This is a genomic window from Hoeflea sp. EC-HK425 (assembly GCF_902498795.1).
Classification (GTDB): domain Bacteria; phylum Pseudomonadota; class Alphaproteobacteria; order Rhizobiales; family Rhizobiaceae; genus Hoeflea; species Hoeflea alexandrii.
In genome coordinates this window covers 1,915,246-1,972,916 of sequence record NZ_LR701572.1, presented here as the reverse complement: position 1 = coordinate 1,972,916, position 57,671 = coordinate 1,915,246, and the positions used below count along the sequence as shown (strand labels likewise).

Genomic DNA, 57,671 nt, shown 5'->3' with positions numbered 1-57,671 from the left:
CATGGCGCGCTTATACGCCAATTGCGCAGCGGTGCAATCGGCACTGTCGCCACTGGTTTTGCCGGAACGCGGGGAGGATGATTTTGGCGGGCCGCGAGCTGGTCCGGAAGAAGTGTCGGTTTTTGTTCCAATCCTTGTTGACACGGGAACCGCGCGCCGTCATAACGCCGACCGCGGAAGGGGCTTTTCAAACCAATTGCCCGGCCCGCAAAGCCTGATATGTTCGGGCTGTCCATCTTGGATGCATGACCCTGACGGTTGAACTGGAGGGATGCCCGAGTGGTTAAAGGGGACGGACTGTAAATCCGTTGGCTTCGCCTACGTTGGTTCAAATCCAACTCCCTCCACCACCGTCGCGGGGTCGTGAATGCGGGTATAGCTCAATGGTAGAGCAGCAGCCTTCCAAGCTGAATACGCGGGTTCGATTCCCGCTACCCGCTCCAAATCAAGCCATAGCCAAATCAACCAATTGATTGCATTCATCTTTTCTGCGGTTCAACAATCCAGCCAGTTCCGGGTTTCCAGGTGATTTGCGATTGGCGCATCTCGCGCCCGTCGTCGGCGATTGTGCACCACACATTCAGGCCATCGCCAAGCCTCGTTCGAGGGTTCGAGTGGCCGGCAAACTTCCCGGCAATCAAGATCCCCAATGGTTCCTCAACTTCGGTCACGGCTCCTTCAATCACAGGTCATCGAGCGCACAGACCGACCGCGCGGTGGTTCTCCACAGATTCGCATGGTCGCGAGTCCAGCAGGGCAGGACGGTCCTCTCACAGACGATCAGTGGTCCGAACTCTGGGAACGCCGTTTTCGCCAGCACATCCTGCGCGCAGCTCCCGAAGAACAGTCGCGGAAATACCGAGATACTTATTGCAACTCGCATCCGTCATCATGCGTGGCGCCGCTGGCGTTTGAGAGTGTCAACTGGTCAGACGATCTTGTCCGCTGGTTCGGGCTGCTTGGCGGGTTCCGGGCACCTTGGTGGGACACTGCAAGACGGTCGGCGCCGCCACCAAATTGGACAGTCAACTTGACATCGTCGGCTAATTGCTGAACGATCATTCAATAATTGCTTGGCCAAACAATGCTGCCTGGTGCTTGTCTTCAAGCGCTGGAAACCGCCGATTCATTCGTGGAGCACCTGGCCACATAATGTGCAGTCCCTTGAAGGAGCGCCCTTGAAGACTTCAGGATCATCATCCACTCGAGACTCCTCATCACGGCAGGATCGGTCTGCTGTCGCAGTGAAGTCCGTGAGCAAGGTTTTCGGTGCAGGCGCCCAGGCCTTTCGAGCGCTCGATGATGTCTCGGTGGATATCCGCCAGAACGAGTTCTTTACCTTGCTGGGACCTTCGGGCTGCGGCAAGACCACATTGCTGCGTCTGATTGCCGGCTTCGAGCAGCCCACCTCAGGCGAGGTGTTGCTCGACGGGCGGGACTTCTCCGGCAAGCCGCCATACCAGCGACCGGTCAACACGGTCTTCCAGAACTATGCGCTGTTCCCGCACATGACAGTTGCCCAGAACATTTCGTTCGGGCTTGAAATGCTGGGCCGCCCCAAGGACCGCATCAAGGCCGTTACGGAAGAAATGCTGCGGCTGGTTCAGCTCGAAGCGATGGCCGACAGGCGCATTACCCAGATATCGGGCGGTCAGCAACAACGTGTTGCGCTGGCGCGAGCATTGGCGCCGCAGCCCAAGGTGCTGTTGCTCGACGAGCCTTTGTCCGCACTCGATTTGCAACTGCGCAAGGAAATGCAACTGGAACTCAAGCGGCTGCAGACCGATACCGGAATCACCTTCGTCTTCGTCACGCATGATCAGGACGAGGCGCTGACGATGTCCGACCGGATCGCGGTGATGAACCGGGGGGAAATCCTGCAGGTCGGGACGCCCCGCGAGATATACAACAAGCCCCAGCACCGGTTTGTCGCCGGCTTCGTCGGCGAGATAAACCTGCTGCCGGCAGAAACGACGGGCGTGAACGAGTTTTCGATCGCCGGAGGCGGTTGTCTGCGATCCAGCGAGGCGGCGCATGTCCCGGTTGGCGGGCAAGCCGTGCTAGCGGTCCGGCCTGAATGTATCGCACTTTCGGAGCCGTCGGACGGAAGTCTGACCGGCGTCATCACCAACGTCGTGTATCACGGCACCGACACGATCTTTCATTTCAAGCTGGCTGATGGCCAGGAATTGCGCGCGAGATCCCAGAACAACGCTGCACGGGTTCAGACATTTGCCACCGGAGATCAGATCGGCTGGTCGGTCGATCCCGCCTCGGTTTCGGTTCTGGCTGATGATCCATCATGACCCGTGCCGGCAAACATACCCTGTTTCGCATCCTGCTGATTGGACCTGCACTGCTGGCGATCACCGTTTTCATGATCGTACCGCTTTTGCTGATGGCCTACATCTCATTTCGGGGCAGGGATTATTCCGGCGGCGTTCTGTGGGATCAGTTCAGCGCTGAAGCCTATGTCAGGCTGTTCTTTGAACGCGAACTCGACGGTTCTCTGGCGCTCAATCTCAACTACATGTTCATCATTCTCAGGTCGGTCTGGCTGTCATTTGTGACAATGGTGATCTCGCTTGCCGTCGGGCTGCCGGTAGCGATGTTCATGGCTACCCGGGACGCGAAGTGGAAAGCCGTGCTCGTGTTCATGGTGACACTGCCGTTCTGGACCAATCTTCTTGTCCGGAACTACGCGTGGATCCTGTTGTTGCGCGATCACGGGACGATCAATTCGACCCTGATATGGCTTGGGATCATCTCCGAACCCTTGCCGCTGTTGCACAATTCCTTTGCCGTTGCCGTGGGGCTGACCTACTCGTTCCTGCCGTTCATGGTGTTGCCGATCTATGCGAGCCTCGAGAAGATCGATCTTCGGCTCGTCGAAGCCTCGTTCGATCTTTATGCCAATCGTTGGCAGACGATGCGGCGGGTCATACTGCCGCTTGCCTATCCGGGAATCGTGGCAGGCTGCGTCCTCGTTTTCGTTCCCGCGCTCGGCTCCTACATTACGCCGGAATTGCTTGGCGGCGGCAAGACGCTGATGATCGGCAACCTGATCGGATTTCAGTTTGGCGCTGCGCGCAACTGGCCCTTCGGTGCGGCGCTGGGTCTGTTTCTGCTTGCGCTGGTTCTCACCTCGCTGTGGCTTTATGCGCGACGCTATCGCGGTGAGCTGGAGGGGGGCAGATGAGACTCAATCCATTCCGCAGACGCGCGTTTCCCGGCGATGCCCGCCATTGGCCGGGTCTGTTTACTGCCACCGCGGTGTTCTTTGCCTATGTCTACCTGCCGATCCTGATCCTGATTGCGCTGTCTTTCAACGAGAACCGGACCGTGACCGTCTGGACCGCCTTTTCGCTCGACTGGTACCGGATGGCCTTTGCCAACCGCGATATCGTCGGCGCAGCAACCAACTCCCTGATCATCGCTTCTGTTGCCTCGGTGAGTTCGACGACGCTGGCGACGCTGGCAGCACTCCGGATGGCGAGCAATGACCGGTTTCTGGGCAAGACGGGCATAAACGCAGTGTTTGCATTGCCGATCACGGTTCCGGAAATCGTGCCTGCTGTCGCGACCCTGATGTTTTTTGCCAGCCTTGGTTTCACCTTCGGGCTCGGCACCGTGATCATAGGGCATATCGTGTTTTGCATCCCGTTCGCCTATCTGCCCATCCGGGCGCGGCTGGAGGGGATGGATCCCAATATCGGAGAGGCAGCGGCTGACCTCTACGCCAACCCGGTCCAGGCATTCTGGCGAGTGACCTTGCCGCAGCTCATTCCCGGCATTCTTTCGGGGCTTGTGCTGGCTTTCATCATCTCGCTCGATGATTTCGTGACGACCTTCTTCCTTGGCGGGGCGGGGTCAACGACCTTGCCCATCTATATTTTTGGGTTGGTAAGGACCGGCGTTACCCCGGAGGTCAATGCGATCTCCTCGCTGATGCTGCTCCTGTCCCTCTCACTTGTCTCCCTGTCCCTTTTCCTGGGACGGGATCAGAACCGGAAAAACGGGCCCGGATGAGACGTCAAGCCCGCAAACAACTGGAGCAGATCATGACCAAGACCAACAGGGCAGGACCACATACAGCCGGAATGCTGATGGCATCGGCCATTTCGCTTGGCGCCATGACCGGCGGCGCGCTGGCTGACGGCGAACTCAATCTCTACAACTGGTCGAACTATTTTTCGCCGGAATTGCTGGAGCGCTACGAAAAGGAGACCGGGACCAGGGTCACCGTCGACAATTACGCCTCCGAAGAGGACCTGCTGGCAAAGCTGCAGGCTGGCGGCGGCGGCTATGACGTGATTTTCCCCGGAACCACGACGCTCGGCGTGATGGTTGAGAAGGGCATGCTGGCCAAGATCGACGTCAACCAGATGGAGAACTTCAAGAATCTCCTGCCGGCATTCACCACCATCGCCGGTGATGAAGACCGCACATATTCGGCGCCCTACATGTGGGGCACGACCGGCTTTACCTACGATCCCGCGATGGTTCCGGGCGGCAAGCTCGAGGACAGTTGGAAGGCGATTTTCGAGCCGGCTGACGAGCTCAAGGGCAACATCGCCATGCTCAACGAGATGTCGGATGTCTGGAATGCGGCTGCCTATTACACCGGGATCAGCAAGTGCACCGAAGATCCGGCCGAGGCCCAGAAGATCCTTGACGTTTTGATGGCCCAGAAGCCTCATGTGAAGCTCTATTCCAATGATGGAACCATCGACCGCATGATCGCCGGCGAAGTTGCCGTTCACATGCAGTGGAACGGCGCGGCGCACCGGGTCAAGGCGGAGAAGCCGAATGCCGTCTATGTCTATCCCGCGGAAGGCACCACCTTCTGGACCGATGTCATCGCGGTGCCGAAGGATGCGCCGAACCTTGAAGAGGCAAAGGCCTTTGTCAACTGGATGATGTCGCCCGAGGTCGCTGCGGCGGCCTCCAACTACACCGGCTATTCGAATGCCGTGGCGGGTTCCGGAGAATTCCTAAAGGATGACCTGAAGGCGGATCCGGCGGTCAATACCCCGGCCGAATACAATGACCGGCTGCGCGCTTTCGAGAATTGCTCGCCGGCCTCAAAGGATCTGCGCGAGAAGGTTTGGACCAAGCTCAAGTCATGATCTGAAGTTGCAACAAAAGGGCTGGGGCGTTCGCTCGCTCCGGCCCTTTTGCTTTCTATTCGTCCGGATGTTCGCGAGACCGGACAACACGTTCGGGATCCTCGAAGTCCAGGTTGCAGCAGATGCGGTAGGCTTCGAGCAGCTCCGCATCCAGTTTGCCGCGCTTGTGGAAATACATCGCAGCGCCGTACCGGTGCATTCCCGACCCCGGTTCGCCCAGCGGCAGCCGCAACAGGCCAAGCTGCTTCCGATCCTGTTCGTTTTCGGCCTCGATCGCCGAATTCATATCATTGTTCATCGTGTTGCTCTGCGTTCCTGGCCTCGCGTCTGACCCAATGCATCAGCACGCCGCCCATCCCAGCTTGGCTGCAAAAGAGCGCTCTTACCCTTTGATATGAAGCATGTACGTTGTCGCTCACTTGCAACGAGCTGAACGTGCCACGCATCAGTGGTCTGCAGGCGGCGTGGCGGTGCGGCGCGGGTGTGCAAAGAACGGTTTGTCGACCAGCTTGCAGCGCACCATGCGGCGTTGCCAGCGGATTTCCTTCTGCAGATAGATCTCGACCCAGAGATCGTCGGTGACCGACTGTCCATAAGGCGCGTCGAGCCAGGCATAGGCGATATTGCGCTTGCAGGTCGGCGACCACAGTGCCGAGGTGACCTGGCCAACCTCGCGGGTCTTCCGGTGATAGACCAGCGCATCATGGGCGGGCTTGTCGCGCTCGATCTCGATCGCAACAAGCTTGCGTCGCGGCGTCTGTTTTGACAGGTCGACAAGGGCGCGGCGGCCGTTGAAATGCAGCTTGTCGAGCGCCACCAGCCACTCAAGGCCGAGATCGTAGGGGGTGTTGGCCCGGTCCGCTCTGAGCACGGTCTGAGCCGAGAGGAAATCCACCTTGGGCAGCAGGAACCCGGCCTCGATGCGGGCCATCTCGAGCGCTTCGTAACCGATGACACGCAGGCCGCGAAGCTTTCCGGCATCCATCAGCGCGTCCCAGACCTTCAGCGCATCAGCAGGCCTGATCCAGAGCTCGTAGCCTAGATCGCCGGTGAAACCCGTGCGCGAAATGGTGACAGCGGCGCCGGCTATTTCAAATCCGGCGATCCCGAAAGTCTTGAGTGTCTCGATGCCCGCAAGTCCCAGATCCTTGAGCAGGGCGCAGCTTGTCGGACCCTGCAACGCCAGACCTGCGATATCGCGGGTGACATCGCTGATGGAAACATCAAAGCCCCACGCAATATCTTCGAGCCAGGACAGCTGAGGCTCCTGGCAGCAGAGCCGGAATTCGGTCTCTGACAGGCGGAAGACCGTTCCGTCATCAACGACGTTGCCGTCCTCGTCGCACCAGATGCAGTAGGCGACCCGGCCGGGCTTCAATTTGCGGATGTCGCGTGTCACCAGCCGGTTGACCACGGTCTCCGCATCGGGGCCGGTAATGGCGTATTTGCACATCGGCGAAATGTCGAACAGCGTCGACTGATTGCGGATGGCGAAATATTCGAACTCGACATTGTCGAGCACCGAAGGGGAGGCGTAGCCCATCCAGTTGACCCAGGACTGCTGGCGGTTATGGGCGACGAGGCGTTCATGAAAGGGGCCGGGTTCAAGCCCGAGGGCGACCTGCGCGATTGGTTTTGCCTTGGTAGCCATCTCAGTGTCCCCCGTCGCGAAGTGCTGTGCGCGCTGCATTGAAGCCGGGAGCGCCGGAAATGTCGCCTCCGGGATGGGCGCCTGCGCCGCAAAGATAGACGCCCTTGACCGGCATGCGGTACTGGGCCGCTCCATCGAACGGCCGCAGCATCAGGAGCTGGTCGACCCGCAACTCGCCGTGGTGCCAGTGCCCGCCCGACGCGCCGTAACCGGTTTCGATGTCGACGGGCGACATTACGCGGCTTCCGGTGATACCGGAGGACAGGCCGGGAAGGGCATCTTCCAGAGCCGCCATAACCGAACGTGCGAGTTTTGACTTGGAGTCATCGGTCCAGCCGCCTTTGAGATCATGAGGCGTGAACTGTGCGGTGACGCAGAGCCGTTTGGCTTTGGCATCATAGGTTGCTTCGAACACTGGACGTTCCGGCATCTCGCCATATTTGGCCGCATTGAAGGCCGTCTCGATCACCTGCATGGTGGGCGCGAACACCAGTCGCTGACCATGCTCGATCTTGCCGCCATGGCGAAGCGGCGGCATTTCTCCAATATCGAAATCGAGACGGCTGACCATGCCTTTGGATGCCATGTTACGGCAGCGCCGGACGAACTCGCCATCCAGGTGCTCGACACCCAGCAGCGTCATCAGCGTGACCTTGGGCGAGGCGTTGGAGAGCACCAGGGGAGCCGCGATCTCCTCACCGGAGTGAAGCCGTACGCCTGCCGCCTTGTCCTGATCGATCAGAATTTTTGCCACGGGTGCACCGGTGCGGATTTCGCCACCGGCGCTGGTCACGCAATGGCTCAGGGCCTTGACCAGAGCGTCCGGACCGCCTTCGGGCATCACCCTCAGGCCATGGCCGTGAGAGGATTGTGAAGCCATGCGATAAAGCAGTGAGAGCACTGTGCCGGGCGAGCGCGGCCCCATGGCGCCGCCCAGCGTGGCGTCCATGGCGAGGACGCCCGCCAGCGGCCCGTCGCCGATTTCGTCGTTCAGCAGATCCCAGGCGTTGGACAGGATGATGCGCAAGAGGTCGCGCATTTCGGTCTTGCCGAGCAGGCGCATCTTCAACACCATCCTGGCCAGTCCGGCCATTTCACCAAAACTTGCCTTGCCGAGGCCCGGCGGGGATTGCAGCATCATCACGCCGAGTGCCTGTGCCTGTCGGCCAAGGCGGGCATGAAAGGTGGCGTAGTCGTGTTCCGTGATGGCATCGGTGCCGCTCACCTGTCCGCCGATGATACGCAACGGTGGTCCTTCGGAGGAAAGTGCGAGCGTCTCGACCGGTTTTGCGCCGTGGAGCCGCTTCTGGTCGAGCTGGAGCACCCGGGCGATCTCCGGCCGAAGTGCGTAGGGCAGGGGTGCGATGCGAAAACCGGCGTCACCGAGCATGCCGCCCAAATGATCACGGGCCTCCAGCACCAGCACCTTCTTGCCCTTGCGGGCGAGCACCGCCGCGGCGACGAGGCCATTGTGACCGGCGCCTATGACGATGGCGTCGTAGCGCGCGCTCATGCCGACATCCCCATGTCGATCTTGTGGCCGAGATCGCTCAGCACCTCACGCGCGGCATTGGCGCCGGGCGCGCCCATGACGCCGCCGCCGGGATGGGTGGAGGAACCGCACATGTAGAGCCCCTTGATAGGCGAGCGGTACTGGGCGTAGCCGGGCACCGGACGGTTGAACAGCAACTGGTCGAAAGTGAGCTCGCCCTGGAAGATGTTGCCCTCGGTCAAGCCGACCTGGTCCTCGATGTCCTTCGGGCTGCGGATCTCCTTGTGGACGATCAGCTTGCGGAAGTCCGGGCTGTGGCGCTCGATCTTGGAGATCACGGTTTCGGCGAAGGCCTCGCGATTTGTGTCGTCCCATTCGCCGTTCGCCAGCTCATAGGGCGCGTATTGCACGAAGATTGTGGCGTAGTGCTTTCCGGGTGGGGCCATGGTCGGGTCGATCTGGGTCGGGATCAGGAAATCGACATAGGGGCTGGCCGACCATTTGCCGTCCTTCCAGTCGTCATAGGCGCGTTCGATCTCTTCCATGTCATCAAGGAAATGCAGGTCTCCGCGCAGGAACGAAGCGTCCTTGGGTGCGCCAGTGAAGCTCGGCATGCCATCGAGCGCCACGTTGAGCTTTCCCGACGAGCCGCGAAAGCGGTAGCGTTTCACACCCTTGACGAACTCCTGCGGCAGTTCCTTCTCGTCGGTGTGATCTACAAAGGTGCGGCGCACGTCCATGCCTGAGACAACCGTTTCGGCGTAGAGTTCGTCGCCGTTTTCGAGCGCCACGCCACGGACCTTGCCATCCTTGACGATGAAGCGGTCAAGGCCGGAGCCGGTGCGGATCTCGCCGCCCGAAGCTTCAAACGACCGGGCCATGGCCTGGGTGATCGAGCCCATGCCGCCGCGGGCAAAGCCCCAGGCGCCGATGGCGCCGTCAACCTCGCCCATATAGTGGTGCAAGAGCACATAGGCCGTGCCGGGTGAGTAGGGGCCGAGTCCGGTGCCGATGATGCCGGAGCCGGCGATGTAGGCCTTGATCATCGGGGTCTCGAAGTATTGGTCGAGATATTCGGCGATCGACATGGTCCAGAAGCGGACGGTTTCAGCCATCTCGCGCGGCCCCAGATTGTGAAACCTCTTGAGGATGTAGAGCAGCTCGGAGATGTCACGTGGCCTGAGCGAAGCCGGGTCCGGTGCGGTGCGCAGGAGCAGCGGCTTGATGAACCTGCACTGGCGCATCACCGCGCGGGAATAGCGCTCATAGCCGTCGGCGTCGCGGGGAGAGTGGCGGATCAACTCTCTGCGCAGCGCATCATGGTCGGACATGTAGGCGAAGTAGTCGCCTTTCGAGTTGAACACGCCGCCGCCCTCGTAGGGGATGACCTGAAGGCCGTGCTTGGGCAGCTCCAGCGCCCGGATGATCTCGGGCCTGAGCAGCGAGCAGACATAGGAGCAGTTCGAGTAGGTCCAGCCTGGCGTCAGCGAGAGGCTGACCGCGGCCCCGCCGACATGGTTTTCCTTCTCGACGATCAGGGTCTTCAAACCGGCCCGCGCCATGAAACAGGCGGCGGTGAGACCGTTGTGCCCGGCGCCTGCGATAATCGCGTCATACTTCATGGCCTGCTCCAGTTACAAAAAAACCGAAGCTAGAATAAACTGAGCGTTCAGTCAAAAAAATGTTCTGTCATCTTTTCGGATGGTGGGATAGACAACGCGTATGACGCCTCAGAAAGATGTCCGGAAAGTCTCACCGACCAGCAGTCGCACGCAGGCTCGGGTTATCGAAGCCGTGGTCGAAGTAATCGCCCGCCATGGGATCAGCGGAACGACCTTTGCCAATGTTTCGGCCGCAGCGGACGTCTCGCAGGGTGTGTTGGTCTTCCATTTCAAAAACAAGGACGGTCTGCTGGCCGAGACGCTGTCGAGGCTTCTGCAGGAGTATGGTCATGCCTGGCACGATGCGATGTCAGCCGACGATCCGCTTGAACGGATCCTCGGCCTCATCCGGGTTGACCTGAGCCCGGAGATCTGCAGCCAGAAAATGCTGGCCCTTTGGTTTTCGTTCTGGGGCGAGGCCGGCGCCAAGCCGCTCTACAACAAGATCTGCGTCGAGGCCGAGAAAGAGCGCCATCAGGCAATGCTGGAAAGCTGCCGGGAGCTTGTTGAGACCGGTGGCGGCCCAGACCCGGTGTTGCTGACCAATTCAATCGATGCCTTCACCGACGGACTCTGGCTTCAGATGCACATGCAGAGCCAGCCGATCACCAGGATAGAGGCGCTGGAATCAGCAAAGTCACACCTGCGTCTACTTGTTCCGCAACACGCGCATCGGTTCTGAACCGGTCGGTCATCGCTTCCAGGGCCATGTCGGTTCTCCGCGTTCCTGCATGCGCGCGGAGGGTGATCAATATCTTGGTGAGAGGGGATGTCGAGCCCGCCGTCTGTCGCCGCAAGCCTCCTCCGACGTTTGCGAAAACCGATCGTAGATGATGACGCTGTTCCCCGTTATTGAATGAACGTTCAACAAATTTGTTGCATTGTCGGATCATTCCGCCAATAATTCGGCAATCGCGAACGAGTGAGGAACACGATCCATAATGACGGATGGCAATCCCGATTCGACAGCAACGGCGCATTCCGCACATCCTCAGGATGAGGTCGCGCCGGAGTATGACGACACCGCGATACGCTTTCTTGAGGCGCTGTGGGGCGAGGGTTTTCTGTCGCCAGGCGGGCCCGACGAGGTTCGCCGAGTGGTGGCGGATCTGGACTTCAGCGGCAAGCGGGTGCTCGATCTCGGCTGCGGGTCGGGGGGGATCACTCTGTTCCTGGCCCGCGAATACGAGCTTGCCGAGATAGTCGGCTTTGACGTCGAGCAGCCGGTCGTCGACCTGGCGACGGAACGTGCCGCGCAGCAGGGACTTGCAGATCGGGCGCGCTTCGTACGCGGCGCCCCCGGACCCTTGCCGTTTCCTGCCGAGAGCTTCGACATCGTGTTCTCCAAGGATGCGCTCGTACACGTGGCCGACAAGGAAGCGCTGTTTGCGGACATTCATCGTGTGCTCAGGCCTGCCGGGCTGTTTGCCGCGAGCGACTGGCTCACGTCACATGACGGAGAACCGTCCGAGGCGATGCGAGTCTATCTGGAAGCCGAGGGGCTGAGCTTCGGCATGGCGTCGGCGTCTCGCTATGAGGGCGCGATGAAGCAGGCGGGTTTCGTCAATGTGCGGACAGTCAACCGCAATGCCTGGTACCGCGGCGTCGCGCAGCTCGAGCTCGAGCGGCTCAAGGGACCCCTGTACCAGCCGGTCGCAGAAGCAGTCGGCTCGGACTATGTCGACAAGAACATCACGACATGGAGCGCGATGCAGGTCGTGCTCGATAGCGGCGAGCATTGTCCCACTCATGTTTTCGGTATGAAACCTTAGACTGACGCTCTTGCGATCAGGGAGAATCAAATTGAGCCAGTCAGACAAGAGAGAAAACCCGGCTCCGCATACACAGGCTGCGGAAGCATCAAGGCGGCGTGAGCCCAAGGCTTTGCGTCGCGAGCAACTCATCAATGCCACGATAGATTCGCTGGCAAAGCGGGGCTATGCGGCCACGACACTGGCGGATGTGGCCGACGGGGCCGGCTTGTCACGCGGCATCGTGAATTTCCATTTCACCAGCAAGGACAATCTGCTGAGCGAAACCATTAGGCACTTGCAGGACGAGTACACGGCCAACTGGATGGCCATGGTGAGCAAGGCCAAGAGTGACACCGCCTCGCAGCTGCTTGCACTGGTGACGGCCGATCTTGACCGCAAGATCTGCACGCATCGCAAACTTGCGGCTTGGTTCGCACTGATCACCGAGGCCAAGTCCCGGCCGAACTATCAGAAGCTCGCCTGGGAGCGGGATGACAAGTACCGCACCACCCTGACCACGATCTGCCGCAGGGCAAAACAGGAGGCGGGCTATCTCTACGATTCACAGAGCACCGGTGATGCGATTTACGCAATGCAGGAGGGCCTGTGGTTGCGAATGATGCTCTTTGGCAAGGACTACAAGCGCGAAACCGCGCTGAAGGTCGTTCTTGATATGCTTTGCACGATATTTCCCAGGCACTTCGCAGATGACGGAACACCGTTGATTGTCCACGCAGAAGACGAATGAAGGAGATAGGAATGACAACTAGAACAACATCCAGAGGGTTGGTTTTCAGTTTCGCTGCCGCGCTTTCGCTCGGCGCCGCTCCCATGGTCGCATCCGCGGCAGATGGTGAGCTCACGGTCTTCGACTGGGCCGGCTATGAGGATCCGGCGTTCCATCCCGCCTATGCGGAAAAGCACGGAACGTCGCCGACCTTCGCGTTCTTCGGCGACGAGGATGAAGCATTTCAGAAACTTCGCACCGGTTTCAAGGCCGATGTGGCTCATCCCTGCTCGCAGAACGTCACGAAATGGCGGGACGCCGGCATGCTCAAGCCTCTCGATACCTCGCGCATTCCCGAGTGGGACAACATCCTGCCCGGCTTCAAGACCATGCAGGATCTTATGACAACTGAGGACGGCAGGGCCTGGCTTGTGCCATTCGAATGGGGCAACACCGCCGTCACCTACCGGACCGACAAGGTGAACGAATCCGAGATCCAGTCGCTCAAGGCCTTTGCGGATCCCAAGTTCAAGGACCGCGTCTCGATCCCCGACAATGTTGATGATGCCTATGCGCTGGCGTCTCTCGCAATCGGCGTGACCGACTGGTCTGGCATGACCGATGAGCAATTCGAGAAGGCCTCGGCGTTCCTGCGAGAAGTGCACCAGAATGTCCGTATCTACTGGACCGACAACACCGAGCTGAGCCAGGCCATGGCCGGCGAGGAGGTGGATCTGGCCTGGGCGTGGAACGAAACCGCGACCACCCTCCAGGCCGATGAAGTGCCGGTGGCAATCAAGAAGGACACCGACGAGGGGCTGTCGACATGGGTTTGTGGCTACGTGCTGCTGGAAGGCAGCGAAGGCAGTGAGGACAAGGCCTATGACTACCTCAATGCCACCCTTGCTCCGGAGGTTTCCTCCTACATCGTCACCGAATGGGGCTATGGCCACGGCAACGCCAAAGGCATGGCAGCCATTGACGCCGAAACACTCAAGGGCGCTGGGTACGATGACGTGGACTCGTTCGTCGACAAGACGCTTTTCCAGTCTCCGGTCCCGGTGGAACTGAAGCAGAAAATGATCGCTGAATTCGAGAAGATCAAAGCCGGGTATTGATTCTTCGGCGTCGTGCTAAATAAATATTTATGCACGACGCCAATATCTTCGACAATTCAGATAAGAATCGAAGCTGCTAAATCGTGATTTCCGATCAGACAATTTGCGCCCTCAGCTAGGGGTGCGTTGGCGCTTGAGCCTTCTGTGTTAGGTGTTGCACTTAAAAGGTGTATGATTGTATCTTGATGTCATCAGACACCAGAGGGATACTTTATGGTTGGCCCGTTTACACTCGTGAATGTTGTAACCTTATCCAAACCTGCAATGTTTGCAGCAATTCTCAGCATAGCAATGCTGTCTACGAACGCATTGGCGGAAAGTACCGGATGGGTAACGCCGACGACCATAGACAAGGTTTCGCGTTCAATGAACCAGAAACAGTTGATGCCCGTCAGTATCAAATGCAAAGGCGATTCCAAGAGCAGTTCAGTCCGCGCGAGCATGTTGATTAACATGACGTTCTCGCCAAATCCGAAGCGCAAAAGGTGGCAGTGGGTTTGGGGTAGTCGGTTCGGGGCCACGAAGCATGACCTCGAAAAGAAGGGCTGGAAACTCGTGAGTACTTCGAGCTTCGTACGGCCCGCTACGGGATTGGCAGTCCGCTGCGGCGTTTTCCACGCTCCGTAGGAAACTGTAAGACAGGATTCGCCAGTGGGGCGTGAACCCTGTTCAGCCCAGCATGACGATGAACGCGTCCCGGTCGTAAGTGATCCGGATGTCCGAACCGACCGGGATATCGTCAGCGCCGAAATCATTGGTCTCGACAATCGACAGGTGCTGGTTCTGTCCCTCTATGTTCACCGCGAGCGAAGTTACCTCTCCAAAGTAATTGCGGTCGGCGACCTTGCCGGTGACGATGGGATCGGCGGTTTCGCCTTCCCAGACAATCCGCAGGCGCTCCGGACGGATCCCGATGATCGCCTTCGCGGGGTCAGAGATTGTCTTGCCTGCGAGATGTCCGGTAATGTCACCGATGCCGGGCAGCGTCGCGGCAAAGTTCTTGCCGTTGACCGAAAGGTGGGACGAGGTCAGGAAATTCATGCCGCCGAGGAAGTCGGCGACCTGCCTTGTGGCGGGGTTCTGGTAGATCTCCTTGGGTTCGGCGATCTGGGCAATCTGACCTCCGAACATCACCGCGATCCTGTCCGACATGCTCAGTGCTTCATACTGGTCATGCGTGACCAGCACGAATGTGATGCCGATCTGGCGTTGCAGATGCCTGAGTTCCACCTGCATCTGTTCGCGCAGGTTCTTGTCGAGTGCCGAAAGCGGTTCATCCAGAAGCAGGACCTTCGGGCGCATCACAAGCGCCCGGGCAAGGGCCACCCGCTGCCGCTGTCCACCGGAGAGCTGATTGCCCATTCTCGGACCAAGCTCCGACAGTTCGACCTGGTCGAGGGCTTCCTTGACGCGCTTCTCTTCTTCCGCGCGCCCCAGCCTGAGCCGCTTGAGGCCATAGGCGATGTTCTCTGCAACATTGAGATGGGGAAAAATTGCGTAACTCTGAAACACCATGTTGGTGGGTCTGAGGTTCGGCGGAATCCCCGCCATGGATCTGCCGCCGATCAGGATTTCTCCCGAGGATGGGTCGTCGAATCCACCGATCATCCGCAGCAATGTGGTCTTGCCGCAACCGGAGGGCCCGAGAAGCGAGAAAAACTCGCCTTCGCCAATTGTTGCATTCAGCGTGTCGAGCGCTCGGAAGGTGCCGAAGTTCTTGTCGACATTTCGGATCTCGATCATCGGGGAGGTGGTCATGGCGTTGGGGCCTGGCTGGTTTGTGTCTCGGGTTGTGTCGCATGGTCCGTCATGGGCGCAGCTCCATCTTGCGTTCCGCCTGGCGCCGGAAGATTTCTGCCGCCGTAAGCAGCACAAGCGACGCGGCGATGAGAATGGAGCCGAGCGCCAGCACGTTCGGAAGCTTGGCGGCAAACCTCAACTGACCCCAGATGTAAACTGGCAGGGTCGGCTCGGTGCCGCTCAGGAAAAATGCGAGGATGAACTCGTCGAGCGATATGGTGAAGGTGACCAGCAGACTTGAGACGATCGACGGCGCAAGCATCGGCAGTGTTACCCGCCTGAGCGTGCCGAAGGATGTTTCTCCCAGATCGCGCGAGGCCTCCTCCATGCTGGGATCAAATCCCTCAAATCCCGAAACCAAGACCGTGACCGAATAGGGGAGGCAGATGAGCAGATGCCCCAGGATCACAGTGACGAGCGACAGTTGCAGCCCGAGGCCGAGCAGGACCACCAAGAGTGATATGGCGATGATGATCTCGGGCAGGATCAGGGGCGCCATGATAAGGGCGCTGGCCGGGCCCTTTCCGCGGAATCGATGCCGAGTGATGGCGCGCGCGGCGCAGATTCCCAGAACAGTGCTCAAGACCGCCGCGCTCACCCCGACGATCAGCGAGTTCCAGGCTGCACCCTGCATGGCAGCATTTCCTGCCAGGGATTCGTACCATCTGAAGGTGAACCCGACCAGCGGAAGCTTCGGCGTCGCGGAATCATTGAAAGAGAAGACCGGAAGCAGCAGCACCGGAAAATACAGGATCGCCACGTAGAGTATCACATAGATCGCGAGCAGCCGCCTGGGCGAGGGAAGGAACCTCATTTGAGCAGCCTCTTCAGGCCGGCAAGCGCCAGCACGATTGTGCCTGCAACCAGCGAAACGATGATCATGGTGCTCACGGCCAGAGCCGCGCCGAGCGGCCAATTCGAGGCCCTGCCGAACTGGACCTGAATGGCGTTGGCGATCATGACGCCGTCCTTGCCGCCCACAAGTTTCGGCGTGACATAGTCGCCGACCGTCGGGATCATCACGATCATCAGCGCCGCGATGATGCCTGGCATGGTCAATGGCAGCGTTATGCGAAGAAATCTTCGGATAGGCCCGTCGCCCAGATCGGCTGCGGCCTCCAGCAGAGACCGATCAAGCTTCTCGAGCGAGACGAACAGCGGCAGGATCGCAAACGCGGCCCAGCTGTGCGCAAGCGTGATGATCACCGCGTTGACATTGTAGATCAGCGAACTCAACGGCTCGGTGATCACGCCGAGATGCATAAGGCCGGTGTTGAGCACGCCCTTGTAGCCGAGGATCACCTTCCAGGACAGGATCCGCAACAGATAACCGGACCAGAACGGTACGGTGATGATGAACAGCCAGAGCCCCTTGTAGCGACCGCCATAAAAGGAAACGAACCAGGCGATCGGATAGGCCAGCACGACGGTGACGAAGGCGACTGTCACCGAGATGAACAAGGAACGCATCAGAAGGTCGCGATAGATCGGTTCGGTCAGCGCCGCCTTGTAGTTTTCGAGCGTGAACGTACGGTCGATGGTTAGGTAATCCTGCGACCAGAAGCTGTTTGCGACAATGACGATGATCGGGCCGATCAGCAGCAGCATGGCGTAAAGCAAAGGCGGGGAGATCGTCAGCCAGCCCTTGCCTGTTTCCGAGCGGAGGAACCGGGAGATCGATTCTCGACCGGTGCGCTGGACTGGCAGGATGGGGGCAGACGGATCCAAATTCAGTTCCTCGATTTGGCCGGGAATTCCGGTCGTAACGATCCCGCATTCGGGGTCCTGTTGCGATCGGAACGACCGCATCGGCACCCTTCAATAGGAAGTCAAAAGGCAGTTGAATGCAAGCCGTTTTTCTGCCAAATTGATTGAACAGCCATTCAATAACAGCTCCATCTGGCGCAGCGGGCTGTTGAAAAGTCTGGCGCCCGACAAATCCTCCGGAAAGTCCGCATCATGCCCGAAACGCACAACAGGATGTTTGAAAAGGCCACTCAGGATGCCGCCGATCACCTGATCCAGCCATGGCCCTCGGCGGGCTCTGTTGGCGCAGAAGCTCGCGGCATGCTTGGCTCGGGCGAGGGGGTTTATGTCCATGACGACAGGGGGCGCAAACTCATCGATGGTCCGGCGGGGATGTGGTGCACCAATGTCGGGCATCGCAATGAGGCGCTGGCTGACGTGCTCAAGGAGCAGGCGATGGAGTTGTCCTACAACTCACCCTGGTACACCTCCAACGAGCCGTCGGCGGAACTGGCCCGGCGCATTGCCGGTCATGCGCCCGGCGACCTCAACCATGTGTTTTTCACGACAGGCGGATCGACGGCGGTGGAGAGCGCTCTGCGGTTTGCGCAATTCTACAACAATGTCCGCGGTCTGGAAGGCAAGAAGAAGATCATCTGCCGTGATGGCGGATACCACGGCAGCACCTACCTGTCTGCGACCCTGAACGGCAGCCAACGGTCGAGGAACTGGATGGACTTTGCCGATGAACTCACCATTCGCCTGTCTTGCCCCGATCCGTTCCGTCGTCCCGATGGAATGAGCATCGAGGATTTCAGGGATCAACTGGTCAGGGAATTTGCTGCTGCGGTGGACGAACACGGCGCCGAAAACATCGCAGCCTTTGTCGGTGAGCCGATCATGGCCTCGGGCGGCGTGATCGTTCCGCCGGATGGATATTTCAAGGCAATTCGCGAGATCTGCACGAAGCACGACATTCTGTTCATCGCCGATGAGGTTGTGACTGCCTTCGGACGGCTTGGCCACGTGTTCGCCTCCGAAACCTGCTTCGACGTGGTTCCCGATATCATCACCTTTGCCAAGGGTGTGACGTCGGGGTACTTTCCTCTCGGTGGGATGGTGGTTTCGGACCGCCTGCTTGAAGGGCTCCGCGCCTCCAATCATCCCGAAGCGATGTATGCTCATGGCCTCACCTATTCCAGTCATCCGATCGGATGCGCTGTGGCCCTGAAGAACCTCGACATTCTCGAAGACGAGTTGCTTGAGTACACACGCGGGATCACGCCCTATTTTCATGAGAGGATGAAGGCGCTGGAAGAGCTCGAACTGGTCGGCGAAGTTCGCGGAATGGGACTGATGGCCTGCGTCGAATGCGTCGCGGACCGGGAAAGCCATAATCCTATCCGGCTGGACACGGAAGTCGGTGTCCGGATCGACCGCCATTGCCAGGAACTGGGCCTGCTGGTGCGGCCGCTGGTGCACATGTGCGTGATGTCCCCGCCGCTGGTGATCACCCGCGATCAGATCGACAGCATGGCCGATATTCTCCATGAAGGGATTTCACGGACCATGCGCGACTTGCGCCACGAAGGCATCTGGAACGGCTGAGACGTCGGGCGCGCTCCTGAGCCGGCGTCTGTCAGTCCGCTTGCATGGATTGCTTGCGCGCGCCGGTCGCATTGATGGTTGCGCCCGGTCGCGACGTTGCGCTGACTGGAAACAGAAGGTGTGAGCTGGATCAGGTGCCCGTGGCCATCTCTTCATTCAGTCGGGCGACATCGTCTTCAGACGGCCGTTCGTCAAGTTTGCTGACCGGCAGCACCGCACGCAGATGATCATGATGGCTGCGTACGCCGTACTCCAGATCGGAGAGATAGAAGCCCTTGAAGGCGCTCGAGTTCATGGCCTCGTTTGACCATTCGGTCAGCCGTACATCCTCGCCCATTGTTTCATTGTCGATACGGATGGCGAGCTTTCGGGCGAGCGTCTGCTGCCGGGTCTCATCCCGGTAGCGGTAGATCGAGCCACGCAGAAGCGTCTCTCCCGTCGACAACGGAAACTCCTGATAAAACTGGACGAGTTCGGGTGTGACCGCAATCACCGCATTCGGGAACAAGCCGTAATAGACCCAGGCGCGCTTGAGGTGCTCGGGCATGTTCGGGCGCGGCTGCATGAGCTTGAGGTAATTGCGAACGCTCCAGCGCCGGCCGTTTTCGTTGCACTCGGCATAGGATCTCGACATGCCCCCGACAAAGGGCTCATCGAAATAGGACCGGCCGTACAGATCCTGAAGCGCGGGATGGGCCAGCGCCACGTGATAGCCTTCATTGTCGACGTCGCGTACCGATTTCCAGTTGACCTTGGACACCATCGTCCAGATCTCTCCTGCGGGAACCAGGCTGCTCATATCGAAGTGGACAGTCTCATCGGCGAACGGTGCGAACAGCTCGGCCACCGAGGCCTGCGAACCCGGCTCAAAGCGGACAAAGACAAACCCGTTCCATATTTCGGCTTCAAGCGGCTGCAGCCCGAATTCAACCTTGTCCAGTTCCGGGAAGGATTTCGGCCGCGCAGCTCCTCTCAGGGAGCCATCAAGATTGTAGACCCAGCCATGGAAAGGGCAGACCAGCGCGCCTTTGCAGGCACCTTTCTCATCGGCCACCACCCGGGCGCCGCGGTGCCGGCACATGTTGTGAAAGGCACGTACCTCGCCATCAGCCCCGCGTAGCACGAGCGCTCGTTCACCGCACATGTCAAAGGCGATGTAGTTTCCAGGGTCCGGGAGATCTGACACATGGCAGGCAATCTGCCAGTGCCTGCGAAACAATTCCTGCTTCTCGAGCTCAAGGAACGCCTTGCTGTGGTAGGTCCAGCCTGGAAGGCCGCAACGATCCCAAGTCTCGGGGATGGAGATATCTCGGCTGGAAACGGGGCGGTTCATATGGCACCTGATTAATTTGAGTGAACACTCAGAAAATAGGTCGATGGCGTCGCGAGGTCAAGTCAAACCGCCTCAGGCGGCGGTTGCCGTCCGGGTTTTCTGGCGATCCCGAAAATGGAAGGAGCAATCCGAAGCAACCGTCACAGGTCCGTTCCGAACCACCCGGACCAGCACCCGGGAGAGACGGCCGGTCTTGGCTATAGAGCCGATGGCGCTTCGGCGTGTGCGAGATCAGTGTAGAGGTGCCAATGGACTTTCCCTGATTGAGATCATCAACCGCTACGACGTCCTGGCTATTGTCTCCTGTACCCTGGCTCCTGGCTCCCAGATCGGCAGCCTTTGCCTATTCGGGGTGTAGAATCACCTTCCTTTGCCAAGCTGAGTACGCGGGTTCGTTTCCCGCTATCCGCTCCGGTGTTCCCGTAGTCGAAATCAAGAGTTCCGGTGGCCGCGATCGAGCCCTCGCAACGGTCTCGGCGGAATGCCGATGGGGCAGAATGCCACGGATCGGCGGCTTTCCGGGAGCCGAGATTTTTACTTGCGAAACAAGAGCGAAAGCCTTATGTCGCGTTGACTTCTCGCGGGATCAGGGTCTAACGCCTCCGGATCCACAGTCTGCCAACAGAATTACAGGATACAGGACTATGGCAAAGGGTAAGTTCGAGCGCAACAAGCCGCACGTAAACATCGGCACGATTGGTCACGTTGACCACGGCAAGACATCGCTGACGGCTGCGATCACCAAGTATTTCGGTGACTTCAAGGCCTACGATCAGATCGACGCAGCGCCGGAAGAAAAGGCCCGCGGCATCACCATCTCGACGGCTCACGTCGAGTATGAGACCGAAGCGCGTCACTACGCCCACGTCGACTGCCCCGGCCACGCCGACTATGTGAAGAACATGATCACCGGTGCGGCGCAGATGGACGGCGCGATCCTGGTGGTTTCGGCTGCCGATGGCCCGATGCCGCAGACCCGCGAGCACATCCTGCTTGCCCGTCAGGTTGGCGTTCCTTCGCTGGTCGTGTTCCTCAACAAGGTCGACCAGGTCGACGACGAGGAGCTGCTCGAGCTCGTCGAGATGGAAGTGCGCGAGCTGCTTTCGTCCTACGACTTCCCGGGCGACGATATTCCGATCACCAAGGGCTCGGCGCTTGTGGCGCTCAACGATGGCGACAAGGCCCAGGGCGAAGACGCGATCCGCGCTCTGATGAAGACCGTTGACGACTACATCCCGACCCCTGAGCGTCCGATCGACCAGCCGTTCCTGATGCCGATCGAAGACGTGTTCTCGATCTCGGGCCGCGGCACCGTTGTGACCGGCCGTGTCGAGCGTGGCGTTGTCAAGGTTGGCGAGGAAATCGAGATTGTCGGTATCCGCGACACCCAGAAGACGACCTGCACCGGCGTTGAAATGTTCCGCAAGCTGCTCGACCAGGGCCAGGCCGGCGACAACATCGGCGCACTGCTTCGTGGCGTTGGCCGTGAGGACGTCGAGCGTGGTCAGGTTCTGTGCAAGCCCGGTTCGGTCAAGCCGCACACCAAGTTCACCGCGGAAGCCTACATCCTGACCAAGGAAGAGGGTGGCCGTCACACGCCGTTCTTCACCAACTACCGTCCGCAGTTCTACTTCCGCACGACCGACGTGACGGGCATCGTGACGCTGCCGGAAGGCACTGAAATGGTGATGCCGGGCGACAACATCTCGGCTGAAGTTTCGCTGATCGTGCCGATCGCGATGGAAGAGAAGCTGCGCTTCGCCATCCGCGAAGGCGGCCGCACCGTCGGCGCCGGCATCGTCGCAACGATCATCGAGTAATCGATGATCGTCTCGTCGGTGGCGCAAGCTTGCCGACGACATTGAATGAGAATGCAAAACGCGCCGCAAGGCGCGTTTTGTTTTGCTCTGCAGCAGGATCGATCTGATGCCGCCAGGGCAGAAGCCGCCGGCGGCTTACATGAAAACACCAGCGCGGGCTATCAGGCCCGCGTCGTGGCTTGCAGATACCTGTGAAGGTTGGACCGCAAGGGCAATCCGACTGGGTTGGCGCGAGTTTGATTGTTCTGCATACTCGCGGTTGATCGAGGGGGCTGGTCAAGGGGCAGGGGCGTTCGGCATGCATTGGGGCAAATGCGGCGTAGTCATTCTGGCGCTGGCTTTTATGGCTGTACCTGTCGAGCAGAGCCATGCCCGCTGCCCGGAGCGTCTGCCCTGCAAGGGCTGCGGTTGCAAGGGGGGACCCGGCTACAGGATCAATGCGACCGGAAAGTGTGCGGGCTTCAAGGCGCTCGAGCGCCAGTGCGGCAACCCGCCGACGCTCAGGTGCACTTTTGAAAATGCGCCCGGAACCGGCCTCAACCGGGACTGTGCCCTTGGTAACAAGTCCGAAGTGCCGGGTTGAAGTGCAGCGCTGCCGCCGCTAAACAGGCGATCTGAGCCGTGAATGGGCGCGGCATCAAAAAGCCATGGAGGCGGCGGTGAACAAGACCCTGTTCTGAAAATCCGGAATATCCCAGTTCAGATCGAAAGAGCAGATCCATGCCCCGTCCCTTTCTCGACGCGAGCGCGCGTCATCCCATCATTTTGCCCGATGGCAGTCCCCACACCGGCACAGTTCACCTCAATCAGGTGATCGATCATCCCAACATCACCATTGGTGACCACAGTTATTACTCCGGTTTCGATGCGCCCGGCGATTACGCTGCAGCGCTTGCGCCCTATCTGTATCCCGGCGCACCAGAACAGCTCGCCATCGGCAGGTTCTGTCAGATCGCCCATGGGGTTCGCTTCATCACCAGTTCCGCCAATCACGCGATGGACGGTTTCTCCACCTATCCCTTCGCGGTGTTCAATCCGGATCTGATCGGCGGCTATGCCGCCCAGATCGGCAACCGGCGCGATACCGTTGTCGGCAACGACGTCTGGTTCGGCTTCGAATCATTGATCATGCCCGGAGTGCGCATCGGCCATGGCGCGATCATCGCCGCACGGGCGGTGGTCACGGCCGACGTCCCCGATTACGCGATTGTCGGCGGCAACCCCGGTCGCGTGATCAGGCGTCGTTACCCGGAGGATATCGTCGAACGGCTGCTGGACATCGCCTGGTGGGACTGGGATCTCGAACGGATCGGACGCAATGTCGATGCGATCACCGGTGGAGACATCGCGGCGCTCGAGCGCGGTGCCGGCTGACGGACCGGCGTGACGGGCCCGAATGATCGGGTCTGCGAAAGTGATGCCGGACGCCGCACCTGACAGGGCAGGGAGGGGCAGGCGGCGTTGGGTCAACGACCCGCTCTCCGGTTGCCCGAGGGCCTGTTTGCCATGCCAGATCGGCAACTGTGGAGAAAAGTGACACGCCGCGCTGATTGCCGTCACTTCTTTCTTGCATTCCCTGTGCTTTTGACGCTATCAGGTCCGCCACCGGCCTAGGGGTATAGCTCAGTTGGTAGAGCGACGGTCTCCAAAACCGTAGGTCGCAGGTTCGAGTCCTGCTGCCCCTGCCAGGTTTTCCAGGCACTTAGAATAGAAACTTCGATGCCGTCGACATACGGCATCGAATTGAGCAGCGAATTTGGGCAGCATGGCCTGATGTCGTTGATATGTGACCTGTGTCAGACCTGTTTTCTACAACGACGGAATCGGGCGGACCAAGTCCCAATTTGATCGGAGTTGGCCATCCTATTTTGTCTTCACTTGGGGAGGCCGTCACTCGGCTGCAGAGCTTGGCCTGTACCAAATCGGCGCTAGAGCATTGGGCTGCGTTGATGCGAGCCAACAGAATGTGTGGCTAGCTGAAAAATGGGCGAGGGTCTTGGAGGTTGAATGCATTCAAAATGCAATGTTTGTTGGTCTTGGACATCATCGTGCCAACTCTGTCAGGTCTGAAAGCTGCTTGACCCTCCCGTTTCCCCCACACGGCTTCGTCAAGAGCAATTGACGCCAGGTGGCGTGTGTGTGCCGGCGACAGCTTCACCGCCGCCCACGGCGCGCTACACGGGTTTGACGACCGTAGATTGACGCAACGATCACCTGTTTGACAAAATCTTCGCCTTTTCGCGCTCCCGATGGTGCGCGACCCTGCATTTGGCTGAGCAGAATTTGCTGTCACGCCTTGCCGTCGGTCGCTGAAATTTGCCGCAAGCTCTGCAAACCAGAAGAGGTCTATTCGCTAATGCGAGCGATATGATTTCATGGCAGATAAAGCAGTAGAGGCTGTGCGTCAGAAGGACAGGCGCAAAACCCCGCGGGCCCTCAGACGGAACGAGCCAGTAGCTGAATCCCACCGCAAACGGGCTGTAGACCAGCCCACTCGGAGGCGGATCACTTTCGGAAAAGTGTCCATCCCGCAGGAGGTCGTGCAAGCGCCGTAAGTCGCTGACCCGATCACGGTAGTCAGAAATCAACGAACACTCTCCGCCATCAAATCTGTTCCCGCACACCACATGTCCATAAGCGCTAGCAAGTGCGCCCAACTCTTCGTTTGTCTGGGCATCAAGGTGGGACTTCGTAAGCCAGAGCGCCTCTTCGGTACCGGAATAGAGTTTGAAATCGAACAGAGCTTCCTGCGTCCATATATAGTCACTGCCTTGCGCGAAGTTGCGCGGCGCTCTCCGCTCAGGGGGTCCCATTTGCCTGATCTCGAAACCCGTCTTGGCGGCGCGACCGTGAAGGACAACTGCTGTCATGTAACGACTCCGTAACGGATACGTTTAAACACAGGCATGATAGCTACATGTAATGTTGTTGTCGCAAATATTTTCTGCCACGAATCGAAGGCGGTTAAGGCAGTATGTCTGACGCCATTCTTAGTAAAGAGTTGAAGAGGAAAATATACATGGTTAGAGATGATGAAGATGCCTGGCTCGTTCGACCGAGTGTTGTCAGTATGCGAACGACACTTTCTCGAACCACAATTTGGAGGTTGCGGCAAAAGAATCAATTCCCTGCTCCCATCCCGATTTCTCCAGGGAGAAAAGCGTATTCTCGGGACCAGATTATGGAATGGCTCCGTGGGAGAGAAAGATAAAAATCGTGTTCTTGGCCGCCGCGCCCCTTACATAGGGGTGCGGCGTATCTCTTGTTTGATGCATCCGGAATGCATAAGCCACAGTGCATTAAGGCAAGCTAGACCTACCCAACCTCCTACAGAATCCGCTCAATAAAGGTTCTACGGAGCACCTTTACTGCCTTGATTGCTCTAGGGAACGCAGCAGTCCATCCATGGAGCGCCTCGCAGCGGCTATGCCCGCACCACGTGTTGGACATCACAACAGAATGGCGGCTGACGGCATTTGGGGGGATGTAGCGGACGTTTTTACATGTTTTGCAGTCGTTTTGCTTGGGGATGTCACTGATCATCGGGCGTGGAACTGTGTACCACATTCCGAATAAACAAAACTCATCAGTCAAATTAGAGGAAAGGTCGACCGTTAGCTCCCTGATGGGAAGCCATCCCACAAGCAATGCGACGGTCACATATTCAATCGCTCCGTGATCTGGTCATGAATCCGATCCTAAGGCGAGAAAGCGTGTTCCCTAAAACATGCATGACGCTGGGTGTCCTGAGTGCCGCGGGCGATTGACATAATGCGCGGCAGAGCAAGGCCGGCAAACGAGACAGTTCAGTTCAGACCGAAAGAAGTCAGCGGCCAATACGGAAGGCCTAATTAGACCGAAAGCACTTGAAGCCGTCGTTTTCGTTCTCTACTAATCAAATAAGGTTTCCGCCCGAGCCTCCTCCCCCCAATGGGAAAGCATTTAGCATGCAGGGTATGAATTTGAGATTTTTCTGTGCGAGCACTCACATAAGGGGGGATTGTGTTCATAGTTCGCAATAGGAGAACCTCAAATGGACCTGTCTGCCCCAATCAATGAACTGAAAAGCAAGGCCAAGCTTCTTCGCCGCGAAACTGGCATTCCCCATAATCAGGCTTTGGACCGCATTGCCAGAGATGAAGGGTTTGCAAGTTGGAGTATTCTGATCCGTAAGTACGAAGATCAGAAACCAAGACCAGCGCAAAAGCCAACAAGCGGATACCCAATCAAAAGTCTGCCAATCGATTCTGGCTACCGAACTGAAGCGATAGAATTCGCTAACTCGAAATTCGAAGATGTTGTTCGTCGAATTGAACCTGGCAATCCACTACTGACGGCTGAACTCTGGAATGCAGCCGAGTACGTCGATAATCACCACTTGCGTGACGACATGTTGCCCATTGATAGCGAATACGCACTTTCGCTGATCGAGTCATCTTTAGTGCATTACGTGATCGGCTTAGCAACCAAAGCTGATGAAATGGCTCGTGAAATGGATTGATCCATAGCATCGGGGAGCCAGCAGCTCCCCGATGCTAGCTTGGTGCGAAGATCGACTTGCGGCGATTTTAAAATTATGACCTCAGTCGGCACTTATTTTCGATTTGTGGCGCGACCTATGAACGACCTCTTTTCGGCGTGTGACATAGGATAGTTATTCCAGTTCGAAAGGCCGCCAAGGGCCGAAGCAATCTTGATTCGAATTGGCAGTCAGGACTGAAAGCGGACACTGGTCGCCTTCGGAACGAACAACCGAAATGCGCTGATTCAAGACTGACCAGTTCTGATTGGCTACTCTAGATAGCGCGAGCGCTACATCAACGCAATTCGTCTTTCTCTGATTTCTTTTCGGCTCCATCAGGTTGTCGATATACCCCTGCCAATGCCGGTAGTACGACGACCGCCATTGATAGGTTTGAACTCGACAAGTAAATTTCGATGATGATGGGCAGTTCGACAAGAAAATGGCTTCGGTGAAATAAGATGGCAAGTTTTCAAAAACCTGACTTCGAAGGCGCTCGTGGTTCAAACACCGGAGATGACTTTCACGAGTTTTGGGCGGTTCGGCAAGCACTACGTCTAATTGAACGCGGGTCCGAGCTTAGTGCGATTGCCCTAGAAGGTCTTACTACCGATATCGGGTCCGGAAGCGAATGGGATGGGGTTGATTGTACCCTATTATATGGAACCGAGCGTGAAACCACAGCCGATAGGGTCGAATTACAGCAACTGAAGTACTCAGCCGCGAATGCCGGCGCATCTTGGACAATTTCGCGCATCTCGGCAAAAAAGAACAGGGGAGCAAATTCCTCCGTTATAGGAAAGTTGGCGAAGGCACATGCCGCTCTTGTGGCAAAGAGGGCAGCGCACGCCCCAATTACCGTCACGGTGCAACTCGTTACAAATCAGCAGATAGATGATGCCCTTATGAGGGCAATTGAGGAGGCGAAGGCTTTCGGTCTCTCAGACCGTGCAAAGAAATCCAGAATTTCGAGCGACCTCAGGGTACTTGTGAAAGCCAGCGGTCTGACGCTAACGGATTTTTGCCAGTTTGCGAAATCGTTCGACTTGGTTGGTGCAGCTGGTTCTCGCTTTATGATTGAAAGCGATGTGTTGAAACGAATTTCGCAGTGGGAAGATATAGAATTTGTTGAGATCGCCAGCGAACTACGACGGTATGTTCATGATCTCATGCTTCCGGAGCGTGCAGGCGAGTTTATTGCTAAGCACGACATTTTGCTGAAGCTTGGCGCAGGCGATTCATCAGTTCTCTTTCCCGCTCCTTCGTATATCGATTTCATCGATCGACCAATTAAGCGTAAGAGCGTTTCAGATGTCGCGAAAGCGATGTTGGGAGGGGAAGGCAGTCAATACCTGTGCGTGCACGGAAATGGCGGGCTTGGAAAGACTACCGCTCTTCAACTCATAGCCGGAGAGCTGCCCGAGCGGTCAGTCATGGTCGTCTACGATAGCTATGGTGCCGGTTCTTACCTAGATGCCAGTAAATCAAGACATCGGCAGAGGGAGGCCTTTGTTCAGCTATCGAATGACCTGGTTGAGAATATGCGGCTTCCAACCTACCTCGTTCCGAGAGATCATACCGATTTTCCGCGAGCGCTGCGTCGGCGAATTGAGGAAGCCGCTGCGCTCTTGTCCTCGTTTAGCGACAAGGCACTTCTCGTAATTGCGGCAGATGCGATCGACAATGCATCAACTGCCGCTCGGGCAAAGCATCCGCCTGAACCGAGCTATCTTCAAGATTTCCTGTCTTTTGACGACCTGCCGACCAATGTTCGCATTCTCGTAAGCTGCCGTACTAGTAGGCTACCAGAATTGTCAATCCCAACTCGCTTCCAGAGGATCGAGCTCGCACCATTTACAATTTCGGAAACGGCCGAACATGTGAGGAAATTCTGGAATGCGGATGATGATTGGATCGAAGAGTTTCACAACCTATCTAAGGGGGTCCCGCGCGTTCAGTCTTATGCATTGAAGTCAACCTCTGAGAATTATGCTCAGGCAATCAATGCGCTTCGGCCGGATGGCAAAGCACTAGATCAAATTTTCCAAACACAACTCGTTGAAGCATTTCGGAAGCATGGCGACGAGCGAACGATCCGGCGCTTTTGTGCTGCTGTCACCCACTTGCCGCGCCCGGTTCCAATCGAAGCGCTCTCTAGTGTTCTGGGTGTCTCAAGGTCTGCACTAGTTGACATCGTGACCGACCTGGTTCCCGGTTTCACTCTGGATGACGATAAGATTGGCTTTGCTGACGAAGATTTCGAAGCCTATGCAAGGGCTGCCGGTGTTGAGCACTTGGAAGAGGTAATGCGATCGGCGGCAGATCATTTCTTGGCAAAAGCATCAACCAGCGCGTACGCAGCCTTGGCTGTAGTGCCGATGATGTTTGTCGCTGGTCAATACGACAACTTACTCAACTTTGTAGAAGGGGAACCGGAACCTCCAATGGGGCTGTTACCGGATATCGCCCAACGGCGAGAAATAGGTATTCAGCGCCTTCGCACGGCAATCCGGGTTTGTCGTAAAGCCGGAAAAAATAGTCGAGCACTGCGTTTTATTATGATGGGGGCCGAGGCAGTTCATGGCGACGATAACCTAAGACAGTTTCTTATTGCGCATCGGCCTCTGGCAGTTCGGTTTGCAGAAGACTCAGTACGCCGCCTGATCTTACGTGATCCTGACTATGTAGAGAGCCACGGTCCAGTCTTGCTTCAGATGATTGGGCATCGAACGGGACCGGAGGATCGGTCGGCCATGTACGAGTCTCGGAAACGTGTCAGCGCCTGGTTCAGACTCAGATGGGATACCTATCTGGAAGATCGTGCCGAGAACGAGCATGCCCGAGCATGGTCAATTGAGGCTGAGGATTATGCGCAAATTCTCTACGCCGAAATAGTTACCTCCGGTGTGGCGGCCGCAGTAACCAAATATCGAGCGTTACGGCCTTGGCGGTTTGCTATGGATGCTGGCCTGGCCGTTGTCGACCGCCTTCTGGCTGAGGGTCACATTGAAACCGTCGAAGAGATTGCGGATTCGCTGCCGCTCCATCGCGCAGTGTTTGTACTTGTACCGTTAGCCATGTCTGGTGCGGTGGTGGACTCTGCAAGACTAGAGCACGGCATACGAGCTCTCTATGCGCTGGCAAATCCTAGTGCCAAGCTACTTGAGCGATATGGACCGAAACAAGAGATCGGCTCGCGTATCATCGATATCATCATATCTGGCGTGGAACTGCTGGTTATGAGAGGGCGACCACCTGTTGAGCTAGGGAGCTGGTTCTCTCCCTTTTTAGACACCGAAATAAGGAGAGTTGATCGCCTCCACAGCTCCGATCACAACCTGCTCGACGCAATCATGCGGTGCTTCTATCTTTGCCAAGCCCTTGAAGGCCGCGTCGGGAAGGTAGACGACCTGCTGGTCCCCCGCCCCAAGTCGGACGGAAAACAAGATAGTAGCAGAAGCTATCGGGATACGAGCCAACACGACCGTGGGCTTCGTGAAGTGGTAGGGTCTGTGTCGAGAGTCTATGCGTGGCGTGCAGAATTCATTGCTTCTCGCGGAACAACGGGGTTCGCTACCGATCTCGCACAAGACGCGTTGAGACATCTGTCCGAGAATGCGTGGAGCATCAACCGCCACTACGAGTCCAGCGGGATGCGCGCTAAGGCCGCGGAGAGTATCGCGGCCCTAGCAGCAGAGCCCAAACTTGCGACAGATATCGTTAACTTTGCGCTCGCAGTCAGAAATCGCTGGTCTTCTTATGCGACAAAGAACGCGGATACGCTGCTCGCTCGACTGCGCAGTGTGAAGCCTCTGCACGGCAACTTGGTGGCGAGTATCGCGAAAGAAGCTCATACCGTTAGACGCGACAAGATCGGAGCAGTAGATAAATCTTCTACACTGGCTCGATTTGCTGAATGGCTACTTTGGATAAGCCCTGACGACAGCAGGGCACTGTTTGATACGGCTTTGGAGGTTGCCGCGGAACTGGACAGCGAAGTCATAGACCAAATTCGGGCTGTGGCCGCAATTGCAGAAAGAGGTCAGCCTGCAGCCAAACGCCCCGAGAGGGAATTGGCCTGTGCCTTCTCTGACGTGCTGGAAGATGCAGGCATGCGCTTGGATAACCTAGAGGAGTTTCCTTGGAGCGCTGGAATGCGAACGCTGGTCTGGCTTGATCTAAACTACGCCTTGTCGTGCTCGGCACGCTGGCAAGACACGAACGTAGCTTCTTTCCATCAAACCCTTAATCCCCTGATTGATGAAGGCGTGAAGCGACGGCGTCTATCGGTCGGCCAATCTGCCTCAATGATGTTATTACTGGAGGAAGTTGAAGTCGAAGCAGTCGAATCCATCATTGTTGCGGCGCAGGAAATCCATCGACCCTGTGCGCAACTTGCCGAGTTTTTCGCGCAGAACCTTCTTCTTGAGCGGGTCGCGTTAGGTGAAGGCGCGAGCTCATTTATTATAGGGAAGGGGAGCGGTCACTGGGCCGAGCAATTTAAGAAGCAAGAGCATTTTATGCGGTCTCTGGCAGGAGCGCCCACACAAGAAGGAGCTATCTCACCAACAAGACTACGAAGGCCACAGCGTAGGACAATAGAAGTTTCTTGGACCAGAGATGACCTTGTTGATTCTGAACGCCTGGGTCGGAAGCTTGAGCGGACTTTGTCTGCGGCTAGAGATCAAAAACAGTTTGTCTCGGTGCTTGAAATCCTCACAGCTGCCCGAGGGGCAGTCGACTTCGGAGATCGGGTCGCACACCTTGACGCGCTGCTCGAACTGAAAGCGGACATCTCTGGCTCGGAATTGATATCGGGGCTTCTAGCCTCGTTGTCAGAATGGAACAAGCAGCCTGCTATCCAGAATTGGTGTAGAACGAAGTTACCGGAAGCAATCTCCGAATTTCTGCCCGTATTCAGCCGCTACTTCCCACGAGATGATGGTCAACTAGACCGCGCGCTAGAGCTTTCCGAGGCGTCGCCTGAGCAGGTGTTGTCGATTCTGATGTCCGGAATTGAGCGCAACGTAGGCGTCATGTCAGCGAGTGCATTGTTCGCAATTGTTGGGCGCATAGCTGTATCTTTGCCTGCTGGCGACGCCCATGAAACAGCTGCTTGGTATATCCGCCGGCTGCACGATCGGTTGGCCGATGACGACAAGGTGTCTTCTAATCTAGTCGATATTCCAGACACTACGGAGCAAGCAATTGGTCGCTTCTTCTTTTCTACCCTCGGAGATGTTGACGTGTATGTGCGGTGGCGTGCCGCACACGCAGTTAGATGCCTTACACAATTCGGAGAGAGTGCGACATTTGAGGCGGTCTGGAGTCAGTTTGAAAGGACCAATGATATTTCATTTCGACAGCCGGACGCGCCGTACTACTGGCTTGCATCTCGTCTTTGGCTTGTGATTGCCACCGACAGGATCGCCTACGATTGTCCTGCGCTCGTTGCGCCTATTGGCAGTCGGCTTTTCTTAGTCGCTACCGATATGGCCTTGCCACATATTCTCCTACGAGACTATGCAGCCGACGCGTGCAGAAAGTTGGTCGCTGCCAAAGCCATGAGCCTCACGCGAGATCAGGCAAAGCAACTGAAGTTGGTCAATAAATCACCGCTCCCAAGAGGTACAAAAAAGGAGCGCAATTATGGGAGTTACAATTTCTTCGATCAGAGGAAGAATCCTCGCCTGAGATTCCATTTCGATTCGATGGATACCTTGAGGTATTGGTATTCGAGTTGGATCGGCATTTTCGAAGACCTCACCGAAACGGATTTTATCGAGACTGCCGACAGGTACATTTCAGACGTGTGGGGTGTCGTAGATGAGCCCCCATATGGCTCCCCAGAAAAGCGCAAGGGCCGCTTTAACGATAGAAATTGGCAGCGTTCCTCCCATAGCCATGGCAGCCTTCCGACATTGGAACGTTATCAGAGTTATCTCGAATGGCATGCAATGTGGTGTGCGGGGGGAGAAGTCCTAAAGTCGCACCGTTTGGCGCAGCATGACTGGGACTATGGCACGTTGGATTACGAAATTGGCATCGATAAGCTTACCGTGCCTCCCATCTGGCTGTCCGATCTAGTTGGAAGTCGCCCGCTTTTGGAAAGCGTCTGGCGATCTCCGGAGAGGCCGATCGAAGAATGGCGCAAGGACGCGACGGATGCGGAAATCCTTGCCGAAATTATGGTAGCCGATAGGACCGGTTACCTCGTGGTCGAACAATCGGCCACAACTGCATCGCGAACGTTTCGCCATGAGGTGCGGGTAAGCACCGGCCTCGTGTCGTCAGATACAGCTCATGCGCTTATACGAGCACTCCAAACGACTTGGGACGATTATGACTACCTGATTCCGCCAGAGGGCAATGACCTTGAGATCGATACTGGCGACTATGTGCTGCGGGGGTGGCTTCAGAGCAACGATGGCGACAGTCGGTTTGATCGCGCCGACCGCTTTTGCAATGGGGCGCGACGTATTGAGTGCCAGCCTGGGCGCGCTGTTACAGAAGCGCTTGGTCTATCTCGTCAGACTGATCGCGGTGCCCGCTGGTTTCGTTCGGGGCACGCGGAGCCGACTTTCATCTACGAGGTGTGGGGTCATCCTGAAGTGCAAGACGACCGCGAACTTTACTACGACGACGGTGTTAGGTCTGATGGCTATCGGCTCTTAGTCCGCATCTCGGACTTGACGGAATTTCTGCACAGTCAGGGGCTGGAAATGATTATGGAAGCGGGGTTGCGCCGTGACGAAAAAGGAAAAAGCAGTTCTTCCTATGACGACAAAGAGTCGACCGAAGTTAGATTCGATCGGCTCTTCCTTTTCCGAATGGACGGTACAATACAAGCTGCCGAACGAGATGTTGGTACTTGGCGACAAGATAGTTAGCGCTCTCAATCTCCATAAGACCGTCGACACTCTGGGCAGGTGGAAAGCCCACCATCTTGCCGAGTTGATACTTGCTGTCCGGGATGCCAAGGAACCTCAAAGGGCAGCGGCAGAAGCAAGACTTGCAGACTTCTTGCGGGATTTCGGTCGACCATCCAAGGGTCGCTTTCGTCACGAGGGAGGCTACGATCTGAAAAAAATAGCGCCAATTCTAAAGGAAACCCTCGGCAAGCATTGATGCATACCCAAAATTACCAAAGCAAGAATTGGAAGTCCGCTTTTGGCATGATGGCCCTCTCAGATGAGTGGCTATGGTGGATACGCGAAGCGGTTCAGGTTGTCTCCGGAATGTCGGCGTTGATCCGAAAATACACTGATCTCAATTGGTATTGTGCGGAGAGCTAATTTTCGCGGCCTCGGGAATAAATGAATAGAAATAGGGTTAAGAGCTGTGGACTGGTTCGGTCATCGCGGAAGAAATTGCTAACATGGAACGCGGGCCGACATTGTTGACCGTTTCAGACCCCGTTCGGTCGTTCCAAGGTCACTGGCGGCTTGACAAAGCCGCCGCACATCGTGCTCCCAACCATCCGCAGCGTCGAGGCCGTCCGGGTTCGAGCGCAGGCTGGTGCAGATGGTAATGGGGCCCATAGTGGGAGCGCTATTCAACTAAGTATGCCAAGTCTACATGAGGTCGCATTCCGGGACGAATTTCCTTCTTTGTGGAGTTGTCCTGTAAATCAAAAAGAACGCTTGGCGAACATGCCTTAACTGTGAGATATTTGCGATCTGGGCATTCGCCTTCATGTCGGCGGCTGGATTATACAGCGCGTTCGAGGTGGAGTGCGGCGGCGAGGCGGTGGCGCAGGTCACGGTCTCATCCGCGCAGAATGGGCGGCAACGTACCTCTGCAGTGGTCAGGCCCGACCGTACCGATGAAGTGAAGCTAGCCGTAACCCTCTCTGTTTCAGGTTCCTGTTTGGCGGCTGGACCCATTTATTTCACGGGCCGGGCGGTCCCGCAGCGCGAGCGAGCGGCCCCCTTGCCTCAAGGCTCAAAAAGACTAAGGTTAGGTAGGAGATGCAGCTTATGCGTGAAACATGCAAAAACGTGCCAAGTCAGCACGGGCCGGGAGTCATGCGCGTCGCCTGACGCGTTGGTTCATCGGGTTGGCATTCGCCTTCATGTCGGCGGCTGGATTATACAGCGCGTTCGAGGTGGAGTGCGGCGGCGAGGCGGTGGCGCAGGTCACGGTCTCATCCGCGCAGAATGGGCGGCAACGTACCTCTGCAGTGGTCAGCGCCAGTCGGACGGGTGGGCTCACAAACAGGACCCTAAGGACATTTGAAATCGCAATCACGACTTAGGAAATTTGTGCAGAGCAAGTCGACGCTGCACAAAGCATGGCGCGTCATCCAAGAGAATGCGCAGACATCGACTTCGCTGGATGTCCGGGCTGAGGTTGATGAGTTCGCGGTCAATCCGCAGAAGAACATCAACGTGCTTAGTGGTCAGTTGTCCGCCGGCAGCTTCCGATTTCCGGAAGCCAAGGGCATACCGGTGGTCAAGAAGAATACGGATGGGAGCAAAAGCGCCAAGTTTCGCCCGCTGGTACTGGCCTCGCTGCGTTCGCGCATTGTCCAGCGTGCGATCTTGGAGGCACTGGAGACGGTTCCTGGACTTAAGCCGTACTTCCACAACCCTAATAGCTTTGGCGGCATAAAGAAACAGAAAGATGGGCTCGCAGCAGTTCCGGCGGCGGTTCAGGCTGTGTTAACAGCGATCGGCAATGGTGCCACCCACGTAGCCTTTGCCGACATCCGTGCTTTCTTCACGAAAATACCCAAACCACACGTGACAAGCATCGTTGCAAAGGTGACGGAAGATTCCGCATTCATGACGCTGTTTGAAGACGCCATCAGACTCGAACTTTCGAATATGTCCGAGCTAAAAGAGAAAGCACAGGCTTTTCCAATAGAGGCCATCGGAGTCGCGCAGGGCAATTCTCTATCCCCTCTGCTGGGCAACATCCTGCTTCACGATTTTGATCGCCGAATGAACGAAGGCGACTGCGTGTGTATCCGGTATATTGACGACTTCATCATCTTAGCGCCTTCGGCAGCTGCCACTAAAGCCCGCATGCGCCTGGCCATCAGCATTCTTGCAGAATTCCGCATGACTCTGTCAGAGGAAAAGTCCACGAATTCCCCCCTCCGGGTTTCTGACAAATTCGATTGGCTTGGGATCGAGTTCAACAACGGTTTCATCCGTCCATCATCGAAGGCGATCGCTAAGCTTGAGTTGAATGTGCGGAAGCGTTTCGACGATAGCGCCAAGGGTATGCGCGACACGAAGCGAGGCGAGCCGGTTCCCCGAAAACACTCCCTCATCGCGACCTTAAATCGGACCGACAGCATCATTCGCGGATGGGGTAAGCACTACCGGTTCTGCAACGATGAAGACCTGTTTGCCCGCATTGATACGAAAATGGCTGGCCTGGTTGGGGCATTCCTTGGCGAGTACCGGGACATCAGGAAGCGCCGGGCACCCAACGACGCGGCATCACTACTAGGAATAGATGAGCTCTTTCGGCAAGAGCGAAAGCCCTTGGTGTGGCCTTCCAAGCGTGGTTAGTCCGCTATCCGCCCGAATTTGCCAGATATATTTTAGCGTTTTCGGCCCAAAGTGGACGTCCGATTTGTGAATTGTCATACTGTGTTGATGGCAATTTGAATTCTGCTGTCGGGTTCGGCGTGCTTGGTGGCACTAGCCCTCTATAGCAAGCTTAAGCATGCAGTTTTGACCGTCTGCCGATCATCTTTTTTTGGGTTACCGGATATGCCACTGTGACATGGAGTGCGGCATGGCCTCGTTCTTGAGCATATTTATTTAACAAAAACAACACAATGTGCTAACGCGCGAAAAGGCGAGACAGTTCTAAGAACGTAAGTTATTAATAGCGCTGTGTGACATAGGTATGCATCAGTGACGGACGAGATCACCAGATTCCTAAAACAAAGCGGACCGAGTCTCAGCAGCGAGATCAGCGATCACCTTGTCAAAACGCTTCGGATCAGCGGCGACGCAGCCCGAAAGCGCGTCTCGCGCTTGCCGGAAGGCGTCAAGCGACTTGGCTTCATCACGTTCCCACGCAAGGCCCGGTTCATCTATCACGAGCAGCAGTTTGGGTCGGAGCTGTACTGGGAGCGGCTGATCGCGGCGCTCCAAAAAACCAACTCCGCATATGGTTTTGCGATCGCCGGCCTGCGGCTTCGCAGCGGCATCGTGCCGGAGGCGCACTTCAAGATAATGTGTGGAGCTCCTGTCCGACAGTCAAAGCATCTCTCCCCAGATACGATTTTTGAACGTTTGGAAAAAGCGGGCCTGCTCCAAAAGATAGATGTTCCAGGGCTCGGTTATTGCATCTGCCTGGCAAATTACGAGGGTCGGTATGATAAACTCGCGCTTTGCGTGCGAGCGCGCCTAGTCACTGAGAGCATCCTTCTTACCACCATTCGGGATTGGGTCCGCAAGCTTGGCCTTGTCAGCTACGAGCGGGTTGGCACACGCGATGGTGTGAACGTGCCTATGGTGGGAACCTTTGCGTGGGACATGACCGCGCCGTCTTATCTCGGCCCAATGTCGCGCATCGGTCGAGATGGCGTTGTGAAGCCGGGGTTTCTGGCGTGCGACGTACTGCTGGAAAGTGAAGTGGATGAAGCGGGCATAGCTCCCTTCGTCCGTAAATGCCTCACGTTACGCAAGCTGCGAAATGTAGGCCCATGCCTCCAAATGTTCGTAGCTGAACGTTACTCAAACGATGCATTCCTGGCCCTCAAGCGAAACGGCATCATACCGGCAACCCCGCGCACCCTATTTGGCCAGGAGGTGTCGGAAGCCCTGTCACAGGTCACGTCAGTCCTAATCGAAGCGGCTGAGTATGCGATCGATCCGGTGAAGCTCGACGGACTATTCAAGCGCCTCGGAAAGATTGAGGGGGCAGCTACCCAATTGCGCGGCACACTGCTAGAATTCATGGCGGCAGGATATTTTTCCCGACTCGTCGATAACGTGTGGACGAACCGGATTTTTAAGATAGACGGGCAATCGGCCGAAGCGGATGTCGTCGCCGTCGCCGAGGGCGTTTCTGTGACCTTCGTCGAGTGCAAGGGGTACAGCCCCTACGCCACGATACCCGACGCACTTGTAAAGAAATGGCTCCAGAAGAGCATTCCGATATTTCATAAGTCGGCGCTTGCGCACCCCGACTGGCGAGGTCTCGAAATAAAGTTCGAATTCTGGGCCACCGGCCAACTGTCACCTGAAGCGGAGGCCATGTTCTCTAAGGCCGCGGCCACTATCAAAAGGACCCGCTATGAAGTGCGGCTTCTTCGGGTGGATGACATCTTGTCCAACTTCAAGTCGCCCAGGGATCGGTCGCTAGCTCTGGCGTTGCGAAACCACTTCATGCGACCGCCCGCCGAGGATGAAACTGTCGAGTGGCCGTCTCCAGCACAGGATGAAGATTGGTCATCCTTCATCGAGCAGACACAATAGTGGAGCGCGTGATGGACCCTACAGTCAAGATGAGGAAGACACCGCTTGGAACGCGATTCACGAGGCAGCTCAACCGAGTGAACGACCAAATTTGCTTTGCTGCGCTCCAGCAGTGGGACTCAGCGAAGCGGCTTGAGACGCTTGCGAAGGACCGCCCGAAGGCTTTCTCAACTGAAGTATTCGAGGACAATCCTTACGCGAAGACGATCTATCGCCGTGCCAAGGAACTCCCAGAGCTATCGCGTGACGCTCAGGCGGTAGCTCTGCAAGCCGGTGTTGTGGCCTCCGTCGAATACATACTTGCCTACATGCAGGACGTGCAGGTTCTCCGGGAAGGTCTGGTCGCCGAAACAGGAGACCCCATCTCCGAAGATGCTGAAGAGGAGCAACTGCGCCAAAAGATTGAACGGTGGAAAGGGAAGCCGCCTACCAGCAACTACTTTCGAACGCTGGGCTACTTTCGGCTTCTGCGAAACCACTACGCGCACGTGAACGAGAAACCCACTAAGGCATTCCAATCCTACATCAGGTCTTATGGCACGCCGCTGAATACCTTCTGGCGCAATGGCGTGACCGATCTTCACGGCGTGGACTTCAAGTCTCTCGCAACAACCGACCTCACTCCCGACCTCGCCTTCGGAATCATGAACCTTCTGCGTGTTTGTCTGCGTCACGTGGACGATATGATCGCCGATACCCTGTCGCTTGCCGACATAGTGCGAGGTATTGTCATGCAGATTCGATTGGAACCGCGCAGCCGAAAGCTGCCGCATCCTCGTCTTGTCTCTAAAGTGGCTGCCCGCCTGAAGTTAGAATGGGGCCGCGAGGGTGATGCGATCCAGGTCGAAAAGGTTATTGAGGCGGTTCTCGCTGGCCCAATAGATTAGCCACTCTGAAATGGAAAATAAGTTAGTCGGTGTTCTTGCTCTTGGTCACTGCGACTGTGTCGGGGCGGCACCCTTGGAGTTTGGACCGAGAACCGACGAGCTTCTGAAGAGAGGTCCCGAAGCGGTTGCTTTAACAATTGAACGGCAGCTTTGGGCCGAAAGCACCAATGAAAGATTGGCAATAATAGACGACAACACAGCTATCGGCACCGAATACATTGGTTGCCTTCAGCAGTTATAAGATGTCCCACAATGCTCACTGACGCTGCTATCTGCGCGCTCTATACGCGGCAACCATCGAATTAGATACGTCTTGGGGAAAGCAGATCGGCGCATAGCCCCCTGGCTTAGAATAGGCGCTCCTTTTCCCACAACGCCGTCCTCCACGATCAGTGTTGTACGGACAAGGGCAAGAACTTGGGTAAGCCGCAATCGACTCCGCGATAATCCTTTGAATGATGGCAGACTTAGATAGAGTAGGCGGCGATGTTGAAACCTCCTTAGGCTTCGGCGGTTTCTTGGCGGGGCGATCCTTTGCGGTCTCTACGCCATCGGATAGGTAGCGGCTTGCCATCCACCCCTCTCGTTGTGTGAGCTCATCGCGAACTCGCGACCATTCTGCTTGTTTTTCCAATTGCTGAACTCGCCGGCCACGGTCGAACCGGTCGATTATCGGGTATTTGGTTGATGGCCCTTCGCGAAAGGCAACTCGGTTCCCACTCACTGTTCGCATTGTAGCCGCGACGAACTTGCTCGGTTGTTGACCGTTGGTCGACAGTTGTGACGGCTTGGATTTCGGAGGCGTTGACTTATCCGAGGTAGGTTTCGTTCTCTGGCTGGTGACCTCGGATTGAAGTGACGGAGAAGGAACCTCACGGCTCGGCTCGTCCGTGAGTCGCGCCCACGCAAATAGGATTAGCCCACCAACAATGAGGTATCGTTTTCTCATCTCACGCCCCCTCTAGGAATGTGTCCTAGATAATGGCGTTCCGCAATCAATAGCTGTGATGGATCAGGATTCGCGCTTCAACGTCTGGGCTGCTATCATATGCACAGTTTTTCAAGGAGGCGCAGATGGTAAGTGGTTGGGACAGAAATCCAGGGCCGCACAACGATTATGCAAGTCCGCCACAAACAATAGGGCAGGTGGTCAAACTCGCTACGATAGCCTTCATATTCTATGGGGTGATCGTGGGTTTGGTGTTCTGGTCCTGAATGTCCGTCGCTGCAAAATCTTGGAGGCAGAAAGACTGGTTTCAAAGCGAGACCGAACCCGAGTTCGCAAGGATATGGCCCTTGGGCAAACTACTAATGATGTATCTCCAGCAGCGGAAGAACACTCGTCGTAAACATCAATTTCTAATTTGGTGGAATTGACCAGTACGGCTTTCCGTCCGCAATCATTTGCTCCAGATCGCGCTGACTTGCAGTCTTCCGTTCAAGTATCAGGACGCTGACATCCGTAATTACTTTTGGAACATCAAAGCCATGAGCATGATTTATTAGTCCTGCAGAGGCAACCTTGCTCACATCAACCGTCTCAATATCATCAACAACCCTTAAGTGCTTTCCACCTCGACCGATCGGCGTTTCACCATTTATGCTTTCTGACAACCATAATGCCCGGTCGTGCTGGTTGGCATACAGGGTACGAAGCTGTATCGCATCGCCATTGTCTGCCAGAAATTGCTGAAACAAAGAGGGTGGAAAATCAGGTGCCACAAACACTAAATTGCTGACTTTTTTATTCTCCAATCGCACTTTCTCCAGAAGTTGAGCCGCCATCTTGCTTCCCATGCTGTGGGCAATGATTGTCACATCATCCAGGAGGTCAGCCCTCTTCAAGGAATCTACAAATTGGGAAATGTATTTTTCGCTGAAGGAAACACTGTTCAGATCAAATACGTACCCCCCACTCGTGCCTTTCGATGGCCAGGACCAGACTAATATGGGGTCGGTGATTCCAAAATCTCTCTTGATGCCGATCCCGCGACGCACTGCATCATCAAAAGTGTTCGAGTAGCCGTGGAAAAATATCGTTGGATGCTTATTAGGCTCAATTGAGGTGCGCAATAAATCGGCGCACCCATCAGTTCCTGACCAGATTTGATCGTCCTTCAAGGAGATGGGCCCGTCGAACGGTTTTCCGATTTTACGCGCATGATTGGGTTTGAAGGAGATAACTCCACAGGTCAGCTGGTTACCGCTAGTTTTTGCTATCCCAAACCGATCTACCAAATTCGCGGTCTTCTCGTCGTTTCGGTTTGTGGCAAAGAGAACCAGGGGTTCCACATCCCCGCGTCGCTCTAACGTGCTTTCGCGCTCTCGCTGAAGCCGTATCTCCTCACGCACGGAATCTAGTGTTTCTAAAGAAACCTTCTTCGCGTCGATGTTCCCTTTGGACAGCCAGTTTTGTTCCGATACGGACCGCAGCGCTCCCCAGCCGGAATCGCTGATTGAGGTATATTTGATGCCGAGTTCTAGTGTTTTCTGCTCACGTTGCGCCTCTTCAATGAGGAGTACTTCGCGGGCGGCCTCATTGGCAAATTTTGCGGCGCTTGCAATGTCGTTCCGGCCAGCCTGCGATAGCCCTATCCACCATTGTTCAGAGGCAACCAGATAACCCTGCTCGTGAGAAACATTGTTCACCAGCGTTGCATTCGTTCGGGAGTCAAAAAAGCCAAGCGTTTCCCATTGCTCTGATGAAAACCCGCCGGCAACATCTGCAACACCAGCCTCTAGCGCAACATAGAGTTCCGCAGAGGGCAACTGGACGGGAGTAGCTCCAAGACCCCTCATCACTTCGGCCGTTGCCCCTTGCAACTGGGCTACTTTTTTTCCTTCTAGGTCGCTGGGCGTAGATATGCTCGCATTTGCCCAAAGTGTTTCCGGCGGCCTGCTCCAGAATGATATGAGTTCCAAACCGTACGCGCTAAGTTCATTTGCCACCAGATCGCCAATGACAGAGTCCTGGATAGCGAAGTTCTGAACCACATCATCTACAAAGCCAGGTTGCTGAGTAACCGCGCTAAACGTGAAATCATCTGCGTTGTCGCCTTGAAGCAGCGCTTCTGCCGACATAAACGCCATTGATACCGTGTCCGTTGATTTCAGGAAGTCTGGAATGTCAGCAATTCGGCGAACCAGTGTGTCACTGGGCAACGATTTAAGCGTTATACCTGCTTCATCAAGTTTTTGCTCGAATGCCTCGATGAAAGTCTGGGTTGCCTTGTCAGGGAAACTCGGAGTTAAAACAACAATCACAGCTGGGGTTTCGGGTTCTTGTGACCATGAAGCCTCATAGCCCACGAGGCTGACAAGAATTGTCAGCAAGAATCTGCAGCATATCTTCACAGGAACCTCCGCCCACAGAACGTCAACAATGGGATGATTATGCCGTGAATAGGGTAACTCGTTTTCGTCTCTAAGTCGAGTAATTGGCTTTTACCAACACGACGCTTGAACGTTTCTATCGGATAAGGCACCTCAACCCTGATCCCGGCACATCCCAACCTTCAAGGAGTTCCGCTGCTCTCTCGTCGCTGCCAGGGTGGCTGAGAGAGGGCTGCTCCGTCAGGAGTGGCAGGTAGCTGAGCGTGGCTTCACGGGTGAAGCCCATAAGGCGCATGGTAGCCCCTGCAAATCGATCAGCCTCGAATTCTTCGTTGTGGCTCTCGGCAGTTGTCTCTGTGGTGGTTGCCAGATGATTGCAAAGCAGGTGCCCCAGCTCATGTGACATCACCGCTTGAGCGCCTTCGTAGCCCAGCTTTGAACTCAACTGACGATCATACACGATCACCTTATTGCTGTCGCAGATGGTGGCGAGGGCATTCTCATTGATATCACCCATCATTGGAAAGATGTCGCATCCTTGGTCTACAGAAAGACCCCATGCGTCACAGGCATCAAAAAGCATGAAGGCATAGTCCTCGAAGGCTGGTTCGAGAGGGAAAGTGTCCTGGCCATCAACGAGTACGGGCGCTGGTACGCCATCTGTGTCGGGGACTTGGATGCAGGACTCAGCAGATGCTGCAGAAGCCAGGGCCAAGTTCGTTGCAATCGAAATCGCCAACCACCTAAGTCGAAAACTCATTCTTTCGATCTTTCTATCTGTTGTGTGTGGACTGGTTCCATGACGCATGTCAGTCGTTTGTGAGGCAACCTAAGGGCGTTGATTCTGAAGCGATATCAACTGAAAACATCGGCAATGGTCTTAAGATTCTATAGGGTCACATCAGCGGAAGGAAATTAGCATTGCGACAAGGAAATCAATTGAGGCTGCTAACTCTAGCAGCGCTGCTTCTGGCAGCGTGCTCAGTGAAAGTCTCAGCCGATCAATTACATGTGGTTGATGGCGACACCCTTGATGTTGCAGGCGTGAGATATCGGCTCCATGGGATCGATGCCCCGGAAGCAGGTCAAAAATGCAACAACACCAAGGGAGGTGAATGGGCTTGTGGCAAGGCTGCGATCTCTGCGTTGGAGAAACTGGTTCTCGGTCGCCGGTTGCATTGTGACAACCGAGGTGTCGACGACTATGATCGCATAATTGCTGTCTGCTCAGTCGCCGGCCAAGACGTAAACGAGTTGATGGTAGCCAGCGGGTTGGCCTGGGCCTTCCGGAGATACTCAGAGGACTACACCGCAACTGAGGATCAAGCACGCCAAGCAGGGAAGGGCATCTGGCAGGCTCCCACCCAAACTGCTTGGGATTACCGTGCTGAGAAATGGCTGGTCGCGGAGCAGGAAGCACCAGATGGCTGTCCGATCAAAGGCAATATCTCCAAGAATGGGAAAATCTATCATGCGCCCTGGTCGCCCTGGTACGAGAAGACCAAGGTGAGTCTGGACCAGGGGGAACGGTGGTTTTGCAATGAAACTGAGGCCCTGAAAGCAGGGTGGCGAGCGCCTTACTGGGGGACGGGTAGCCAAAAATAGCCCTGGTTCTGCATCGACCGGCCGGCGAAGCGACAGAAACTGGGATCGATCACCAGCGGCAGATTCTGAACGCGTTGCTCAAATCCCGCGGTGGTTCGTGGAGCGATACAGCCAGGGATCAAATGCTGTCGCCATCGGGAGGACGGCTATTATCTTATCTTAGCGGGGACCTCTCTGGAAAAACCATATGGTGTATAGTGCGCATAAGCAGGTAGGAACCACCAACGTGCGTATTACTCCCGAGGCGTCATTCTTTTGCAGAGTGCCTGGTGAGAGCCTCTCTGACATCTGCAACGCTCATTACGTGAGATTTCACAAGGTCTTCCGCAATTGCAAGAAGTGCGTCTTTTCTTGTGTCCAAAATCTCCTTCGCTCTATCGAACTCTGTATCGAGGATTGCACCAACTGCTGCTCGAAGCCTGTAATCATTTGCTCGTAGCTTATGGAGGTCACGCTCATGTACGATATCGATCACCAGTGACCCTCCCATACCGAAACACCCTTCAAGCTTGGTAGCGAGCGCGGTTGCAAGCCCTAAGTCGGATAGGGGGTGTTCCCCCGAGCCCTCAGTGAACTCACCGAAAATCAGGGTTTCTGCCGCAATGCCACCCATGTACATGGCTATTTGGTCGAGAATAAGTGACTTTGTTCTCAGCGACATAGCTGAGAAATTGAAAAGCGTACCACCCAACGAATCCACGCCTTCAGCACAAATCTTGTCGGTGATTCTAACCCCTTGGAACGGCAACCCTAGCTCAATACCAATGATAGCGTGACCAGCCTCGTGAACCGCTGCAACCTTCATATATTGGATGGGCAGATCGATCAGCGCTTTCGCGGCCTCCGATACATGTTCGAACCCAAATCTTTGGTTCCGTCTGCGGGCGGCACGTCGGCCGTCTCTCACGAGTTGCTTCAACCCAGCTCCCGACATGCCCGCCGTCGTGCGCGCAAACATTTCTTCGTGACTTCGCGGAATTAGAAATCCAGCGTGGAACTCAAATATCCGTTGTCGTTCGGTTGCGTCTGGAAGTGGAATTTGGAAATGTCGGTCAAGCCGCCCAGGTCGCAGTAGGGCGGTGTCAATATTCTGCGGATTGTTTGTGGCACCGATGACAACCACTCCAGTCCTTCGTTCAAAGCCGTCAAGTATCTCAAGTAGTGCGTTGATCACCTGTCTCTTGTAATCGCCATGTTGACTGTCGTTTATGGCTCGGCTTCCGATGGCATCGAGTTCGTCAATAAACAGCAGTGCTGTACCTTTTGATTGCGCTTCGCGAAAACATTCTCGCATTGCCTTAAGTAGGTCGTTCAGATAGCCGGTCGCTTGCCATTGAGCTGCCGACGTAGCAACAATCGGAAGGCCACAGCTTCGGGCGAGTGCTTCAGCGAAGAGCGTCTTGCCGGTCCCTGGTGGGCCTGAGATCAACGCACCCGTATCAACATCATCCCATAAGATCGCTCCAGCCTTGAAGTCGATGATATCGCGCGCGAGCTCAAGACCCCAGTCCTTGGCCGGCCCCATTCCACTTAAGTCTGTAAGTGTCGGGCCGGTTGCGATGCAAGCCTCCTTCGACACCAGTGCTCGATCAGATGTTTCGCGCAGTCGACGCAAACCCGCCTTTACTGGCCGCCCCGGCGGAAAAGCATAAAGCAAACGCGCCCAAGCCTCGGACGCTATCATCTCTTCGTCCGATTTCGTCAAGACATGACCATATCGACGGAAGGTTGCAGTAATCTGACGGGTTGTCGGTTTTGGGATCGTGGTGACGACGTCAGCGAACAACCTGACCTCTTCATCAACATCGTCGAGGTTAGCGCACAGCAGAATGCTTTTTCCGTTCTGGGCAGCGCGACGAAGTATCTCAAGTTCAGTCAGCTTATCATTCTTAATTCGTTTGATAGCGCGCACAAATGGCTCGATATATCCCCTTTGGCCTAGAATTTGCCGGAGGAAAAGCTGGCCGGCATGGACGTAAGTATCTATCGCGTCCGGCAGTTCGACGCAGAGGACAGCGAGGTTTGATGTCTCGACAACAGCATGATGTCGCAAAGCAGCTGCTACCCCACAGTATGCCAAATGGAGCGGCACAGTAATGTTTGACTGGTATGCCTTATCGTCCTTATTCCAAAGAGATCGCCCGCCCGTTTTTTGTGACTTATGCATTATCGTGCTCAGCAAGGTCGATCACCAGATTTGGAATGAAAGTCGTGCGCGACGGCTCTCCTGGGTAGCCGAGCGGATTGCAGACCACGCGCGTCTTGCCAATCCAGTAATCGCTAGCTGAATGGATGTGGCCATGCACCCAGAGCAATGGCTGATATTCAAGTATTCGCTTTTCGAACCGGGATGCGAATGATGGTGTCAGGCTATCTCCGAGAAAATGCCGCGGCACTGACATGAGGCTCGGCGCATGATGACTTACAATTACCGTGGGATAGTCGGGTTGCGAACTGTACACATTATCGATTTCGACGGTCGCTTCATAATGCAAACGTTGGCTTTCCTGTGGGGTGAATTTCTTGAATGGGATTTTCGACAGTTTTATGCGTCTGTAGTCGTTCAGCGTTTCTCGTGCTATTGCCATTGATAATCGTGGTTCGTCGTACAGATTAAAATTGGTCCATAGCGTCACTCCAATAAATCGGTAGCCGCCGAGAATTATATGATCTCCGTTCAGCAGGAACAAATTATTGATCTTTTCTGCCAATTTGTATCCGTTGTTCAGGCTTTCCTTAATTGACGAGCGATAGTATTCGTGGTTGCCCGGCACAAATATTACCGGCATGCGCTGCGCTACATTTTCGCGCAGGAAATTGATGCTCTCAGTTATGCCTCCGTCCAAGATGTCTCCGGCACACAGGCAGACATCGGCGTCAGGCACTTCCATTAGAGAAAAACTGCGGTCTATTTCCAAGTGAAGGTCTGAGAAAATCCAGGCTTTCATAGAGGCCTCCAGCAGCGTTCATCCCAGAAATCCGGCTCAGCCCTTTCTCCTAGCTCATACCAGCGAGAGAAGGTTCGAGCCGCATGGTTTTCTGGGTCCAGATAAAAGAGTTCACTTGTAAAAATTGGTTCTTCATCGGGTAGTATTGGGTGCGAGGTCGGAATTCCAACGAGACAAGGGACTGCTCGTCTAGCTAAGGCCCAGTTGTCAATTCGAGTAATGGGTCTACCCGCGGGGATTTCTGCTGCACCCAACTGTTCAGACAGCACCCTCAGATGATCGGACAGTTGAAATCTGGTCATTCCAAACCAACTGGTTGATGAATAATCACTCATGAACATTCTCCGCTATTGAACTGGCAGGCTGCGAATTACTTGCCGCGCCTCGTTTGGAAGGTATGCGCGCTCGATTCGGGAACCGCCAGCTTGCCTTGGCTCTAATGACGCCATTAATGACGTCACTGATGCATAAATCATGATTCTATGACGCAATAAAAGACCTCATCGCGAGATATTTGACTTTTAGATTGGAAACCGGCCTTAGGGTGTCATGACGACACTTTTATCTGCCGACGCACTCAGAGTGGCACGAGCACTTGCTGGTCTCAGCCAACGGGATGCTGCGGCAAAAGCGGAAGTGACCCAGAAGGCGGTCTGGATTGCCGAAAACACAGATCAGTTCGGGAAATCGACAAACATTAAACTCCGAGCGCTTTACGAAGCCTTGGGTATTGAATTTCTTGGTACGATCGATTTGTCGACGGGAATTTCGGCGGGGATTGGCGCTCGCTGGAGAATGCCTCCACAATTGCCCGTCCAGCACACTGCAGCATCAAACTTCCACTCAGAACGCGTAGGCATAGCGTTTGGCGCTGCTAGGGCTCTCCTTAACAAGAACCAAGCGTATGTTGCCCAGCGCGCAAGCCTTGGTCAGCGGAAGATTGGTCAGCTTGAGTCCGGGACATCAGTCGAGCAATCATCTCTAGCTCGCCTGCGTGCGTTTTATGAACAAGAGAATATTGAGTTTCTTGGATGGGGCGATGTGACTTCAGACCTGTTCTATGGAGTTGGCGTCAGGTGGAAACAACCGCCGCCAACCGAAAATTTGGGATGAGCAAAATGGTTACTTCAATCAATTGGGAAACAAGGGCATCAGGTTGAAAAAGCTCTTCGACCCTTCAGTAGCGCGTGCCGCGAGGGCCTATACCGGTCTCGGTCACGTTTCGCTCGCCCAAAAGGCCAATGTGGCATCAAGGACAGTTTACAAGCTTGAAAGGGATGGCCGAGTTACGAAGGAGTCCTTAGAGAGAATCTTGGACGTCCTGCACAGCTACGGCGTCTCAATCATCCGAGATGACGTCGTAGGTCATGTATGTGGGCTGAGGTTTGATATCGACAACGACGCCGAGGTTGATGACGAATAAGAAGCATCCAGTTGCCGGTTTCGTGGCTTCTGTTCTCCCCTGTTTCAGGATTGCCTAGTAGGCTGCTGTCATCCAAGGAGATACGTAGATGTGTAACTTGTACAACCTCACAATAGGACCGCAGGCCATTTCGGAGTTCACCAAAGCGGTGAAGAACGCCGCTGGCAACCTTGAGCCAGGTAAGATTTATCCAGATTACTCTGCGCCGATTGTTCGAACTGGGGATGGAAGCAATCGGGAACTTGTGAGAGCCAGGTGGGGTATGCCGACGCCGCCGAAATTTCTTGAGGGCAAGAAGGTCGACAAAGGTGTTACAAATGTGCGGAATGCCTCATCACCACACTGGCGACGCTGGCTTGGCATCGAGAGCCGTTGCGTGGTGCCGGCAAGCGAATTTGCTGAACCTGATCCAGCCAGTAAGAAAGATGGGGAGCGCACCCCTAATGCGTGGTTTGCCTTAAGCGAAGAACGACCGTTGTTTTTCTTTGCGGGCATCTGGACCCGTTGGACAAGCGTTCGCAAGCTCAAGGAAGGCGAGATCGAAACCGACCTATTTGCGTTCCTAACCACAGAACCCAACGCCATTGTCGAACCTATTCACAAGAAGGCGATGCCTGTGATTCTGACCACACCTGAGGAAATTGATGCCTGGCTCAATGCTCCATGGAAAGATGCAAAGGTGCTCCAGCGACCGTTAATGGATGACAAGCTCGTGATAGTAGATGTCGCGTGAGCTTTCACCGTCGTTTCACATCCTTTTCTCTTTTGACCTCCTCGCCCAACGGGTGATTTCCCCATTCCGAAACAGTTCGCACTCCCAGAAGCCGTCTTATGATCAGGTGGCCATAGTCTCCCGTGGACGGTGTCTTGACGCAAACATCGATGTAGTCGGCAGTGCCGCAACGTGAGCAACCAAAAGGCGGCACATCCACTGGGCGGGAGGGATTCAAGACCTCAACCAGGTCGGTCGCCAGATAGTTTGTCAGCCGTCGACACAGATTACAGCGCACCGATATGATCTGTCCATCTTCGGCAGCATCTTGAAGCGTGCGAAACGGCTTGGCAGGGTGCCGGTTGTGTCTGCGGTAATCCTCTGGCATGCTTCGACCATAGGAACATTTCATGAACACGCAAGTGCATAACGAAGGCGGCTGTCGAACGGTACCGCGAGGCCCGCGGGCAGGAATTTGGCGCAAAGGGCAGAATGGTGACCCTTCGCTGCCTTTCCGAAGCGCGCTATGATCCAGCGAGAGGTTCTCTCTTGACTATGTTCACTTCTCAATGAAGGGGCGACCTGTGCCCCTTTCCTATTGCACTTGAAGTGAAAGGTTAGCTTGAGGCAGGGCAGGGGCGGCACTCTCTAACTGTTCTACGATCGAGTCCACAGTTCGTATGAGTGAATTCCGGCGCGTCTCTATCCATTCTTGCTGCCACTGGACTCGGAAATATGGGGAGTACGCAATCACTTTGAACCGACCTGATGGGATACGCTGCCATTCGGTCCATGTAATCCCATTGACTGACCTCACATCTGAAGCCCGGGCAAACTCACCGTAGCCGACATAACGCATCATAACCTCTTCATTGATCTCCATGATGGCGAGCCCGATTGGCACATCTGAAACCATAGCCACAGTCGGAGCTCTAGGAACCCAGAGCTTCATGGGAATTCTTTCGGTATGGAGTATCGGCTTATCCAGGTTGTTCAAGCTAGGACGGATGAAAGTACTGCCGCCGGTGGTTTGCACCTGATGTCCTCTGTTTTCGAAGGAGTTGAACAACGCATTGGCAAGAGAAAGGATGCTTTCCAAGGTTTCTTTCGAACAAGTAAGGTCGGCCGCGTCATTAGAGCGGGGCACCAGATGAGTTACATCAGAACCATGTTTCGCTGCCCGAAAGATATCCTCTGCTCGACGCACCAGCCAATGCTTTCCGAGGCCAACTTCATCCGACGAAATTATTTGGCGCACTTGACGATAGAATGGCTTAATAGGAAGGGAGCCGACTGATGCTTTTGCCCATGCTCTCGGAAAACCAGCCTTGGCGGGCGGCAGAGGCGGAGGCGGGGATGCCACTCCAGCCGTTTTCTTTTTCCACCACCCACGGGGCGGTTTTGGAACATCGAGTGCTACGCACACCTTCGTAAGGTAGGTTCCTGAGATACCAATTCGAGCGGCGACTGACTCCGCTGGTGCACTCCAAACAAGCTCATATAATTCTTCTCGGGTAATCATCTGACCGTCCTTCAGAAGCTGTCCGGGTCGTGTTCCCATTCGGCAATAGTGCAGTCGCCCTGTTCAACCCGCTCTAGTAATTCCGACCAAGTGTTAAAGGCACGGCGGATTTCGGCACGGTAGGTATGCAGATTGTACACTCGGGTGATGCCCTGCTTTCCATGCCCAATTGCCGCTTCCGCAACTTCCTGCCGACCGGTAATGGGTTCGAGGTGGGTTCGCACAGTCCGCCGCACATCGTGCCAGACCCACGGCTCGTAATCGATGCCAAACTCCGCAAGGAGCTCGCTCATTAAGCGATCAAACCGTCCTCTTGCATTATTGGCTTCATCGTTGGTGGTCGCTTCAGACTTGTTGCGCCTTAAGTTGCTGAAATTGCCTATGGGCGTTTGCCCGTTGGTGAAACTGAACACAAAGTCGCCGTGATCGCTTGGCTGTGCCATCTTGATTGTCAAGAGCCTTTCCACCATTCGGTCAGAGAGGGGAACCTTGTGGGATACCTTGCCCTTCGACGTCCGCCCGGGGGCCGCTGCTTTGCTTCGCGTACCAGGGATGGTCCATAGTTTTCGTTCAAAATTGATCTGAGACCACCGCATTCCTGAAACTGCGCCGATACGTTGTCCAGTCTCAAAAAGTGTACGCAGGCAAGGTCCGTAGGGGTATGGAGTTGCGGTACTCGACATAAGGAAAGCACGAGCCTCCTCGTACTCAAATACCCGATCGCGTGGATCAATCCCGAGGTTTAGGCTGGCCGCTTCCAGGTGAGAAACCGGATTGTGCGTCAGCCCGATCTTATCCCGAATTTTGGAGTTCATAGCCCAACGGAAGAACGTTTTCAGCTTGCTCAAGCAATGATACGCTTGCGACGGCGCGCGCCCTCGCAGTTCTTCAACGAGTGTTTCTACATCTACGTCAGTCACCAACGAGATGGGCTTATTGAGCCAAGGGTTCTTTTCTGGGTTGAGTAGGTTACGTTTGATGAACTTGATGTCGTCCTTGGCCCTCAGGTTCTTTCTTCGATTGGGCAAGTAAGCAATATAATCCTGCATAACCGAGGCGAAGGTACTGCGGAGGCGTAGTTCCTCCTCCTCTCTATGTTTGGCTAGTTCAATTGCTGGATCGATACCGTTTTTTACTTTCAGGTTCCAATCGTGTGCAGCAATCCGGGCGGCCTCTGTTGTTATCTTTGGGAATGTGCCGATTGAGCGTTTGGCTGTGTTGCTGGCCGGGCCGCCAAACCGAGCAACCAATATAAACGATTTTCTCTTTGATCCGACCTTTATCGCCAAATTTTCTATTGAGGCGTCGTAAACTTCATAACGCTCGCTTGAGGCCGGCGCATACGCAAGACCCCTTATCAGTTCGTCTGTGAGGTGTGCCCTATCCATTTTGTTTCCCCTACTCGGTGTTACCGCTACTCAGTTTTGGACAGCAGATTTGGACAGCGGCACCCTGCGGTGGGTGAGCCGATGGCCGTATGGCGTTGATAGGAATTGGAATGCAAACAAGCGAGAAAGTCAAACCAAAAATGAAAATTTCACAATAATATCAATGGGTTGAGAAACTATTTGAAACAGCTTGAAACTTGCTACATCGCAATGCTACATAAAGCTGTGCGGCGGAGGACGAAACTCCAAAACCGTAGGTCGCAGGTTCGAGTCCTGCTGCCCCTGCCAGCCCGGCGAGCCGGATTTGAAGAGCAATCTTCGGGCCAGTTTGCCGGCTCCGGACGAAAAAAGCCCGATCCCCTCTTGTGATTTGAAGAATCGGGCTTTATGTAGACATTAACAGACACGCGGTGCGTGGAGCTGGGAGACCGGCTTTACGCGCCGTAAAAGCGTGGACAGACAATGGCATCCAAAACAAATCCGTTTACATTCCTCCAGCAGGTTCGAGCCGAAACTGCGAAAGTGAAATGGCCTTCGCGCCGCGAAACCTCGATCTCGACGATCATGGTTCTCGTCATGGTGCTGCTTGCGTCCATTTTCTTTTTTGCGGCCGACCAGGCTTTGGGGTGGGCGATCGGGCTCATTCTGAACGTTGGCGCTTGAGGCAGGGGAAAACATGACTGCACGCTGGTATATTGTCCACGCCTACTCGAACTTCGAGAAGAAGGTTGCGGATTCGATCGAAGAGCAGGCTCGCCAGAAAGGCTTGAGCCATCTGTTTGAAAAGATTCTCGTGCCGGTCGAGAAGGTCGTGGAAGTGCGTCGCGGTCGCAAGGTCGACGCTGAGCGCAAGTTCTTTCCCGGCTATGTCATGGTGCGCGCCGACCTCACCGACGAGGCCTTTCACCTGATCAAGAACACGCCGAAGGTCACCGGGTTCCTTGGCAGCGATTCCAAGCCTGTTCCGATTCCGGATTCCGAGGCCGAGCGCATCCTGACCCAGGTTCAGGAAGGCGTTGAGCGGCCAAAGCCATCGATCGCTTTCGAGATCGGCGAGCAGGTGCGTGTTTCCGACGGTCCGTTTGCATCGTTCAACGGAACCGTTCAGGAAGTCGACGAGGAGCGCTCGCGTCTCAAGGTCGAAGTGTCCATTTTCGGTCGGGCCACCCCGGTCGAGCTCGAATACGGTCAGGTCGAGAAGGTCTGACGCCAGCTTGCCCGCACGCGTTTTCGTGTAGAGAACGCGCACGGGCTTTTGCGTTGCCGGAGTTCCCGGTGACGCATCCGCGTGGGAGGTGAGGTTGCTTTAGCCGGCATCCGGACCGAACCACGCAACCGCAGCCGCCGGTGTTCCGGCACAAGGCGATGTGTCATGCATCGCCGTAACGAGAGGCAGAGAGAAAATGGCTAAGAAAGTTGCAGGCCAACTCAAGCTGCAGGTTCCGGCCGGTTCGGCGACTCCGTCGCCCCCGATTGGTCCGGCACTTGGTCAGCGCGGCATCAACATTATGGAATTCTGCAAGGGATTCAATGCCGCCACCCAGGAAATGGAAAAGGGTATGCCGATTCCGGTCGTCATCACCTACTACCAGGACAAGTCCTTCAATTTCGTGATGAAGAAGCCCCCGGTGAGCTACTTCCTCAAGAAGGAAGCCAAGCTCAAGTCCGGCTCCAAGACCCCGGGCAAGGAGATTGCAGGCTCGATCACGCGCGACCAGGTCCGCACGATCGCCGAAGCAAAGATGAAGGATCTTAACGCCGCCGACATCGAAGGCGCGATGGCAATGGTCGAGGGCTCCGCCCGCTCCATGGGCCTGGAAGTGACGGGATAAGACCATGGCCAAGATTGCAAAGCGCATGCAGAAGGTCAACGAAGGCGTTGACCGCAACAAGCTCTACCCGCTGGGTGATGCCGTGTCCCTGATCAAGGAACGCGCAATTGCCAAGTTCGACGAGACCATCGAAGTCTCGATGAACCTGGGCGTCGACCCGCGTCACGCCGACCAGATGGTTCGCGGTGTGGTCAACCTGCCGAACGGCACCGGACGGACCGTCCGCGTTGCCGTCTTCGCCCGCGGTGACAAGGCTGACGAAGCCCGTGCTGCCGGTGCAGACGTGGTCGGTGCGGAAGATCTGGTCGAAACCGTACAGGCCGGCAACATCGATTTCGATCGTTGCATTGCCACGCCGGACATGATGCCGCTCGTCGGTCGTCTCGGCAAGGTTCTCGGCCCGCGCGGCATGATGCCGAACCCGAAGGTCGGCACCGTGACCATGGATGTCACCGGCGCAGTCAACGCCTCCAAGGGTGGCGCTGTCGAGTTCCGCGTCGAAAAGGCTGGTATCGTCCATGCCGGTATCGGCAAGGCTTCCTTCGGCTCCGCGCAGATCGAAGAGAACATCCGCGCTTTCGCCGATGCCGTCGTCAAGGCCAAGCCTACCGGCGCCAAGGGCAACTACGTCAAGCGCGTGGCGATTTCGTCGACCATGGGCCCTGGCGTCAAGATTGATCCGTCGTCGCTCAGCGTCGCCTGATCTGAAATATTAGGAAAACCGGATACATATCCGGTTTTCTTCAGTTTTCGGCCTTCGGGCCGGAAAGGTCCGGAAGCAATTCCGGGCTCCCTGTCCGAGATTGCAGGTGGTGTGTCACTTTCGGCATGCCTTAATTTTCCAACCTGCATGAGACGGGTAAGATCCGTTTTCAGGAGTGAATGCTCCTACGGTTCGAACCTCGCTTGCCTTGGGCCGCTGCCGTCAATCGGTACCGGCGTAAGGGGACAGGATCCTCAAGCGTCGCTTGCGGGTTCTTCTGGAATCCCTGGCGGCAAAGGCAAACCCGGCAGGTGGTGCGTGCATCATCTGCCAACTGGAGAAACGCAGTGGATAGAGCGGAAAAACGCGAATTCGTCGCGGAACTGAACGGTGTTTTCACCAACGCCGGTTCGGTTGTCGTGGCCCACTACGCCGGTCTTACGGTTGCGCAAATGAACGACCTTCGGTCGCGCATGCGCACAGCCGGAGGCACCGTCAAGGTCGCGAAGAACCGCCTTGCCAAGATCGCTCTTCAGGGCACGGAGTCAGAAGGGGTCGCAGATCTCTTCGAAGGTCAGACGCTCATCGCATATTGCGATGATCCGGTGACCGCTCCAAAGATCGCCGTCGAGTTCACCAAGGTCAGCGACAAGCTGGTCATCCTTGGTGGCGCGATGGGGGCGACAGTACTCGACGCAGATGGGGTCAAGGCGCTTGCCACGATGCCGTCGATCGACGAGCTCCGCGCAAAGATTGTTGGCATGATTCAGACGCCAGCAACGCGCATCGCCCAGATCGTCAACGCACCGGCTGGTGCGGTGGCGCGCGTCATCGGCGCGTATGCCCGGAAGGACGAAGCCGCATAAGGCGGAACTTCGCTGTTAATAGTTCAAAACCGGTTCGAACCGAATACAAGGAAGTAAGAAAATGGCTGATCTCGCCAAAATCGTGGAAGACCTTTCCAACCTGACCGTCCTGGAAGCCGCTGAGCTGTCCAAGATGCTTGAAGAAAAGTGGGGCGTTTCCGCCGCTGCACCGGTGGCCGTTGCTGCTGCTGGTGGCGCTGCTGCTCCTGCTGAAGCCGCTGAAGAGAAGACTGAATTCGACGTGATCCTCGCCGAAGCCGGCGCCAACAAGATCAACGTCATCAAGGAAGTCCGCGCTATCACCGGTCTCGGCCTCAAGGAAGCCAAGGATCTGGTCGAAGCTGCTCCGAAGGCTGTCAAGGAAGGCATCTCCAAGGGCGAAGCTGACGACATCAAGAAGAAGCTTGAAGACGCCGGCGCAAAGGTCGACGTCAAGTAAGACCGATACTGTGTCCGGGAGCGGGATTTGCCCGTTCCCGGACACATTTGTTGACGAACGGATTACCCAAAAGCCTGAAAACGGCTTTTGGGTAATGGGTTCTTCAAAAGGATGGTTTCTAACCAGGCTGCAAGGCACTCCGGCCGCGCCGTTCTGGGAAATGAAACGAGATTGAACGAATTCATTTATATGACGGAGTCGCTTGGCCAGCGGCGTTCGTCTGTTGCAGGCCCGGATGCAAATTGACAAGGAGCGACGATGGCTCAGACCCTTTCCTTCAACGGTCGCAGGCGCGTACGCAAGATCTTCGGAAAAATCCCGGAAGTGGCGGATATGCCGAACCTCATCGAGGTTCAGAAGGCGTCTTACGACCAGTTCCTGATGGTGGACGAGCCGCTCGGCGGCCGTTCTGACGAAGGATTGCAGGCAGTTTTTAAATCGGTTTTCCCGATTTCCGATTTTTCCGGCAGTGCGATGCTGGAATTCGTGTCCTACGAATTCGAACTGCCGAAGTTCGACGTTGAGGAATGCCGTCAGCGCGATCTGACCTACGCCGCACCGCTCAAGGTGACGCTGCGCTTGATCGTGTTCGATATCGACGAGGACACCGGCGCGAAGTCGATCAAGGACATCAAGGAACAGAACGTCTACATGGGCGACATGCCGCTCATGACCGACAACGGTACCTTCATCGTCAACGGCACCGAGCGTGTGATCGTTTCGCAGATGCACCGCTCGCCGGGCGTCTTCTTCGACCATGACAAGGGCAAGAGCCATTCCTCTGGCAAGCTGTTGTTCGCCGCACGCGTCATTCCCTACCGTGGCTCCTGGCTCGACATCGAGTTTGACGCCAAGGACATCGTTCACGCCCGTATCGACCGCCGCCGCAAGATTCCGGCTTCGTCGCTGCTGATGGCGCTCGGCATGGATGCCGAGGAAATCCTGTCGACCTTCTACACGCATTCGATCTATGCGCGTGACGGTGATGGCTGGCGGATTCCGTTCCAGCCCGAGACCCTCAAGGGCCAGAAGGCCACCACCGACATGATCGATGCCGACAGCGGCGAGGTTGTCGTCGAGGCAGGCAAGAAGCTTACTCCGCGGTTGCTCAAGCAGCTCACCGAGAAGGGCGTCAAGTTCATCAAGGCGACCGACGACGATCTGGTCGGGTCCTACCTGGCCGAGGACATCGTCAACCCGGAAACGGGCGAAGTCTATCTTGAAGCCGGTGATGAGCTGGAATTTGCGGTCGACGCTAAGAGCGGTGAGCGCAAGGGCAACCTGGTCGATCTGATCGAGGCCGGTTACGACGAGATCAAGGTTCTCGACATCGATCACATCAATGTCGGCGCCTATATCCGCAATACGCTCACAGCCGACAAGAATACCTCCCGCCAGGAAGCGCTGTTCGACATCTACCGCGTCATGCGTCCCGGTGAGCCGCCGACCATGGATTCGGCCGAAGCGATGTTCAATTCGCTGTTCTTCGATTCCGAGCGCTACGACCTTTCGGCCGTTGGCCGCGTCAAGATGAACATGCGTCTCGACCTCGACGCCGAGGACACTGTTCGTGTTCTGCGCAAGGAAGACATCATCGCCGTTGTCCGCACGCTCGTATCGCTGCGTGACGGCAAGGGCGAAATCGACGACATCGACAACCTCGGCAACCGTCGTGTGCGGTCGGTCGGCGAACTGATGGAGAACCAGTACCGTCTTGGCCTGCTGCGTATGGAGCGCGCCATCAAGGAGCGCATGTCCTCGATCGAGATCGACACGGTCATGCCGCAGGACCTGATCAACGCCAAGCCGGCTGCCGCCGCGGTGCGTGAATTCTTTGGTTCCTCGCAGCTCTCGCAGTTCATGGACCAGGTCAACCCGCTGTCGGAAATCACCCACAAGCGCCGTCTCTCGGCGCTTGGACCGGGCGGTTTGACCCGTGAGCGCGCAGGCTTCGAAGTCCGCGACGTGCACCCGACCCACTATGGCCGTATCTGCCCGATCGAGACGCCGGAAGGCCCGAACATCGGTCTGATCAACTCGCTGGCAACCTTCGCCCGCGTCAACAAATACGGCTTCATCGAAAGCCCCTACCGCAAGATTGCCGACGGCAAGGTCACCAAGGAAGTGATCTATCTCTCGGCGATGGAAGAGGCCAAGTACTTCGTTGCACAGGCCAATGCCGAGCTGAGCGAAAACGGTGAGCTG

At 56.1% G+C, this 57,671-nt stretch carries 44 protein-coding genes and 3 tRNA genes (2 of these 47 only partly in view); 30 read left to right on the top strand and 17 right to left on the bottom strand.

The window, feature by feature from the left end; genetic code table 11:
• Positions 1-3 carry the beginning of an RNA methyltransferase gene (locus SPHINGO391_RS12300; RefSeq protein ID WP_152009100.1) on the bottom strand. It extends 891 nt beyond the left edge of the window, so only the first 3 of its 894 coding nucleotides appear in the window; its start codon is at positions 1-3; its stop codon lies beyond the left edge, outside the window.
• A 262-nt stretch (positions 4-265) separates the two neighbouring features.
• On the opposite strand from SPHINGO391_RS12300, the gene SPHINGO391_RS12295 reads away from it, so the two are divergent.
• From SPHINGO391_RS12295 to SPHINGO391_RS12270, 6 genes are all read left to right on the top strand, one after another.
• Positions 266-350 (top strand) — tRNA-Tyr (locus tag SPHINGO391_RS12295).
• Between the two features lie 19 nt (positions 351-369).
• Positions 370-443, top strand: a tRNA-Gly gene (locus SPHINGO391_RS12290).
• An 810-nt stretch (positions 444-1,253) separates the two neighbouring features.
• Positions 1,254-2,306 carry an ABC transporter ATP-binding protein gene (locus tag SPHINGO391_RS12285; protein ID WP_244615176.1) on the top strand — a complete coding sequence of 351 codons (1,053 nt, stop codon included), beginning with the start codon at positions 1,254-1,256 and terminating at the stop codon, positions 2,304-2,306.
• The gene (locus SPHINGO391_RS12280) at positions 2,303-3,199 is read left to right on the top strand and encodes an ABC transporter permease (RefSeq protein ID WP_152009098.1); all 897 of its coding nucleotides are present in this window, start codon (positions 2,303-2,305) and stop codon (positions 3,197-3,199) included. The genes SPHINGO391_RS12285 and SPHINGO391_RS12280 overlap by 4 nt, the downstream gene beginning before the upstream one ends.
• Complete coding sequence (locus SPHINGO391_RS12275; RefSeq protein WP_152009097.1) at positions 3,196-4,029, top strand: ABC transporter permease; 834 nt, start codon at positions 3,196-3,198, stop codon at positions 4,027-4,029. Before SPHINGO391_RS12280 ends, SPHINGO391_RS12275 begins: the two co-directional genes overlap by 4 nt.
• A 32-nt stretch (positions 4,030-4,061) precedes the next feature.
• Entirely contained in the window at positions 4,062-5,129 is a 1,068-nt protein-coding gene (locus SPHINGO391_RS12270) for an extracellular solute-binding protein (RefSeq protein ID WP_210385783.1), read from the top strand.
• A 55-nt stretch (positions 5,130-5,184) separates the two neighbouring features.
• Here the strand turns inward: SPHINGO391_RS12270 and SPHINGO391_RS12265 are convergent, their stop codons facing one another.
• The 4 genes from SPHINGO391_RS12265 to SPHINGO391_RS12250 form a co-directional block, all read right to left on the bottom strand.
• Complete coding sequence (locus tag SPHINGO391_RS12265; protein ID WP_244615175.1) at positions 5,185-5,427, bottom strand: hypothetical protein; 243 nt, start codon at positions 5,425-5,427, stop codon at positions 5,185-5,187.
• 147 nt (positions 5,428-5,574) lie between these two features.
• Positions 5,575-6,780: an aminomethyltransferase family protein gene (locus SPHINGO391_RS12260; protein WP_152009096.1), complete on the bottom strand. Its 1,206-nt coding sequence runs from the start codon at positions 6,778-6,780 to the stop codon at positions 5,575-5,577.
• Position 6,781: 1 nt separating this feature from the next.
• Positions 6,782-8,293 (bottom strand): NAD(P)/FAD-dependent oxidoreductase, encoded by a 1,512-nt coding sequence (locus SPHINGO391_RS12255; protein ID WP_152009095.1) that lies wholly within the window; start codon positions 8,291-8,293, stop codon positions 6,782-6,784.
• Positions 8,290-9,894 (bottom strand): NAD(P)/FAD-dependent oxidoreductase, encoded by a 1,605-nt coding sequence (locus SPHINGO391_RS12250; RefSeq protein ID WP_152009094.1) that lies wholly within the window; start codon positions 9,892-9,894, stop codon positions 8,290-8,292. Before SPHINGO391_RS12250 ends, SPHINGO391_RS12255 begins: the two co-directional genes overlap by 4 nt.
• A 100-nt stretch (positions 9,895-9,994) precedes the next feature.
• Here SPHINGO391_RS12250 and SPHINGO391_RS12245 point away from each other — a divergent pair, with 100 nt between their 5' ends.
• The 4 genes from SPHINGO391_RS12245 to SPHINGO391_RS12230 all read left to right on the top strand — a co-directional run bounded on the left by SPHINGO391_RS12245 (position 9,995) and on the right by SPHINGO391_RS12230 (position 13,532).
• On the top strand, positions 9,995-10,615 hold the full coding sequence (locus tag SPHINGO391_RS12245; RefSeq protein ID WP_152009093.1) for a TetR family transcriptional regulator C-terminal domain-containing protein: 621 nt from the start codon (positions 9,995-9,997) through the stop codon (positions 10,613-10,615).
• Positions 10,616-10,874: 259 nt separating this feature from the next.
• Positions 10,875-11,705 carry a methyltransferase domain-containing protein gene (locus tag SPHINGO391_RS12240; protein WP_152009092.1) on the top strand — a complete coding sequence of 277 codons (831 nt, stop codon included), beginning with the start codon at positions 10,875-10,877 and terminating at the stop codon, positions 11,703-11,705.
• Between the two features lie 31 nt (positions 11,706-11,736).
• The gene (locus SPHINGO391_RS12235) at positions 11,737-12,435 is read left to right on the top strand and encodes a TetR family transcriptional regulator C-terminal domain-containing protein (RefSeq protein ID WP_152009091.1); all 699 of its coding nucleotides are present in this window, start codon (positions 11,737-11,739) and stop codon (positions 12,433-12,435) included.
• Between the two features lie 11 nt (positions 12,436-12,446).
• Positions 12,447-13,532: an ABC transporter substrate-binding protein gene (locus SPHINGO391_RS12230; RefSeq protein ID WP_152009090.1), complete on the top strand. Its 1,086-nt coding sequence runs from the start codon at positions 12,447-12,449 to the stop codon at positions 13,530-13,532.
• 191 nt (positions 13,533-13,723) lie between these two features.
• On the opposite strand, the gene SPHINGO391_RS12225 is transcribed toward SPHINGO391_RS12230, so the two are convergent.
• The 4 genes from SPHINGO391_RS12225 to SPHINGO391_RS12210 form a co-directional block, all read right to left on the bottom strand.
• Entirely contained in the window at positions 13,724-13,987 is a 264-nt protein-coding gene (locus tag SPHINGO391_RS12225; RefSeq protein WP_152009089.1) for a hypothetical protein, read from the bottom strand.
• 214 nt (positions 13,988-14,201) lie between these two features.
• Positions 14,202-15,275, bottom strand: coding sequence for an ABC transporter ATP-binding protein (locus SPHINGO391_RS12220; RefSeq protein ID WP_152011536.1), 1,074 nt, complete (start codon positions 15,273-15,275; stop codon positions 14,202-14,204).
• Between the two features lie 64 nt (positions 15,276-15,339).
• Positions 15,340-16,146, bottom strand: a complete 807-nt coding sequence (locus tag SPHINGO391_RS12215; RefSeq protein WP_152009088.1) for an ABC transporter permease — start codon at positions 16,144-16,146, stop codon at positions 15,340-15,342.
• Entirely contained in the window at positions 16,143-17,009 is an 867-nt protein-coding gene (locus SPHINGO391_RS12210) for an ABC transporter permease (RefSeq protein ID WP_244615412.1), read from the bottom strand. The genes SPHINGO391_RS12215 and SPHINGO391_RS12210 overlap by 4 nt, the downstream gene beginning before the upstream one ends.
• A gap of 282 nt (positions 17,010-17,291) precedes the next feature.
• On the opposite strand from SPHINGO391_RS12210, the gene SPHINGO391_RS12205 reads away from it, so the two are divergent.
• Positions 17,292-18,686, top strand: a complete 1,395-nt coding sequence (locus SPHINGO391_RS12205; RefSeq protein WP_152009086.1) for an aminotransferase — start codon at positions 17,292-17,294, stop codon at positions 18,684-18,686.
• 130 nt (positions 18,687-18,816) lie between these two features.
• Here SPHINGO391_RS12205 and SPHINGO391_RS12200 read toward each other — a convergent pair whose 3' ends face one another.
• Positions 18,817-20,019, bottom strand: a complete 1,203-nt coding sequence (locus SPHINGO391_RS12200) for an aromatic ring-hydroxylating dioxygenase subunit alpha (protein WP_152009085.1) — start codon at positions 20,017-20,019, stop codon at positions 18,817-18,819.
• Between the two features lie 644 nt (positions 20,020-20,663).
• Here SPHINGO391_RS12200 and tuf point away from each other — a divergent pair.
• The 9 genes from tuf (at position 20,664) to SPHINGO391_RS12150 (ending at position 38,695) form a co-directional block, all read left to right on the top strand.
• The gene (gene tuf / locus SPHINGO391_RS12195; RefSeq protein ID WP_152009084.1) at positions 20,664-21,839 is read left to right on the top strand and encodes an elongation factor Tu; all 1,176 of its coding nucleotides are present in this window, start codon (positions 20,664-20,666) and stop codon (positions 21,837-21,839) included.
• Positions 21,840-22,137: 298 nt separating this feature from the next.
• A complete protein-coding gene (locus SPHINGO391_RS12190) occupies positions 22,138-22,422 on the top strand; it encodes a hypothetical protein (RefSeq protein ID WP_152009083.1) in 285 nt (94 codons plus the stop codon).
• Positions 22,423-22,559: 137 nt separating this feature from the next.
• Positions 22,560-23,213, top strand: a complete 654-nt coding sequence (locus SPHINGO391_RS12185; protein WP_152009082.1) for a CatB-related O-acetyltransferase — start codon at positions 22,560-22,562, stop codon at positions 23,211-23,213.
• Positions 23,214-23,451: 238 nt separating this feature from the next.
• A tRNA-Trp gene (locus tag SPHINGO391_RS12180) sits at positions 23,452-23,527 on the top strand.
• A gap of 2,345 nt (positions 23,528-25,872) precedes the next feature.
• Positions 25,873-26,340, top strand: coding sequence for a hypothetical protein (locus SPHINGO391_RS12170; RefSeq protein WP_152009080.1), 468 nt, complete (start codon positions 25,873-25,875; stop codon positions 26,338-26,340).
• Positions 26,341-26,822: 482 nt separating this feature from the next.
• Positions 26,823-33,251 carry an NACHT domain-containing protein gene (locus SPHINGO391_RS12165; protein WP_152009079.1) on the top strand — a complete coding sequence of 2,143 codons (6,429 nt, stop codon included), beginning with the start codon at positions 26,823-26,825 and terminating at the stop codon, positions 33,249-33,251.
• Positions 33,252-34,625: 1,374 nt separating this feature from the next.
• Complete coding sequence (locus tag SPHINGO391_RS12160) at positions 34,626-35,885, top strand: reverse transcriptase domain-containing protein (protein WP_193217271.1); 1,260 nt, start codon at positions 34,626-34,628, stop codon at positions 35,883-35,885.
• A gap of 351 nt (positions 35,886-36,236) precedes the next feature.
• Complete coding sequence (locus SPHINGO391_RS12155; protein WP_152009077.1) at positions 36,237-37,808, top strand: hypothetical protein; 1,572 nt, start codon at positions 36,237-36,239, stop codon at positions 37,806-37,808.
• Between the two features lie 11 nt (positions 37,809-37,819).
• Positions 37,820-38,695 carry a hypothetical protein gene (locus SPHINGO391_RS12150; protein ID WP_152009076.1) on the top strand — a complete coding sequence of 292 codons (876 nt, stop codon included), beginning with the start codon at positions 37,820-37,822 and terminating at the stop codon, positions 38,693-38,695.
• A 268-nt stretch (positions 38,696-38,963) separates the two neighbouring features.
• On the opposite strand, the gene SPHINGO391_RS12145 is transcribed toward SPHINGO391_RS12150, so the two are convergent.
• From SPHINGO391_RS12145 to SPHINGO391_RS12135, 3 genes are all read right to left on the bottom strand, one after another.
• Positions 38,964-39,428 (bottom strand): SH3 domain-containing protein, encoded by a 465-nt coding sequence (locus SPHINGO391_RS12145; RefSeq protein WP_244615409.1) that lies wholly within the window; start codon positions 39,426-39,428, stop codon positions 38,964-38,966.
• Between the two features lie 626 nt (positions 39,429-40,054).
• Positions 40,055-42,028 (bottom strand): TRAP transporter substrate-binding protein DctP, encoded by a 1,974-nt coding sequence (dctP, locus tag SPHINGO391_RS12140; protein WP_152009074.1) that lies wholly within the window; start codon positions 42,026-42,028, stop codon positions 40,055-40,057.
• Between the two features lie 136 nt (positions 42,029-42,164).
• Positions 42,165-42,788, bottom strand: coding sequence for a M48 family metalloprotease (locus SPHINGO391_RS12135; RefSeq protein WP_193217270.1), 624 nt, complete (start codon positions 42,786-42,788; stop codon positions 42,165-42,167).
• A gap of 203 nt (positions 42,789-42,991) precedes the next feature.
• Between SPHINGO391_RS12135 and SPHINGO391_RS12130 the strand changes: the two genes are divergently transcribed.
• Positions 42,992-43,633 carry a thermonuclease family protein gene (locus tag SPHINGO391_RS12130; RefSeq protein ID WP_244615408.1) on the top strand — a complete coding sequence of 214 codons (642 nt, stop codon included), beginning with the start codon at positions 42,992-42,994 and terminating at the stop codon, positions 43,631-43,633.
• Between the two features lie 247 nt (positions 43,634-43,880).
• Here SPHINGO391_RS12130 and SPHINGO391_RS12125 read toward each other — a convergent pair whose 3' ends face one another.
• Both SPHINGO391_RS12125 and SPHINGO391_RS12120 read right to left on the bottom strand, forming a co-directional pair.
• Positions 43,881-45,800: an AAA family ATPase gene (locus SPHINGO391_RS12125; protein ID WP_152009072.1), complete on the bottom strand. Its 1,920-nt coding sequence runs from the start codon at positions 45,798-45,800 to the stop codon at positions 43,881-43,883.
• Entirely contained in the window at positions 45,793-46,581 is a 789-nt protein-coding gene (locus SPHINGO391_RS12120; protein WP_152009071.1) for a metallophosphoesterase, read from the bottom strand. Before SPHINGO391_RS12120 ends, SPHINGO391_RS12125 begins: the two co-directional genes overlap by 8 nt.
• A gap of 549 nt (positions 46,582-47,130) precedes the next feature.
• On the opposite strand from SPHINGO391_RS12120, the gene SPHINGO391_RS12115 reads away from it, so the two are divergent.
• Together SPHINGO391_RS12115 and SPHINGO391_RS12110 are read left to right on the top strand one after the other, a co-directional pair.
• The gene (locus SPHINGO391_RS12115) at positions 47,131-47,694 is read left to right on the top strand and encodes an XRE family transcriptional regulator (RefSeq protein ID WP_152009070.1); all 564 of its coding nucleotides are present in this window, start codon (positions 47,131-47,133) and stop codon (positions 47,692-47,694) included.
• 398 nt (positions 47,695-48,092) lie between these two features.
• Positions 48,093-48,737, top strand: a complete 645-nt coding sequence (locus SPHINGO391_RS12110) for an SOS response-associated peptidase (RefSeq protein WP_152009069.1) — start codon at positions 48,093-48,095, stop codon at positions 48,735-48,737.
• Between the two features lie 574 nt (positions 48,738-49,311).
• Here SPHINGO391_RS12110 and SPHINGO391_RS12105 read toward each other — a convergent pair.
• Entirely contained in the window at positions 49,312-50,238 is a 927-nt protein-coding gene (locus SPHINGO391_RS12105; RefSeq protein WP_152009068.1) for a hypothetical protein, read from the bottom strand.
• An 11-nt stretch (positions 50,239-50,249) separates the two neighbouring features.
• On the bottom strand, positions 50,250-51,626 hold the full coding sequence (locus SPHINGO391_RS12100) for a tyrosine-type recombinase/integrase (RefSeq protein ID WP_152009067.1): 1,377 nt from the start codon (positions 51,624-51,626) through the stop codon (positions 50,250-50,252).
• 462 nt (positions 51,627-52,088) lie between these two features.
• Here SPHINGO391_RS12100 and secE point away from each other — a divergent pair, with 462 nt between their 5' ends.
• From secE to rpoB, 7 genes are all read left to right on the top strand, one after another.
• A complete protein-coding gene (gene secE, locus SPHINGO391_RS12095; protein ID WP_152009066.1) occupies positions 52,089-52,289 on the top strand; it encodes a preprotein translocase subunit SecE in 201 nt (66 codons plus the stop codon).
• Positions 52,290-52,302: 13 nt separating this feature from the next.
• A complete protein-coding gene (gene nusG / locus SPHINGO391_RS12090; protein WP_007197093.1) occupies positions 52,303-52,833 on the top strand; it encodes a transcription termination/antitermination protein NusG in 531 nt (176 codons plus the stop codon).
• Between the two features lie 196 nt (positions 52,834-53,029).
• Complete coding sequence (gene rplK, locus SPHINGO391_RS12085) at positions 53,030-53,458, top strand: 50S ribosomal protein L11 (protein WP_152009065.1); 429 nt, start codon at positions 53,030-53,032, stop codon at positions 53,456-53,458.
• Between the two features lie 4 nt (positions 53,459-53,462).
• Positions 53,463-54,161, top strand: coding sequence for a 50S ribosomal protein L1 (gene rplA, locus SPHINGO391_RS12080; protein ID WP_152009064.1), 699 nt, complete (start codon positions 53,463-53,465; stop codon positions 54,159-54,161).
• A gap of 347 nt (positions 54,162-54,508) precedes the next feature.
• A complete protein-coding gene (gene rplJ, locus SPHINGO391_RS12075) occupies positions 54,509-55,027 on the top strand; it encodes a 50S ribosomal protein L10 (protein WP_152011534.1) in 519 nt (172 codons plus the stop codon).
• A gap of 61 nt (positions 55,028-55,088) precedes the next feature.
• Complete coding sequence (rplL, locus tag SPHINGO391_RS12070; protein ID WP_152009063.1) at positions 55,089-55,466, top strand: 50S ribosomal protein L7/L12; 378 nt, start codon at positions 55,089-55,091, stop codon at positions 55,464-55,466.
• 258 nt (positions 55,467-55,724) lie between these two features.
• A protein-coding gene (gene rpoB / locus SPHINGO391_RS12065) for a DNA-directed RNA polymerase subunit beta (protein ID WP_152009062.1) crosses the window boundary here: on the top strand, positions 55,725-57,671 show its beginning. Its footprint extends 2,226 nt past the window's final position; the window shows 1,947 of its 4,173 coding nt (coding positions 1-1,947); the start codon lies at positions 55,725-55,727; its stop codon lies beyond the right edge, outside the window.

What these genes read in the sequence shown, in the direction of transcription:
- SPHINGO391_RS12280 (WP_152009098.1), top strand. Translation starts at nt 2,303, where the DNA reads ATGACCCGTGCCGGCAAACATACCCTGTTTCGCATCCTGCTGATTGGA.
- SPHINGO391_RS12275 (WP_152009097.1), top strand. Translation starts at nt 3,196, where the DNA reads ATGAGACTCAATCCATTCCGCAGACGCGCGTTTCCCGGCGATGCCCGC.
- SPHINGO391_RS12270 (WP_210385783.1), top strand. Translation starts at nt 4,062, where the DNA reads ATGACCAAGACCAACAGGGCAGGACCACATACAGCCGGAATGCTGATG.
- SPHINGO391_RS12265 (WP_244615175.1), bottom strand. Translation starts at nt 5,427, where the DNA reads ATGAACAATGATATGAATTCGGCGATCGAGGCCGAAAACGAACAGGAT.
- SPHINGO391_RS12260 (WP_152009096.1), bottom strand. Translation starts at nt 6,780, where the DNA reads ATGGCTACCAAGGCAAAACCAATCGCGCAGGTCGCCCTCGGGCTTGAA.
- SPHINGO391_RS12255 (WP_152009095.1), bottom strand. Translation starts at nt 8,293, where the DNA reads ATGAGCGCGCGCTACGACGCCATCGTCATAGGCGCCGGTCACAATGGC.
- SPHINGO391_RS12250 (WP_152009094.1), bottom strand. Translation starts at nt 9,894, where the DNA reads ATGAAGTATGACGCGATTATCGCAGGCGCCGGGCACAACGGTCTCACC.
- SPHINGO391_RS12245 (WP_152009093.1), top strand. Translation starts at nt 9,995, where the DNA reads ATGACGCCTCAGAAAGATGTCCGGAAAGTCTCACCGACCAGCAGTCGC.
- SPHINGO391_RS12240 (WP_152009092.1), top strand. Translation starts at nt 10,875, where the DNA reads ATGACGGATGGCAATCCCGATTCGACAGCAACGGCGCATTCCGCACAT.
- SPHINGO391_RS12230 (WP_152009090.1), top strand. Translation starts at nt 12,447, where the DNA reads ATGACAACTAGAACAACATCCAGAGGGTTGGTTTTCAGTTTCGCTGCC.
- SPHINGO391_RS12225 (WP_152009089.1), bottom strand. Translation starts at nt 13,987, where the DNA reads ATGTTAATCAACATGCTCGCGCGGACTGAACTGCTCTTGGAATCGCCT.
- SPHINGO391_RS12220 (WP_152011536.1), bottom strand. Translation starts at nt 15,275, where the DNA reads ATGATCGAGATCCGAAATGTCGACAAGAACTTCGGCACCTTCCGAGCG.
- SPHINGO391_RS12215 (WP_152009088.1), bottom strand. Translation starts at nt 16,146, where the DNA reads ATGAGGTTCCTTCCCTCGCCCAGGCGGCTGCTCGCGATCTATGTGATA.
- SPHINGO391_RS12205 (WP_152009086.1), top strand. Translation starts at nt 17,292, where the DNA reads ATGCCCGAAACGCACAACAGGATGTTTGAAAAGGCCACTCAGGATGCC.
- SPHINGO391_RS12200 (WP_152009085.1), bottom strand. Translation starts at nt 20,019, where the DNA reads ATGAACCGCCCCGTTTCCAGCCGAGATATCTCCATCCCCGAGACTTGG.
- tuf (WP_152009084.1), top strand. Translation starts at nt 20,664, where the DNA reads ATGGCAAAGGGTAAGTTCGAGCGCAACAAGCCGCACGTAAACATCGGC.
- SPHINGO391_RS12190 (WP_152009083.1), top strand. Translation starts at nt 22,138, where the DNA reads ATGCATTGGGGCAAATGCGGCGTAGTCATTCTGGCGCTGGCTTTTATG.
- SPHINGO391_RS12185 (WP_152009082.1), top strand. Translation starts at nt 22,560, where the DNA reads ATGCCCCGTCCCTTTCTCGACGCGAGCGCGCGTCATCCCATCATTTTG.
- SPHINGO391_RS12170 (WP_152009080.1), top strand. Translation starts at nt 25,873, where the DNA reads ATGGACCTGTCTGCCCCAATCAATGAACTGAAAAGCAAGGCCAAGCTT.
- SPHINGO391_RS12165 (WP_152009079.1), top strand. Translation starts at nt 26,823, where the DNA reads ATGGCAAGTTTTCAAAAACCTGACTTCGAAGGCGCTCGTGGTTCAAAC.
- SPHINGO391_RS12150 (WP_152009076.1), top strand. Translation starts at nt 37,820, where the DNA reads ATGGACCCTACAGTCAAGATGAGGAAGACACCGCTTGGAACGCGATTC.
- SPHINGO391_RS12145 (WP_244615409.1), bottom strand. Translation starts at nt 39,428, where the DNA reads ATGCGAACAGTGAGTGGGAACCGAGTTGCCTTTCGCGAAGGGCCATCA.
- SPHINGO391_RS12135 (WP_193217270.1), bottom strand. Translation starts at nt 42,788, where the DNA reads ATGAGTTTTCGACTTAGGTGGTTGGCGATTTCGATTGCAACGAACTTG.
- SPHINGO391_RS12125 (WP_152009072.1), bottom strand. Translation starts at nt 45,800, where the DNA reads ATGCATAAGTCACAAAAAACGGGCGGGCGATCTCTTTGGAATAAGGAC.
- SPHINGO391_RS12120 (WP_152009071.1), bottom strand. Translation starts at nt 46,581, where the DNA reads ATGAAAGCCTGGATTTTCTCAGACCTTCACTTGGAAATAGACCGCAGT.
- SPHINGO391_RS12115 (WP_152009070.1), top strand. Translation starts at nt 47,131, where the DNA reads ATGACGACACTTTTATCTGCCGACGCACTCAGAGTGGCACGAGCACTT.
- SPHINGO391_RS12110 (WP_152009069.1), top strand. Translation starts at nt 48,093, where the DNA reads ATGTGTAACTTGTACAACCTCACAATAGGACCGCAGGCCATTTCGGAG.
- SPHINGO391_RS12105 (WP_152009068.1), bottom strand. Translation starts at nt 50,238, where the DNA reads ATGATTACCCGAGAAGAATTATATGAGCTTGTTTGGAGTGCACCAGCG.
- SPHINGO391_RS12100 (WP_152009067.1), bottom strand. Translation starts at nt 51,626, where the DNA reads ATGGATAGGGCACACCTCACAGACGAACTGATAAGGGGTCTTGCGTAT.
- secE (WP_152009066.1), top strand. Translation starts at nt 52,089, where the DNA reads ATGGCATCCAAAACAAATCCGTTTACATTCCTCCAGCAGGTTCGAGCC.
- nusG (WP_007197093.1), top strand. Translation starts at nt 52,303, where the DNA reads ATGACTGCACGCTGGTATATTGTCCACGCCTACTCGAACTTCGAGAAG.
- rplK (WP_152009065.1), top strand. Translation starts at nt 53,030, where the DNA reads ATGGCTAAGAAAGTTGCAGGCCAACTCAAGCTGCAGGTTCCGGCCGGT.
- rplA (WP_152009064.1), top strand. Translation starts at nt 53,463, where the DNA reads ATGGCCAAGATTGCAAAGCGCATGCAGAAGGTCAACGAAGGCGTTGAC.
- rplL (WP_152009063.1), top strand. Translation starts at nt 55,089, where the DNA reads ATGGCTGATCTCGCCAAAATCGTGGAAGACCTTTCCAACCTGACCGTC.